A 55,207-nucleotide genomic window follows, 5' to 3' on the forward strand; every position below is an offset into this window, starting at 1 on the left:
TTATTATAATAATGACAGAAGTAAGTCTAATTTAAACAAAATGAGCCCGATACAATATCGAGCTCATTATTATCAAAATTAATTATAAATTTGTCCAAACTTTTGGGTTCAGTCTAGAGAATGTTCGGCTTTTGTCGGGGTGGCAGTGTTTATTCCGAAAACGGAAATTCGAACCTGTGGCCTTCCCGATTTGCAATCGGGACGTGATAACCAATGCCTATTTTGAAATTAATGCTTCTATTTTAGCTTTACTTTTCCACTATTTTATTTCCTACTCGCGTGCAATTGCTAAAGATTTTTGGTCAAATAATTCAGAATAAACGACTTCCCAATCTTTGGCTCTTGCTGTAAATCCTTTATGAGCACTCAAATGACGTCGCAATCTTTCTTCTACAATCATAGAAGTAGAACCTACATAATAGATTTCGTGAGTTTTCGAAAATAGGATGTAAACGTAAAACATTGCTTTTAAAAATAAAAAAAGCCGAACGAGAATGTTCGGCTTTTGTCGGGGTGGCAGTGTTTATTCCGAAAACGGAAATTCGAATCTGCGGCCTTCCCGATTTGCAATCGGGACGCGATAACCATTGCCTATTTTGAAATTAATGCTTCTAATTTAACTTTACTTTTCCACTTTTTTATTTCCTGCTCGCGTGCAATTGCTAAAGATTTTTGGTCAAATAATTCAGAATAAACGATTTCCCAATCTTTGGCTCTTGCTGTAAATCCTTTATGAGCACTCAAATGACGTCGCAATCTTTCTTCTATAACCATGGAAGTAGAACCTATATAATACATGTCTCGTGATTTCGAAAATAGGATGCAGACGTAAAACATAGTTTTTTAAAATAAAAAAAGCCGAACGAGAATGTTCGGCTTTTGTCGGGGTGGCAGGATTCGAACCTGCGGCCTCCTGCTCCCAAAGCAGGCGCGATAACCGAGCTACGCTACACCCCGAAAGCGGGTGCAAATATACAATTCTTTTTAGCTTATGCAAAACAATTTGAAAAATAAGAATACTAATTAAATTGCAATTGCTACAACTTTTAAAAAAGCACCAAAAACCTTTGTACAGCGAACTCTTTTTAGCCAAGATGGGAGCGAAAAGCTTTGCAGCATCACTGCTTTATTTTCTAGAACTAAAAGAGCGACTGAAAGAAGCTCCTTTTAGGGCTTTAGAAAATAAAGCAGTGATGCAAAAACTTGTAGCGTACAGCTGGATAAGCTCCTAGAAAGCAAAATTTAATTTAAAAATGACCTTACACAATATCCGACTAATCAAGCTTTAACGAATGTTAACAAAATAGATTTTTAGAAACCATAAATAATTGTATTTTTACGGTTCAAAATTTAGAAAATAAATGGGCAAAATCATCGCGATTGCTAATCAAAAAGGAGGAGTAGGAAAGACCACAACATCAGTTAATCTTGCTGCTTCACTAGGGGTTTTAGAAAAAAAAGTATTACTTATTGATGCTGATCCGCAGGCAAATGCTTCTTCAGGATTGGGGATTGATGTTGAATCTGTTGAAATAGGTACGTATCAAATTTTAGAACACAGTCACACTCCGAAAGAGGCCATTGTAAAATGTTCTGCACCAAATGTGGATGTTATTCCATCACATATTGACCTTGTCGCTATTGAAATCGAATTAGTCGATAAAGAAAATAGAGAATACATGCTAAAAAAAGCATTAGAAAGTATTAAAGATGAGTACGATTACATCATTATTGATTGCGCTCCGTCACTTGGATTACTTACCCTGAATGCGCTGACTGCAGCTGACTCAGTGGTAATTCCTATTCAATGTGAGTATTTCGCTCTGGAAGGTTTAGGTAAATTATTGAATACTATAAAAAGTATCCAGAAAATTCACAATCCAGATTTAGATATTGAAGGACTTTTGTTAACCATGTTTGATTCTAGATTGCGTTTGTCTAATCAAGTAGTTGAGGAGGTTCAAAAACACTTCAACGATATGGTTTTTGATACAATTATTCAAAGAAATGTGAAACTGAGCGAGGCTCCAAGTTTTGGAGAAAGTATAATAAACTACGATGCGACTAGCAAAGGAGCAATTAACTACTTGCATCTTGCCCAAGAAATAATTAAGAAAAATAGCAAATAGTTTTATGGCACAAGCAATTAAAAAACAAGCCTTAGGAAGAGGATTATCTGCATTATTGAAAGATCCAGAAAACGATATCAAATCCGTAGACGACAAAAATGCTGATAAAGTTGTAGGAAATATTATTGAGCTTGAAATTACTGCAATTGAGATAAATCCGTTTCAACCTAGAAGCAATTTCAATGAAGAATCGTTACGAGAATTAGCTACATCGATTAAAGAATTAGGGGTTATTCAACCCATTACAGTTCGTAAATTAGACTTTAATAAATACCAATTAATTTCGGGAGAACGCCGTCTTCGTGCCTCTACTTTGGTTGGCTTGACGACTGTTCCTGCTTATATTCGTATTGCAAATGATAACGAGTCACTTGTCATGGCATTGGTGGAAAACATCCAGCGTCATGATTTAGATCCCATTGAAATAGCGCTTTCATACCAACGATTGATTGACGAAATTCAATTGACACAAGAGCAGATGAGTGAGCGTGTAGGAAAAAAGCGCTCTACAATTGCGAATTACTTAAGACTTTTGAAACTAGATCCAATCATCCAAACTGGTATTCGCGATGGATTCATTAGCATGGGTCATGGACGCGCCATCATTAATATCGAAGACCAAGAGGTACAAACTGATATTTATCAAAAAATTGTTAGTCAAAATTTATCCGTTCGCGATACGGAAACACTTGTAAAAAACTACCAAGAAAGTTTAAAACCTAAGCCTGCAGGCAAACCAAAAGTAGCTTCATTTGAAATAGCAGAGGCTCAAAAAAATACTTTTACGAACTACTTTGGCACCAAAGTCGAAGTAAAAGTAGTTGGAAATGGCAAAGGGAAAATCACTATTCCATTTCATTCTGAAGAGGATTTCAACAGAATTATTAAATTAATAAACGAATAGTGCATAAAATAATTTTCATAGGTCTCTTCCTTTTTGTAATTGGAAATACTGTTGTTTGTGCTCAAACAGAGCCAGCAAAACTTGTAGTTAAAGACACTTTGAAATCAAAAGATATTGATCCGTTAACTCCTGCAAAGGCAGCATTTTACTCTGCCGTTTTACCTGGCTTGGGTCAAGCTTACAATAAAAAATATTGGAAAATTCCTCTTGTTTACGGCGCCTTGGGAACTAGTATCTATTTTTATATTGACAATAATAAAAAATACCATCAATATCGAGACGCATATAAAAGCAGACTTGAAGGATATACCACCGATGATTTAGCTTTTTTAGATAACAATCGATTGATTGCCGGACAAAAATTTTATCAACGAAATCGAGATTTATCAGCCTTAGTCACTTTAGCATTTTATGCTCTGAATATCATAGATGCTAATGTCGATGCCGCTTTAATACAATTCAATGTGGATGAAAACTTATCAATACGACCCGTTCTTTATCCTAATGATGTAACATTAAAGACGAATGTAGGACTAACTTTTAATTATAATTTTTAGAGCAAAAGCAATTCGATGCTTTATTGTCTAAAATTGGAACTATAACATACAATCAAATGAAAATTGCGCTTTTAGGATACGGTAAAATGGGTCAGGTAATTGAGCGAATTGCACTGGAAAGAGGGCATGAAATCGTTTTGAAAAAAGATGAGAATAACACTTTTGAAGGCCTCTCAAATGCTGATGTAGCCATTGATTTTAGTGTTCCAACTGCTGCGGTAATTAATATTTCTAGTTGTTTTCATGCCAATGTTCCCGTTATTTCTGGAACTACAGGCTGGTTAGATCATTACGATGAAATGGTAGCGCTATGCAAGGAAAAGAATGGCGGTTTTATTTCTAGTTCTAACTTTAGTTTAGGAGTGAATGTTTTCTTTGAGCTTAATGCGTATTTGGCAAAAATGATGTCTAAATTCAAAAATTACTCTGTGACAATGGAGGAAATTCACCATACTCAAAAACTTGATGCTCCAAGTGGTACCGCAATTTCATTAGCCGAAGGTGTTATCCAAAATAGTTTATACACCAATTGGACATTAGAAAAACCAATGACAACCGACCCGAGCGACAGCGAACAGGGTAAACAAATTCAAATCGAAGCAAAAAGAATAGGTACAGTTCCCGGAACCCACACGGTAACTTATAATTCTGAAGTAGATGCTATCGAAATCAAGCATACTGCACACAATCGCGAAGGATTCGCTTTAGGTGCCGTAATTGCAGCTGAATGGATTGTAGGCAAACAAGGTGTTTTTACAATGAAAAATGTATTAGAATTAGATGCATAAACTTTCATATCGATAGATTTTTAGAAATCATAAACCGTTCAAATTTTAGAAAAAACAAATAACTCGTTAATCAAATAAACATATTATGTCAATATATCAATGGTTTGTATTCTTTCTGCTGGTGCAAATAGTTCATTTTTTAGGAACATGGAAATTATATGAAAGTGCCGGAAGAAAACGTTGGGAAGCTGCAATTCCCGTATATAATGCAATAGTTTTGATGAAAATAATAGGTCGACCAACCTGGTGGACAATTTTACTTTTTATCCCTATTATTAATCTCATTATGTTTCCTGTAATTTGGGTAGAAACACTACGTAGTTTTGGAAAACGTTCAGGATTAGATACTTTTTTAGTACTAATAACTTTGGGATTTTATATTTATTACTTGAATTATGCTCAAAAATTAGAATACGTAACAGATAGAAGTTTAGTACCTCACAACAAAACTGCTGATACTGTTAGTTCATTACTTTTTGCAATAGTAGTAGCAACAATAGTTCATACCTATTTCATACAACCCTTTACCATTCCTACTTCTTCCTTGGAAAAATCATTACTAGTAGGTGACTTTTTATTTGTAAGTAAGATGAATTATGGCGCCAGAGTTCCTATGACTACTGTTGCTTTGCCTATGGTTCATGACTCTATTCCTTTGACAAAAAACAAATCTTACTTGACTTGGCCTCAATTGCCTTATATGAGACTGCCTGGAATTCAGAATATTGATCGTTCTGACATTGTTGTTTTTAACTGGCCAGTAGATACAGTTCATTACTTTTTTGAACCAAAAGGAATCCCTGGCGTTATTAAACCGATCGATAAAGAATCAAATTATGTCAAACGTTGTGTTGGCGTTCCTGGGGATAATCTATATATTAAAAATGGAATTGTTTATATTGATGGAAAAGAATTGAAATTGTCTGAAAGAGCCCAACCTCAATTTTCATATACTGCTAAGATTCGTGCTTCAGAAAAAATCGATTACCAAACTTTATTTTCAGAATTAAACGATTATAATAGAGATGCGGGCGGCTTTACGGACAAAGAAAGCTTGTTCTTTCCTGCACTTACAGATAAGAAGGCTTTAAAATTAAAAAGTATTTCAGGAGTTTATGATGTACAAAAAATAGTAGATTCAGTAAACACTCGTTTCTCTTATGAATTTACATACAGTGATAAAATTGAGGATGATGGATTTCTAAATATGATTTCCAGACTTAAAGAATCGAAACAGTTTTATATCAGGGAAATAGCTGGAAATAGAATTCTAATTGCAAACCTGCCTAAAGATATTGTTGAAATACTAAAACAACAAAAATCTGTTATTAATGTTAAGGAGACCTATGATATTTTCCCTCATAGTGGTGATAATCAAAAGAATTGGACAAGAGACAATTTTGGTCCAATTTATATTCCCGAAGAGGGAAAAACAGTTGCTTTAAACTTGAAAACACTTCCTTTTTACGAAAGAATCATTACAACATATGAAAAAGACAATAATGGTAATGCTAATAAACTTACAGTAACTGGAAATGAAATAAGCCTAAACGGAAAAGTAGTTAATGAGTACACTTTTAAACAAGATTACTATTGGATGATGGGTGACAACCGTCACAACTCAGAAGACAGTCGCTATTGGGGATTTGTACCTGCTGACCATATTGTGGGGAAACCTATATTTGTCTGGTTGAGTATTAAAGGAATCAATGATGGAATTAAAAACTGGAGTATTCGTTGGGATCGAGTTTTTACAACGGTTAGCGGCGACGGACAACCACAATCCTATTTAAAATACTTTCTATTTGCTTTAGCAGCATTTTTCATAGGAGAATATTTTTGGAAAAAAAGAAAATTAGCTAAACAATAGTCAAAAGTTTTGAATGTCAGAAGTCATAAAGTCTATAGCCAATATAGCTTTATGACTTTTTACATTAAAATAATAATACATTACAACAAATATGAATATTCTCCTTCACCCAACTTACTTTCCATCAATTAGCCATTTTGCTGCCATGGTACAATCAGAAAGCATCACCTTTGAAGTTGCCGATAATTTTCAGAAACAAACCAACCGCAACCGAGCTTATATTTATAGTCCAAATGGCATTCAGTTATTAAACATTCCTGTAAAGCATTCGAAAGAAAGTCATCCAAAAACGAAAGATATTAAAATTGAAACCGATTTTGATTGGCAAAAGCAACATTTCAAATCACTGGAAGCAGCTTATAGAAGTTCTCCTTTTTTTGAATTTTTTGAAGACGATATCAGACCTACCTTCGAAAAAAAACATACCTTTTTACTAGACTTGAATTTTGAAGTTTTAGAAATTATTTCCCACTGTTTTCGAATCAAACTAGATTTTAAAACTACAACAACATACATTCCAGAGGTTGATCCCACTATTATTATGGATTTTCGAACTTTAGTAAACGGAAAAAAAGATACTTCTTCTTTTGAAAGTTACACACAGGTTTTTGATGACAAACATGGTTTTATCAACAATTTAAGTGTGTTAGATTTGCTGTTTAACGAAGGGAAATACGCTATGGATTATTTAAAAAATCAACGCCTTAATATCAAATAAAAAAAAGATTTGTGATCACTCCAGAGACAATCTGGCCATAATAGGAAAATGGTCTGAATTTATGAATTGTGGGAAGTTTTCAAATTTTTTCACTTTCATTTTTTCATCAGCAAAGATGTAATCAATTCTAGCTGGATAATATCGGAACTTATAGGTTTCTCCAAATCCTTTACCAGCCTCTTCAAAGCTATCTTTCAACTTCCCTTTGATACTGCGGTATACATACGAATACGCACTGTTATTCATATCTCCACAAATAATCATAGGATAGATACATTTTATTTTATGCTCTTTAAAAATCTCTGCCTGCTGCTGCTGCTGCTTGAATGCTTTGCTTATACGTCTAAATAAAACTTGCGATTTCTGCTGATTCATAGCATCAATATTTTCGTCAATTTCATTCACATCAGGTGATATTTTAATGGATTGGATGTGCATGTTGTACACTCTGATTATGTCTTTTCCTTTCTTGACATCGGCAAAAACAACGTTGTTACTAGAATTTGGGAAAATGATATTTCCTTGGTCAATAATTGGGAATTTAGAAAAAATAGCTTGACCCGTTTTAATTTGGTTGCCGTCTGTAAAAATATATCGGTGCGGATACACTTTCAAATCAATATTTGCTGATGACGAGTACTCCTGAATACACAAAATATCAGGATTCTTATCATTAATAAAGGTGAGAATATCAACAGGAACATCGTCTCTTTCTATCCATTTAAACACATTAAAAAGACGAACATTATAACTCATTACCGTAAAATCCTTTTCGGCTATTGGAAGTTCAAGAGAAGAGAATTTATAAAATTTATTTATAAAAGTAATCCCAATTAGTAACACCAAACCCGAAACAATTAATTGCTTTTTAAGTTGAAATGCCCAATAGACAAAAAACAACCCATTAAATATGAAAAAAACCGGCATAAATAGCGTCAATACGGACAAAAGCGGGAAAGATTTGGGAGCCAAAAAAGGCAAAACATAGGCAATAAAGGTCACTATAGTCAGCACTATATTCAAAAAAAACATTCCTTTATTAAACCATGAAAGATTCCTCATTTTCTCTATTTTTTAAATTAAAGCATTCAAAACTTTCGTATTATTATTTACCTACTTTAAATAAGAATTCTTTTTCTTCACTACTCAAACTATCATAACCAGATTGGCTAATTTTGTCCAAAATCTCATCAATTTGTTGCTGTGATTTATCTTTTGTAACGATTTTTGAAACTGACTTTACCTCTGGCCGGCTGTAATTTTTGTGAACTTTTTTGAAAGGTGTTGACGGATTTTTTTGGAACAAATTAGTAAAAAAATCAATAAAGCGAGATACAGCAGTACTTAAATCAGTTCCATTCTGAAGCAATTTAATAAAAATAAATCCAAACAGAGCTCCAGCTAGATGAGAAATGTGTCCGCCCATATTTTCAGATCGCAGTTGCATCAAATCGATAACAACGATAATAGCGGTAACATGCCATAACTTGACATTTCCAATGATCAATAACCGCAGATCCATCAACGGATAATAGGTTGTTGTAGCAACTAAAATAGCCATAATAGCTGCTGATGCTCCCACAATAGGTGCATTTATATTCAGCAAATAAAAGATCAGAACATAACTAATCCCTGCAAAAATAGCGCTTAATACATACAGCCCAAACAATTGCTTGGATGTAAAATAGGTCATAAACAATCTGCCTGAAAAATTTAGAACAATCATATTAAAAACGATGTGCATGATGCCGCTATGAAAAAAAGAATACGAAAGCAACGACCATGGTTTCCATAATAATAGCGCTCCATTAGATGATAAACTCACATAATTAAGGTAATCAATATTGATACCCAACAAAGATAAAAGTGCAAAAAACAACCAGGGTATCACAAACAAAGCCACATTCCAAAAGATTAGCCGAGTCACTATTCCTCCTATCTTGTATTGTACTTTCAAGTCATCAATAATATTCATATATTTTTAATATTTGGTAGCCGATTTAAATTGTCTAAAAAAACTATTTTATTTTAATTCCATCGGTTTTGATTGAACTGATTTTTCTTCCAATACCACATAATAATAAAACCAAACAAAGCACCACCAACGTGAGCAAAATGGGCTATTCCTCCACCTCCAAAAATAGATTTTCCAGAAATACCTAAATACAAATCAACTAATACTAAGCCGGGTACAAAATATTTTGCTTTTATCGGTACAGGAATAAACATCAAAGCCAATTCTGCATTAGGAAACATAAAAGCAAATGCTACAATTATCCCATAAATAGCTCCCGATGCACCAACTGCGGTACCCGCAAAAGCACTAGTAAAGTTTTGAAAATCTCCAGCTGCTATAAATTGCTGCCATCTTGTATCAATTTTACCCTCGTTCAATAATTGTACAATATCTTGTTTAGGAAATCCATTAGCGATTAGCGTATTCAAGCCCTCTTGAAAATAGTAATAATTAACAGCCGTATGCAACAAAGCTGCGCCTAATCCGCAGGAAATATAGAAAAATAAAAATTTCTTACTTCCCCAGATTTGTTCTAATGCTGAGCCAAAAGAGTACAACGCAAACATATTGAAAAAAATATGCATAAAACCCCCATGCATGAACATGTGTGTAATAGGTTGCCACAATTGAAAGTCTTTATTTTCAGGAAAATATAGGGCTAATATTTTATAGGCCACATCACCTATTACCAGTGTACCTACAAAAAAAAGTAAATTTATAATTATTAATTGTTTTACAGTTTCAGTTACGTTTCTCATAATGCAAATTTTTTATCTAAATCTTCAACACGCATCGTGATGAAAGTGGGTTTATGAAATGGAGATACATTGGGGTCTTTACAAGCAAAAAGTCCGTTAACCAAGTTCTCTTGTTCTTTTTCGGTTAAGTGTGTTCCTGTTTTTACCGCTAAACTTTTGGCCATAGATTTGGCAATCGTATCGTTCTGACTAAAACTACTCTCCGGAATACCATCATGCAAATCGCTTAGTAACTGTTCTAGTACAATAGAAACTTCACTCTCGGTAACATTTACTGGAATTCCAGAAATCACAATATGGTCTGAATTATTTTCTTCAAAAACAAAACCGGTATTCATCAACGACAGTTGCAACTCTCCGATCAGTTCCATTTCACTTGACGAAAAAAACAGATTCAAAGGAAATAACAGCTGCTGGCTAGATGCTTGATTCACAGTCATATTTACTAAAAACTGCTCATACAAAACCCGTTGATGCGCCCGTTGCTGATCTACAATTACCATTCCTGATTTGATCGACGAAACAATGTATTTTTTATGAATTTGATACGTTTTATGAACAGAATGCTCAACTTCTTCGTCATTAAATAAAGAGGAAGTCACTTCTTCATTTTCAAAAGTCATCTGTCCTATTTCATCCGAATCTTGTTTTAAACCTACGTATAAACTTTCCCAATTAGATGTTGGCTCTGGTTTTCTATAACTGGAAAATTGCTTACTGGGTTTATCCTCAGCAAAAGGATTGAAATTACCATCTACCTGAATTGTTGGCGTAGCACCTTCTAAATCTTTATAATGATATGGTGTGTCCAGATTAGCATCGCGGTCAAAATCTAAAACGGGAGCTACATTAAACTGTCCCAAGCTGTGCTTTATAGAAGCTCTTAAAATAGCGTAAAGAGCGTGTTCATCATCAAACTTTATCTCCGTTTTAGTAGGATGAATGTTGATATCAATAGTATTGGGAGGCACCAATAAATATAAAAAATAACTGGGCTGTGCTCCGTCTTTCAAGATTCCGTCATAGGCAGCCATAACCGCATGATGCAAATAACCACTTTTAATAAAACGATCATTGACAAAGAAAAACTGTTCGCCACGATTTTTCTTTGCAAATTCTGGTTTGCTTACAAATCCCTGAATGGCAACTATTTCTGTTTCTTCCTGAACAGGTACTAATTTTTCATTGGTTTTGCCCGTAAAAATAGTAACAATACGTTGGCGTAAAGTTGAAGGAGGCAAATTGAACATTTCACTGCCATTGTGGTAAAAGGTGAAATGTATTTGTGGGTGAGCCAAAGCTACACGTTGAAATTCATCGATAATATGGCGGTATTCCACCGTATCCGACTTTAAGAAATTACGCCGCGCTGGAATATTAAAAAATAAATTTTTGACAGCAAATGAAGTTCCTTTAGGCAAAACAGCAACGTCTTGAGATACAAATTTACTACCTTCAATGATAATATGGGTTCCAAGTTCTTCTTGTTCTTGCTTAGTTTTCATTTCTACATGAGCTATGGCAGCAATAGAGGCTAAAGCTTCTCCACGAAACCCTTTGGTATGCAACGAAAACAAATCTTCGGCTTGACGAATCTTGGAAGTGGCATGGCGTTCAAAACACAAACGCGCATCAGTAACATTCATTCCCAAACCATTATCAATTACTTGCACTAAGGCTTTTCCAGCATCTTTAATAATTAATTTAATATCCGTCGCTCGTGCATCAACTGCATTTTCAAGCAACTCTTTGACCACTGAAGCAGGTCTTTGAACCACTTCACCAGCAGCAATTTGATTGGCAACATGATCAGGAAGTAATTGTATTATACTCGACATTAAAAAATTTAGGTTTAAAGTTTAAGGTTTAAAGTTTTTTAAAACCAAGAAATACAAATTTAATGAATTTCTATTTGGAATAATAGCTTAATCATTTTAAAAAAAACAAAAAACCTATACTGTTTTAGATAACAGTATAGGTTCATTAAGTAGTATGTTTAAAACTATTCTTTCAATTCTAAAGGCCCAGCCTCATCCAACTGGAGTGCTCCAGCAGACAGTAAGTGTTGATTATCAACTTGATGAGACAAAGAAGCTTGTTGACGAATATAAGCCATTTTTATAGCGGCAATTGCGGCCTCAGTTCCTTTATTTCCATGAATTCCTCCACTTCTATCAATAGATTGTTGCATGGTATTATCTGTTAAAACACAAAAAATAACTGGAATATCCGTTTGAACATTCAAGTCTTTTATGCCTTGCGCTACGCCTTCACATACAAAATCAAAATGTTTGGTTTGTCCTTGAATGACGCATCCAATAGCGATTACAGCATCTACGTTTTGTGTTTGCAACATTTTCTTGGAACCGTAAATCAACTCAAAACTTCCCGGAACATTCCAACGAATAATATGCTGAGCAGGAACTTGGTTATCTAAAAGGGCTTCAAAGGCGCCTTTAAACAGACCTTCTGTTATGGAATCATTCCATTCTGAAACAACAATCCCAAAGCGAAAATTTTTTGCGTTTGGGATTGAATTTTTATCGTAATCGGATAAGTTTTTATTTTCGGTAGCCATTTGCTTTTAGTATTTTGATTATAGAATTTTGATTTCAGATCTTAAAGATAGCATTTTGAAATCAAAAATATCCAATCTTAAATCACCAATCTTGTACCATTGTTTACTATTGCGCTAATCCTATCAAAACATCAACTGAAGCAGCCTCTGGAGTTCCTTCAAAATTGTCTTTAATGTCTGTGAAATATTTTAATGCATCCGCTTTGTTCCCTAAAGCTAAAGCTACTTTTCCAGCTTTTAATAGAAAACGTGGTGTTGTAAAATCATTTTTATTGGACTCAGCCGCTTTTACGTAATTCTCTAAAGCTTCTTGAGGTTGATTTTTTTGAGAATATGCATCTCCTATTGCTCCTTTTGCCAAAGCGCTTAAAACAATATCATTTGATTTAAATTTATTTAAATAATCAATTGCTTCAGTATATTTTCCTGTGTTCAAATAAGCAATTCCAGCATAATAGTTAGCTAAATTTCCTGCATCAGTACCTGAATATTCATCGGCAATTTTTAAGAATCCAAATTTACCTTCTGAACCATTAAGCGATAACTTATACAAAGAGTCACTTGCTACTCCATCAGTTGCTTTTTGGAAATTTTGTTGTGCTACAAACATTTCATTAGCTGCTTCCTCTTGTTGAGGAGCCGCAACAAATCTCTGGTATCCTAAATATCCAATTGTAAAAATTGCAGCAGCAGCAACTAAACCAATAATCACTTTTTGATTTTTAGCAACCCAATCCTCAGTTCTTGAAGCTGTTTCATCTAATTTAGAAAAAACTTCAGCTGTCGTGCTGTCTTTATCGTCAATGATTACTGCTTCAACTCCTTCGTTTACCTCTTTTTCTTTTGGTGTTTTATATCCTCTTTTGTTATAAGTAGCCATTTATTTTAATTTAGTGAGTCGCAAAAATAAAATTTTTATTCAAACCCACGCAAAAAATATGCTTTAATATTAAAAAAAATTATACCCAAACAATCTTTCTGGGCCAAGCCAAAATAATTTTCATAGAAAAAATAGAAAAGTGCTTTATATGGATATTTTTCAATAATTTGCACCCACTTTGAAAAAGTCCTCAAATAATATCAAAGTTCCCCATAACAGTAAGCTTTTTCCATGTATCTAAAAAAAATTTCATTATTCAATTACAAGAATTTTTCAGAAGCAAATTTTGATTTTGACAGTAAGATAAATTGTTTCGTGGGCAAAAATGGAATTGGAAAAACAAATGTACTGGATGCCATATACCATTTATCTTACGGGAAAAGTTATTTCAATCCGCTAGCGGTTCAAAATATTAAACACGGAGAAGAATTCTTTGTAATTGATGCTGAATTCGAAAAAAACGAAAGAAATGAACAAATTCTTTGCAGTTTAAAAAAGGGGCAAAAAAAAATCTTGAAACGCAACGGCAAGGCTTACGACAAATTCTCAGATCACATTGGCTTTATTCCTTTAGTTATCATTTCTCCTGCTGACAGGGATTTAATCGTGGAAGGAAGCGAAACCAGAAGAAAATTCATGGACAGCGTGATTTCCCAACTGGATTCCCATTATTTACAGCAACTCATTCAATATCAAAAAGTAATGAGCCAACGCAATGCTTTATTGAAATATTTTGCATTGAATCATGTTTTTGATACCGATACACTCTCTATATATAATGAGCAACTCAACGGTTTTGGCGCTTATATTTTCGAGAAAAGGAAAGAATTCATTAATCAATTCATTCCTATCTTCAACACGCATCATGAAGCTATAACGGGTTCACAAGAAACGGTTCAATTGGTATATGAAAGTCATTTATACGAAAAAGATTTATTGACTTTATTACAGGAAAACATTAATAAAGACAGAGCTTTACATTACACAAGTGTGGGGATTCACAAAGACGATTTAGCATTTGAAATTGATCAACATCCAATTAAAAAATTTGGCTCCCAGGGACAGCAAAAATCGTTTCTAATCGCCTTGAAACTGGCTCAATTTGAGTTTCTAAAAAAACAAAGTGGCGTAAAACCCATTTTACTTTTTGATGACATCTTTGATAAATTAGATGAAAGTCGGGTGGCAAAAATTATCGAAATGGTCAACAGCGATACTTTTGGGCAACTTTTTATTTCAGATACGCATCCGGAACGTACTGAAGCTATTGTAAAATCGACGCATCAAACATATAAAATTTTTAATTTATAACTTTTATTTAGTACCTCATTGCATTCAAAAAATTGAAAAATTACCTAATTTAGCGTATTCAATTTTAAACACCATACAATGAAATTCCCTTCTATATACTTAGCCATTTTGTTTTTTGTCGTTTTTTCCTGCCAGGGACAAAATTCGGAGACAATAAAAACAATTAATGCAAAAGCCTTTGCAGAAAAAATTGTAACAACACCAAAACAACAAATTCTGGATGTACGAACTCCTGATGAATTCTCTTCTGACCATATTGAAAATGCCAAAAATATAAATTGGCTTGGAAGTACTTTTATTTCCGATATAGAAAAAATGGACAAATCAGTGCCCGTTTTTGTATATTGCAAAAGCGGTGGAAGAAGCCAAAAAGCAGCTGAAAAACTAAATGAATTAGGCTTTACAAGCATCTATCAGCTAGAAGGTGGCATACTAAAATGGGAGGCTGCAGGTCTTTCTAAACCCAGTAACAAAAAAATAGGCCTTTCGCTCCCAGAATACGATAAGCTGTTACAATCTGATAAAAAAGTCTTAATTAATTTTTATGCAGAATGGTGCGCACCATGCAAAATAATGACACCTTACATTTTACAGATGCAAAAAGATTTAGGTGAGGAAATAGTAATCATTCGAGTAGATGCCGATAAAAATAAAACCGTTATGGCAGCCTTAAAAATTAGTGAACTGCCTACCTTATTATTGTATGACCATGCAACAGTAACATGGAAACATTCTGGATTTATTAGCGAAGCAGATTTAAAAAAACAACTACAATAGGCCAACTATGCTTTCAAAAGATACACTACAATTTATAGATGACTTAAAAGCCAATAACAATCGCGATTGGTTTTTGGATAATAAAAAACGCTACGAAGCTTTCAAGAAAGATTACCAACTCTTAGTAGCTGATTTATTGGATGCTATGAAACCACTAGATCCTTCATTGGAAATGCTCGAAGTAAAAAATTGTACCTTTAGAATCAATCGTGACATTCGGTTTTCTAAAGACAAGACTCCTTATAAATCACATTTAGGCATTTGGCTTTCCTCTGGGGCAAAAGGCTTGAATCGCTCGGGGTATTACATTCATTTAGAAAATGGATCCAGCTTTATTGCTGGCGGATTGTATTGTCCTGAAGCCAATGATTTAAAAAAAATGCGCAAGGAAATTGCTTATTTCCATGAAGATTTGGAAGCAATTCTAAACGAGAAAGAGTTTAAAAAAGAGTTCAATGACTTTGATAGAGATGAAAAAAATACGCTGAAAAATCCGCCAAGAGGCTACGAAAAAGAACATCCCGCTATCGATTTATTAAAATTAAAAAGCTTTGAGTCCTCTCAGAAAATTAATTTTTCAACAGCTGGCACAAAAGATTTCGTTACTACTGTAAGTGAAAAATTAATCCTTTTAAAACCGCTAAATGACTTTATCAATAGAGCGTTAACGTCTGAGTAATTATAGTTTACACTGATGAAAAAAAAGAAAATACTCTTTCTAGGAGAAACCGACAGGGCCGACGCCATCACTTGGATGGATGGCCTTAAGGAATTTGGTGGTTTTGAAATTGTTACTTGGGAATTAAAAACGCCAAGTAATTGCATTCATAACCGAATTTTAAGGATTTTCGAATTTAAATTGGCTATTTTTAAAATTAGGCAACTAATAAAAACACAAAAACCAGATATGGTAATTGCCGAACGAACAACCAGTTATGGTTTTCTTGCAGCATTATCTGGCGTAAAACCAGTTGCCATTGCACAACAAGGCAAAACCGATTTATGGCCAGAAAAATCGATTTCATTACCGTTAAAAAAATTGCTGCAATACTATGCTTTCAAAAAAGCAGATTTAATTCATGCTTGGGGACCGGTAATGACCATTTCAATGATAGAGGCCAATGTAGATATGAATAAAGTTTTGGTTTTACCAAAAGGAATCGATCTAGTTAAATTTAAAAATGAAAATACCGCCAATCCTGCAAAAATTTGTGCCATTGTAACGCGTTCTTTATTGCCAGAATACCGCCATGATATTATCTTAAAATCATTTGCCATTTTAAACCAAAAAGGAATTGATTTCGTACTTACAATTTCAGGAGGTGGAACACAACTTTCTAAATTAAAAAATTTAGCAAAAGATTTAGACATCGAAAATAAAATCAATTTTACAGGAAGAATCCCAAATACTGAATTACCAAAACTGTTACAACAATCTAATATCTACATTAGTATGCCCATCACCGAAGGAGTTTCGGCGTCTTTATTTGAAGCAATGGCTACTAATTGCTACCCAATTGTAACCGATATTGTAGGAAATAAAAGTTGGATTAAACACCGCAAAAACGGACAATTAGTTACAATTGACGATTTTGAAATGCTTGCAGACGAATTAATCTGGGCCTTTGAAAACGAAACATACCGCAACCACGCTGTTGAAAACAATAGATTATTTTTAGAAAAAAATGTTGACTACACAATAAATATGAAAATCATTGCCAATAAATACCACGAATTAATCAATACCAAAAGCCCTAGTTAACTATGTGTGGCATTAATGGAATTTTGCATTTACAAACCCAGAAAAAAGTTGATGAACGTATTTTAACAAAAATGCGAGATTCTCTAGAGCATCGCGGACCAGACGACAAAGGGATTTTTATAGAAAAAAATATTGGATTTGGTCACAGACGACTTTCAATCTTAGATATTTCATCATCAGGACACCAACCTTTTCTGTCCGAAAACGGTCGCTATGTGATGACTTACAATGGCGAAATCTACAATTTTAAAGAATTTTATCCCGAGTTAAAAAGTAATGGATTTGATATTAAAACCACTTCGGATACCGAAGTTTTAATGAAATTATTTCAATTGCATGGTTTAAAAATGCTCAACCGCCTCAACGGTATGTTTGCCTTTGCTATTTGGGATAAATTAGAAAAAAAGCTAACTCTTGTTCGGGATAGAATGGGTGTTAAGCCTTTGTACTATTCGTTTTACAACGAATCATTTTATTTTGCCTCCGAACAAAAAGCACTTTTTACCGCTGGAATTCCGCTTAAAATGGCGCAAGATGGACTGGAAGAGTATATTTTTAACCGATTTGTTGCTGGTGAAAATACTTTGTACGAAAACGTAAAAAAAGTTCTTCCAGGACACGTCATGACCATTCACGAAGATGGAAAAACCACTGTCGAAAAATGGTGGGATCTTAAAAGAGAAATTCAAAACCAACCTAAAATAAAAAATCCGGTAGAATGGTTTCGAGAAACGTTTGATGATTCTGTAAAAATGCGAATGGTAAGCGACGTTCCTGTAGGTGTTATGCTCAGCGGCGGACTAGACTCCTCCTCGATATTGGCTTCATTGCATCATCAAAAATACAAAGACATACAAACCTTTAATATTGGTTTTAAAGAGAAAGAACACAACGAAGCACATTTAGCTAAAATGATGGCAGAGAAATTTAATTATGGATTTAAAACCATGCAATTAGAGGACAAAAATCTTTATGACCAATTAATACATGCTACTTATTTTCAGGATGAGCCCGTCATGCATTTAAGTGAGCCGCATCTTTTAGCGCTTTCACAAATGGCAAAACCTTCTGTAAAAGTGCTACTTTCTGGTGAAGGTGCCGATGAATTAATGGGTGGCTATGTGCGTTACAAAGCTTTACAATATCCATCTCTTCTGCATGTGATTACGCTACTTGGCAATTTCGATTTGTTTTCTAAAAAACCACTGCACAATAAACTGTTGCGCTTTGCTCAAATTCAAAAAAAATCAGATCTCGTTTTATTTAATGGTTCGAATATCTATCCTAAGGATATTGCAACCACTTTTGGGATAGAAGAAACACCCACAAACGAATACCGAAAAAAAAAATACGAAGAAGCAAAATCATTATATCCAAATAATCTTCGGCGACAAGCACTTTACTTTGACCAACATACTTATTTATGCTCCCTGTTAGACAGAAATGATCGTTGTACCATGGGCGCATCGATAGAATGTAGAGAACCATTCTTGGACTCGAGATTAATTGTTGGATTAGGTTCATTAGAGGATAAATTACTTTTTACAGGAATAAAAGGAAAATTCATCCTAAGAAACGCCATGCAAGACCGTTTGCCAGATGAAATTTTAAAATTCAGAAAAGTAGGATTGAGTGCACCTTGGGGCGATTACATCACAAAAAGCCCCGCTTTTAAAGACGAATTAGATTCTTTCTCGAAAAGTGATTTATTTCAAATACCTTATTTTGAACACATCAATATTCAAAAATTAGTACATAAATTACAGCAAGGTGACACACGCATGACACCTTATATCATGCCACTGTTTATGATGCATATCTGGATGAAAACCTATGCAACTAAATTTTAATGCTTACTTTTGGCGCAGCACAGAACAATTCAAAAAAGCCCTCTCTTTTATGGAAATAGTACCTAATTTCTCTTTAAAAAAATACAATACTTTTGGCATTGAAGCCAAAGCAAAACAATTCGTTGCTGTTCATTCTGTATACGATTTGAAAACGATTTTACAGGAAAATAAAGCACAACAAAAATTTATTTTAGGTGGTGGAAGTAACATGCTTTTGACAAAAGATATTGATGCATTGGTGATTCATATCGATTTGAAAGGAAAGAGAATAGTTGAAGAAAACGAGGATTTTGTTTGGGTTGAAAGTCAGGCTGGCGAAAGTTGGCATGAATTTGTACTGTGGACTATCGATCAAAATTTTGGCGGATTAGAAAACATGTCACTCATTCCAGGAAATGTGGGAACTACGCCAGTCCAAAACATAGGTGCCTACGGAACCGAAATAAAAGACACTTTTGTTTCCTGCGAGGCAATTGCAATAGAAAGTCAGGAAATGAAAACGTTTACAAAGGACGAATGCCATTTTGGATACCGCGAAAGCGTTTTTAAAAACGAAGTAAAAAATCAATACATCATCACATCGGTTGTTTTTAAATTGACAAAAATCAATCATAAAATCAACACTTCTTATGGAGATATTTCGGGAGAACTAGCCAAAAATAACATCTCGAATCCAACATTAAAGGACGTCAGTAATGCCGTAATTAGTATTCGACAAAGCAAATTGCCAGATCCTAAAGAATTGGGAAATAGTGGTAGTTTTTTTAAAAATCCAATTTTATTAAAATCAGATTTCGAAAAAATACACCAGCAATTTCCTGAAATGAAATATTTTGACATTTCAGAAACCGAAGTAAAAGTTCCTGCAGGATGGCTTATAGAACAAACTGGTTTTAAAGGAAAGCGTTTTGGTGACGCCGGAATACACAAAAATCAGGCTTTGGTTTTAGTAAACTATGGCGCTGCAACAGGACAAGAAATTTTGAATGTTTCAAGGGATATTCAAGAGACCGTTTTCAAAACTTTTGGTATTCATATTGAGGCCGAGGTTAATGTGATTTAGATTTCAGCTGGCAGTGTTCAGTCGCAGTTTTCAGTTTAAAAAAAATCGGAATTATATATTAATTTCAGATTGTCGATACCAAAATAGTATTTCAAAACTTATAAATCCTAATTTTTAAATTAAAGATGTACACTCCAGAAATCTACAAAAATGAAAATCAAGAAGAAATCAAAAAATTTCTTCTTGATAATAGCTTTGGCATTTTAATCAATCAAACAAACGGAAAATTGTGCGCAACACATATACCGTTAGAACTAGAAACTACTACAGAGGGTCACGATATTTTGTACGGCCATATTTCCGCTGAAAATCCACAAGCTGAAGGGTTACGAAATAACGATGAAGTTTTAGCAGTATTTTCAGGACCTCACAGTTATATTTCTTCCTCGTGGTATGATCATGAAAATGTACCAACATGGAATTATATTGCCGTTCATGTGTATGGAAAAATCAAAATTATTGAAGGAGAAGCCGTCATCGAATCCTTAAAAAAGCTAGTTGATAAGTATGAGAAAAACTCACAAAATCCTATTCGAGTAGAAAACCTGTCTAAAAAAACCATGATGCAAAGTCGCGGAATTGTAGCCTTTGAAATAGAAATAACTGAAATTCAAGCTACAAAAAAAATGTCCCAAAATCGTGACGATAAAAACTACCAAAATATTATTACCGAGTTGAAAAAAATCAATACAAATCAGTCCATAGCAGTTGCAAACGAGATGAAAAAATGCCCGATATAAATTCTTTCGAAATTCACATATTCTATTTACAATTTACAATTCTATTCCTACCTTTGCACTCGTCGTAAAATACAAGATTACAAACTCACTAAACGCAAAATGCTTATACTAATTCTTTACTTTTTTATCTTTATTGTTGTTGTTCAAATTTCGTTTTACTTGGGGGTTTTTGGTAAATTTGCTTTTGCGAAAGCACAAAAAATTACGCCAAAAAGAATACCTATTTCGGTAATTGTTTGTGCTAAAAATGAAGAAGATAATGTACTTAATTTTATTCCGTTACTTGCGGAACAAAACTATCCTGATTATGAAATCGTGCTCATTGACGATGCCTCTAGCGATGCCACTTTAGATATTTTTGAAGGTTTTGAAAAGCAATATTCTAATATTCGTTTGGTAAAAGTACAGAACAATGAAGCCTTTTGGGGAAATAAAAAATACGCACTTACTTTAGGCATAAAAGCGGCTAAAAAAGAGTACTTGTTATTTACTGACGCTGATTGTTACCCTACATCAAAGGATTGGATAACCGCTATGAGTTCGCAATTTACGATGCAAAAAACAATTGTTTTGGGTTATGGCAAATATGAAAAAATACCGAATTCGTTTCTGAATAAAATCATTCGTTATGAAACTTTATTAACAGCAGTTCAATATTTTTCATGGGCAAAAATAGGACATCCGTACATGGGTGTAGGTAGAAATTTAGCCTATAAAAAAGACGAGTTTTTCAATGTAAATGGATTTATAGAACACATGCAGGTTCGTTCTGGAGATGATGATTTATTTATAAACCAAGCTGCAAATGGCAAAAATACAACCATTGCTTATGCAGCGGAAAGCTTCACACTTTCTAAACCAAAAACATCCTACACTGATTGGTTAATACAAAAAAGAAGGCATGTTGCTACTGCACAGTATTACAAACCACTTGATCAATTACAATTAGGAACGTTTTATTGTTCTCAATTGCTATTCCTTTTGCTACCCATATTGTTATTAGCATTCCAATTTCAATGGATATTAGTTTTAAGCTTGATCGCGTTACGATATATAGTTGCATGGATTGTGGTAGGATTTTCAGCAGGTAAACTAAAAGAAAATGATATTAAATTCTGGTTCCCGCTAGTTGAAATAGCCCTAATCTTAACTCAAATCAATATCTTTATTGCAAATATATTCTCAAAACCGGTACATTGGAAATAAACAAACAAATAGAGAAAGCAAAACAAGGCGATCAAGTTGCCTTTACTTTTCTATTGGATTATTATTGGAATGAAGTCTATGGCTTTATGCTCAAACGAACTGAAAACGAGACCAATGCCGAAGATATAACTATCGAAACCTTCTCTAAAGCTTTCGATAAAATAGCAACTTACAACTCCGAATTCCAATTTAATACTTGGTTGATTGCTATTGCAAAAAATGTCCACATCGATTTATTGCGAAAAAAGAAATCTAGCCTTTTTATCGAAATAACCGATGATCAGGATCGGCAAGCCTACAATATAGCAGATACTACACCATCTGCTGAGGATGAATTGATTACTGAGCAAAATCTTTCCCGATTGCTCCAATTCATCAAAGAATTAAAACCACATTATCAAGAAGTGATTCAGCTCCGGTATTTCCAAGAATTGAGTTATCAGGAAATTGCCAATAAAATTGAGGAACCTTTAAGTAATGTGAAAATTAAATTACTTCGAGCCAAAAAACTACTAGCCGAAATTATTCAGAATAAAAGATAGTTCATTCTTAAGCATTTAAGATTCTCTTTTACCAAAAATCCACACTAGTTGAGTCATTTTACTTGAATTTTATTCAATACATTTTTTTAGATTCTATCCCAATGCCATCACTTAAATACTTTATTAGACGTATTGTTTCAATTGTTCAGTTAAAAATAAATTTTATATACAATTAAATAACCTAATAGTTAATTAGTTGCGTATAAATTATAATTATTCTAAAATAATTATTAAATTCATATACTAAAAATCTTATTTCTCACGTTATAAAATAAAACACTTTTTGCTTATGATTTAATTGTACTTAACCACTAAATCCTATACACTATGTCAAAACTAAGCATTTATGAAACCGGCTGGATTAATCTAGTTTTTCAAGACAGAAACAAAGAATATGGAGCGTATCAACTGCGCATGGAAAGTACCAAAACGGCATTAACAGCATTGTTTATGGGGGTATTGCTTTTATCTGGATTACTCAGTATTCCTGTGATCATGACGTATATGAATCCCAATGAAGGAACTACTATAACAATACCAGAACTTACAAATACCGTTATTCAACTGACAGAAATTATTCCGAATGAGTTGCAACCACAAGAATCGCAGCCCAAGATAAAAACTAAAAATGTGGATCTTCCTGTAACAAGTGCTGCTCTAGTAAATCCAGAAATCGTAAAAACGACTGAAGCCAATCAGGATATTGCAAAAAATACAGATAATACAATGGCAACCAATACTCCTTCTGAAGGGACTGGAATAATGGGTCTAAATCCTACCACATCCACTGGAAATGGCACTGCAACATCACCGCCTGTTGATTTAGGCAATACCATCGTTAGCAGTGTAACACTTGACAAACTTCCAGAATTTCCTGGAGGCATTGCTAAATTCTATAATTATGTAGGTAATAATTTTGAGAAACAAGAAATAGACGGCAGTGGATCAATTCGGGTTTATGTTTCATTTGTCATTGAAAGAGACGGCAGCATGACCGATATTCAAGTAAAAAGAGATCCAGGTTATGGTTTAGGGAAAGAGGCCGTGAGAGTATTAAAGTCCTTGAAAACAAAATGGTCCCCTGGAATGATTGATGGAAAAGCAGTTCGAACCGCGTATAACTTGCCCATCACCGTTCAGTTAAATTGATATAAAAAAAGCAGAATTTAAAAATTCTGCTTTTTTTTTGCAATCTCAAAAAAGGTTTACTTTTTCTTTTTTGCTGTTGTTGGCTTAACTGCTTTCGATTTAGCAGTACCTGTTTTTTGTTGCACATATGGTTTGTACAATCCATCTTTTTCCGCTCTTTGTCTAGCTATTTCTGCTCTTTCTTTAGGATCAGGATGCGAACTCATCATTTTATCCAAAAAAGAAGCTTGAGCACCTTCACTCATTTTTGCTATAATAGAAAATGCAGAAGCAACGGCATTCACGTTATACCCGTTTTTTTTCATAAAATTATAAGAGAACTCATCCGCTTCTGACTCTTGCTTTCTACTGTGCTTGTTATCTATCACTACACTAGCAATTTTAGCTAATTGACTGTCAGTAATGGCCGCCACTTTATTTGATTGTGAAGCCACTGCATCCACAATCGCTTCCTTTTTATAAGCAGCTTTAATGGCATCACGAGAATCATGATTAGCGACATGACCAATCTCGTGACCAATGACGGCAAGCAATTCATTGTCATCCATTATATCCATCAAACCACTGTAAACACGCACACTACCATCAGCAGTCGCAAATGCATTAACTTCATTTAACTTATACACTTTATAATTTAGAGTATATCCATCTCCAGAAGTATATTTACTAAAAACTTTATTAAGCCTTATAGTGTAGTGATCCTTAAGTCCAGCAATAATGTGTTCCGAGTCCATTTTATCTACAGCTGCTTTAGATAAAGCTGCTGCATCAGCATCACTAAATATTAATCCTGCTGCTCCTTTTTGCAGGGCTCCCAATGCCCTTTCTCCAAAATTGATTTGTGCATTGGCTTTAAAAAACCCTAGTAACACCAATAATGCTGCAATAAGTATTGATTTATTTTTCATAAGTTATTGTTTTTAAATTTCAAATGTACCATTTTTTAATATTTCAAAAAAAATAAAAATCTACCTAAAATAACAGAATTAAAACGTGCTAAGCATGCAAGCTACAAAAGTTACTAGTACGATTAGTTCTTAAATATTATTTTAATGAGCCTAATAAGCATCTCTGCCTCCCTGTATTACAGATGGAACAAAAGCAAAAGCAAATGATACATTTAAACTCATCCTTCGGGCTTGGTCTAGTAAATACAGCTTAAAACAATTCTACTTTAGGCTCATAAATCCTAATTCTAAAATCTAATTTCTTAACAACTTTACTTATCTTTGTGCTTTGAAAATTGATATATGGAAACTGTTTTAGAAAATATTTTACCGCAAGGAACTCTGGGGAAAGGCGAACTAAACGTCGCTAAACCAAAATGGTTGAAGGTAAAACTTCCAATAGGCCAGAAATACACAGAACTTCGTGGCTTAGTAGACAAATACAACTTGAATACCATTTGCACCTCAGGAAGTTGCCCAAACATGGGAGAATGCTGGGGCGAAGGAACCGCAACCTTTATGATATTAGGAAATGTGTGTACACGTTCTTGCGGATTTTGCGGTGTAAAAACCGGAAGACCCGAAACTGTTGACTGGGACGAACCAGAAAAAGTGGCGCGTTCTATCAAAATCATGAACATTAAACATGCAGTAGTAACAAGCGTTGACAGAGATGATTTGAAAGATGGCGGGTCTATTATTTGGATAGAAACCGTGAAAGCCATTCGTAGAATGAACCCAAACACCACCCTAGAAACGTTGATAGGTGATTTTCAAGGCATCGAAAGAAATATAGATCGCATCGTAGAGGCCAACCCTGAAGTAGTTTCGCATAATATGGAAACGGTTCGTCGATTAACGCGTGAAGTACGAATTCAAGCAAAATACGATCGAAGCTTAGAAGTGTTGCGGTACTTGAAAGAAAAGGGAATCAACAGAACAAAGTCAGGAATCATGCTTGGACTTGGCGAACTAGAGGAAGAAGTTTACCAAACCATGAGAGATTTACGTGACGCCAATGTTGATATTGTAACTATCGGTCAATATTTGCAACCCAGTAAAAAACACTTGCCAGTGAAGGAATTTATTACACCTGAACAATTTGCAAAATACGAGCAATTTGGTTTAGAATTAGGCTTCCGACATGTTGAAAGCGGCCCATTAGTTCGTTCTTCATACAAAGCACAAAAACACATTTTATAAATAGTTTGTTCGTTTATTTGTTTAATCGGTTAACCAAATAAACGAATAAACGAATAATCATATCCATTTGAAAACAAGAATTGCCATAAACGGTTTTGGAAGAATCGGTAGGAATTTATTTCGATTACTTTTGAACCATCCCTCAATAGAAGTTGTTGCCATAAACGATATTGCAGATAAAAAAACAATGGCGCACTTAATTAAGTACGACAGTATACATGGAGTTTTACCCTTTGCGGTTAACCACGACGAAAAAGGAATTCTAGTAGACGGAAAACACTTTTTATTTTTTCATGAAAAAAAAATATCGAATTTAAACTGGAAAAGTTTAAACATTGATTATGTAGTGGAATCAACCGGCAAGTACAAAACCTTTGAGGAATTGAATTCTCACATTACAGCTGGAGCCAAGAAAGTAATTCTATCAGCACCATCGGAAGTTGACAGCATAAAAACAGTTGTACTAGGAGTAAACGAAGGCATTTTAGACGGAAGCGAAACCATTATTTCAAACGCTAGTTGCACAACCAATAACGCCGCACCAATGATTAAAGTCATCAACGATCTGTGCGGAATTGAACAAGCTTATATAACAACTATCCACTCCTACACAACAGACCAAAGTTTACACGATCAACCGCACAAAGATTTACGTCGGGCTCGTGGAGCAAGTCAATCGATCGTTCCTACAACTACAGGAGCTGCCAAAGCATTAACAAAAATATTTCCTGAGTTTGAAGGCAAAATTGGTGGATGCGGGATACGAGTACCTGTTCCTGATGGCTCACTGACCGATATTACTTTTAATGTAAAACGCACAGTATCAATAGAAGAGATTAATGCGGCTTTTAAAACAGCTGCACAAACAAATCTTAAAGGTATTTTAGACTATACAGAAGATCCTATTGTATCTGTTGATGTAATTGGCAACAAAAATTCTTGTATATTTGATGCACAACTTACTTCAGTTATTGATAAAATGGTAAAAGTAGTAGGATGGTATGATAATGAAATTGGATATTCCTCACGAATTATTGATTTAATTTTACTTACCAAAACGTAAATAATATTAATAAAAAACGTTGCTAAACATGAAGTATGTTTTTACTTTTATTGTTGTTTTTTATATATCATTACAAGCTCAGCCCAATGAGAGAATTGACAGCACAACATACTATAGCAATTTAAGCAAGACCGAAATCCAATCGAACAATTACAAAGAGGCCTTATTTAATAGCCAAAAAGCTATCCGGTTTGCTGCAAAAAACAAAAATATTAAAGTCCAAGCACAGCAAACTTTTACCCTTGGAAAAATTTATTTAGATTTAAAAAAATACGATGATGCCATAGAAGCTTTTTTAAAAAGTGTTATGTTATCCTCTAATTTCGATCTAAGTCCACAGCAATCGGCCAATTATTATCATCTTGGCCTTTGCTACATGCAAAAAGAAAAATACCACCAAGCTGCGGCATACTTTGAAAAAGCAAAATCTGTAAATACCAAATTAGGAATTACTGATTCTGATGAATTATTACAACTTCAAAATGGGTTAGTATACATGGCCAGTAATAATATAGATTTAGCATTAGCTTCCTTTAAAACGATACTTGCCAAAACGAATAAGGCTGCTGCAATCAACACTAAAAGCGAAGCCTCCTACCAAATTGGGATTATTGAAGCTAGCCGGAACAGAAATAATCTAGCGATAAACTACTTCAATAAAGCATTAGAGTTAAACAATAAAACAAAAAACTCAGAACAAAAATCAAAGATTTTACTAGCCTTAAGCGAAGTGTATGAAAAAACATTAGACAAAACCAATGCCTACTTCTATTTAAAACAACATTTAAATTTAAAAGAAAGCATTTCTATTTTAGATAACGAAAGATTGGGTATCGACGATTATCAAAAGTTTAAGGAATCTGAGAAATTGAAAGAAATTGCACAAATCAATTATCAGAACAAAGAACAAGAAAAGATCAATAAATTCACTAAGTTAATAAGTATTTTCGCAATAGCCTTGATTTCAATATTATCCCTATTAAGCTTGTCTTTATACCGAAATAACATCATTCGAAATAAATCTAACTTGTTATTACAAGACAAAAACCAAGAACTAGAAATTGCCAAAAATAAAGCCGAAAAGGCCTCGAAAGCTAGGTCTGAATTTTTATCAACTGTAAGTCATGAGCTTAGGACACCTTTAAACGCTATCAACGGAATAACTCACTTATTATTAGAAGAAAACCCAAAGGAAACACAATTGGATTATCTATCCTCCCTAAAGTTTTCAGGGGATTATTTAACGAAATTCATCAACGAAATTTTGGAAATAAATAAAATTGAGTCCGATAATATCGAAATTGAATACACTACATTTAATCTCAAAAAATTATTAGAGGACATTAAACATTCTTTAAAAGAGCTGGCAGTTGTTAACAACAATACTTTTTGTCTAGAAGTCGACCCCGAAATCCCTGATTATTTAATAGGCGACCCCACAAAATTATCGCAAATCATCCTAAATTTAATTAATAACGCCTTAAAATTTACCAAAAATGGAGAGGTTACCGTTTCTGCAAACCTACAGCAATTAAAAAATTCAAAAGCCACATTGTATTTTGAAATAACAGATACTGGAATTGGAATACCTGAAGATAAATTAGCTACTGTTTTTGACAGCTTTTCACAAGGCTCGATAGAAGTAAATAGAAAATATGGTGGTACAGGATTGGGTTTAACTATTGTGAAAAAATTAATTAAAATTCTTGGAGGCAATATCCAACTTAAAAGTATTGTAGGCGAAGGTTCATCCTTTTACTTTTCGTTAGAATTCCCTGTTAGTACACTTCAGGAATCTCAATTAGAAGACAAACCTCTTGTAAAATATGACGCTTCTAAATTAATGAATAAAAAGATTCTTGTGGTTGAGGATAATAAAATCAATCAGATGATTACTAAGAAAATGCTCATTAGCAAAGGCATCACTTGTGAAATCATTGACAATGGCGAGGAAGCTATTGATGTATTAAAAAATAAAATATTTGACTTAGTACTTATGGATGTACACTTGCCTGGCATAAATGGCACCATCGCAACTGAAACCATACGATGCTTTAATAGTAAGACACCAATTATTGCACTAACTGCAATTTCATTGCTTGAAAATCGTGACTTATTATTGTCATTTGGCATGAACGATGTGATTACAAAACCGTTCATACCCGATGAATTTTATAGAATTATTGCTGAGCACATATAATCTAGTAGTATAAAATCAATTCCTTTATCAAGCTTCTTACTTTAGGCTCTGCATTTTTTGCAGCTTCAAGAACTTCATCGTGGGAAATAGTACCTATACTTTCTGCATCACCCATATCAGTAATTACTGAAATTCCAAAGGTTTCTAAGTCCATGTGACGCGCTACAATTACTTCTGGTACTGTTGACATTCCCACGCAATCTGCACCTAGGATTTTAACCATTTTGTATTCTGCAAGAGTTTCAAAAGTAGGTCCTTGCAACCCTAAATATATTCCCTCTTGGACTTCAATATTCAAGTCTTTTGCAATTTCAGTCGCTTTTGCAATCATTTTTCTCGAATAGGGTTCACTCATATTTACAAACCTTGGTCCAAAACGTTCGTCATTTTTTCCACGCAAAGGATGTTCTGGTGTCATATTGATGTGGTCTGTAATCATAACAATAGAACCCACTTTATAATTAGGATTTACACCACCAGAAGCATTAGAAACCACTAATTTTTCAACTCCTAAAAATTTCATTACTCGTACCGGAAAAGTAACCTCAGTCATCGAATAGCCTTCATAAAAATGAAAACGGCCTTGCATTGCTACTATTTTTTTATCTCCAATGGTCCCAAAAACCAATGCTCCTTTATGTCCCTGAACTGTTGAAACTGGAAAATTTATAATTTCATTATACGGTAACGTATACGCCACTTCCATTTCATCTGTAAAATTCCCTAATCCTGAACCTAAAATCACACCGTATTCTGGTGTAAAATCGATTTTCTCCTTAATCTGGTTAACGGTTTCTTGTACTTGTTCCCACATATTCTATAATTGTTTTATTAAATTTTTTTGTTTCTTCAACTGCATCAAAATCTTGACTTGAAAGAAAGTCACTTTGTATCGGTAAATAGAAAAGTTGCTCACTAGGCAATCTTCCTTTTAGTCGTACATAATCTTTTTCGGTAGTTACAATAATTTTGTTTTGAGCTACATTTTTAATTTCTAAAATGTCTTTTTCGTTAAAATTATGATGGTCTGGAAAAGACAAACAGACATCATTTGTATCTTTTAAATTGGCAAAAAACGGTTCTGGTTTTGCAATTCCTGCAATCAGCACTTTAGCAACTGATTGTATTTCAACCACCTGCTTTTTACTTTTTTCGTTGTACACAAAAGTGTCGTAGGTTACATAGGTAAAGTATACTTCTTGATCTGATACAACTTTTAATCGGCTTTTAATTTCTTTTTGTTCCTGGATCGAAAGATCTGCAGGACACTTCGTTACAATAATTACATTCGCCCTTTTAGCGCCACTTCTACTTTCACGTAAATTTCCAGTGGGTAGTATCCAATCATCTGAATACAAATCATCATAGGAAGTCAGTAAAATATAAAATCCTGCCTTAACCTTTCGGTGCTGAAAAGCATCATCGAGTAAGATCACTTCTGGGTTTTCGGGTTGCAAAAGTAGTTGTTCTATTCCATTTTTTCTATCTGCATCAACAGCTACCTGAATTTGTTTGAATTTTTCAAAAAACTGAAAAGGTTCGTCTCCCACAATTTCTGCATTGGTATTGGCTTGAGCCAAAATAAAACCTTTAGATTGTCTTTTATAACCTCGGCTTAATGTGGCTACTTTATATTGATCTGATAGCAACCGAATCAAATATTCGATTTGAGGTGTTTTTCCGGTTCCACCAACGCTAAGATTCCCAACAGCAATAACAGGCAAATCAAATGAGTACGATTTTAAAATCCCTGTATCGAAAAAAAAATTCCGCATACTCGTGATCAAACCATATAAAATGGAAAACGGAAACAGTAATTTTCGCAGTAAATTCATTTCACGAAAGTAGAATATTTTATTTTAAAGTTGATTTGTTTATTCGTTAATTTGTTTAGTAGAAAAAGCCGCTTTAAACCATCAATAAACCGCCTAATGAAAATCAAAGAAATAATTACTGTACTGGAAGAAATGGCACCTCTCGCTTACGCCGAAGACTTTGACAATGTGGGTTTATTGGTTGGAGATCAAGATACAGATGCGACAGGTATTTTAGTTTGTCACGATGCATTAGAGAATATAATTGACGAAGCCATTGCAAAAAATTGTAATCTGGTGGTTTGCTTTCATCCCATATTATTTTCAGGTTTAAAAAAAATAACAGGGAAAAACTATGTGGAACGCGCCATCATTAAAGCCATAAAAAATGATATTGCCATTTATGCCGTTCACACCGCTTTAGACAATCATCAAGAAGGTGTAAATAAAATATTTAGTGACGCACTTGGACTAATAAACACCCGAATCCTTATTCCGAAAGAACATTTTATTCGAAAATTAGTAACCTACACGAATCCTGAAAATGCAGAAACAGTACGCAATGCCTTGTTTGATGCTGGAGCGGGAACTATCGGGAATTATGAAAATTGCAGTTTCAATTCGAATGGTATTGGCACCTATAGGGGAAACGAGCAGAGTAATCCAGAAATAGGAGAACGATTTGAGTTTGTACAAGCTAACGAGATTAAAATCGAGGTCACTTTTGAGAAGCATCTCGAAAATAAAATCCTAAAAGCTTTATTTAAAAGTCATTTATATGAGGAAGTGGCTTATGAACTATATAATTTAGAAAACAAACACCAGAATATTGGTTTGGGAATGATCGGGGAATTACAAAACCCCATGAAGGAAAAAGATTTTCTACTTTACGTAAAAGAAAAAATGCACTGTGGCGGAATTCGTCATTCGAATTTTATAGGAAAGGACATCAAAAAAGTGGCTGTTTTAGGTGGAGCAGGAAGTTTTGCCATAAAAAATGCCATTCTAGCGGGCGCTGATGCTTATTTGACCGCCGATTTGAAGTATCATCAGTTTTATGAAGCCGAAAACCAACTGCTATTAGCCGATATTGGACATTTTGAAAGTGAACGCTATACAAAAAATTATATTGTTGAGTATCTTCGGAAAAAAATCCTTAATTTTGCAGTTATTTTATCAGAAGAAAATTCAAATCCAGTTAAGTACTTATAGAATATGGCGAATACGAAAGAATTAAGTGTTGAAGACAAGTTAAGAGCAATTTACGATTTACAGCTTATTGACTCTAGAATTGACGAAATCAGAAACGTAAGAGGAGAACTTCCTTTAGAAGTAGAAGATTTAGAAGATGAAGTGGCGGGTTTAAGCACACGTTCAGAAAAATTGAAAAGTGAACTTGAAGTTGTCGAAGATCTAATCAAAGTAAAAAAGAATGCAATTGATGAGCACAAAGAGGCTATCAAAAAATATACGAAACAACAAGAAACAGTTCGTAACAACAGAGAATTTAATTCGTTGACAAAAGAGGTTGAATTTCAAGAATTAGAGATTCAATTATCTGAGAAGCAAATTAAAGAAATGAAAGCTTCTATCGAACACAAGAAAGAAGTAATTGCAAATTCTAAAGAAAGATTAGAAGCAAAATCAAATCACTTAAAGCATAAAAAATCAGAATTGGATGCAATCATGGCAGAAACTGCTAAAGAAGAGGCATTCCTATCTGAGAAATCAATTGAGTACCAAAACTTAATCGAAGCAAGATTATTAGCTGCTTACACAAGAATTAGAACTAGTGTTCGCAATGGTTTAGCTGTAGTTTCTATTGAGAGAGGTGCATCTGCAGGATCGTTCTTTACGATTCCTCCACAGACACAAGTTGAAATTGCTTCTAGAAAAAAAATTATTACGGATGAACATTCCGGAAGAATATTAGTAGACAGCGTATTGGCTGAAGAAGAAAAAGAGAAAATGGAACAATTGTTTTCAAAATTCTAAATTCATTTGAGTCCCGATCCACATCGGGACTTTTTTTTATGAAAAAAATAATATATTTCATACTCACTAAATTCATTGGATTATACATTAACATCTTGAGTTTTGTATTTCCTAAAAAAGCTTCGCAATTAGCGTACGCTTTTTTTAGTGAACCTCGAGAAGGTAAATTATCTCAAAACGGGCTTCCTAAAATTCTACAAGAAGCAAAATCCGAGACCTTTCAACACAAAGAACATTCCTTTCAAACTTATTCATGGCAGGGAAATGATACCGTAATTCTTTTGGTTCATGGTTGGGAAAGTAATGCATCTCGCTGGGAAACTTTACTGCCATATTTAAAAAAATCTGGAAGTACTATCATTGCCATTGACGGCCCTGCACATGGATTGTCTAGCGGAAAAGAATTTAGTATTCCAAAATATGCAGAATTTATTGACATCGCTGTCGAAAAATTCAAACCTCAATACTTAATAGGTCATTCTATTGGTGGAAAAACTTGTTTGTACTACCAATCCGTTTATCAAAATGATGCCGTTCAAAAAATGGTTATTTTAGGATCTCCTAGCGATTTCAAAATTATCTTGAACAATTATGTTGCCTTATTAAGCTTGAATTCTAGAATCACAAAATCCTTAGAAGCGCATTACTTAAATAATTTCAACCTCCAGTTAGAACATTTTTCGGGTAAACTGTTTGCATCCAAAATAAATATAAAAGGACTAATAGCTCATGATGTTGACGATGCTGTAGTTTTATTTGAAGAAGGAAAAAAAATAGCGGCTGCTTGGAGAAATGCAATATTTATTGAAACTAAAGGTTTAGGGCACAGCATGCACGATGATGAATTATATAAAAAAGTATACCGATTTTTATTTGACTAATTTTAAAAAAAAATGTTTCGCAAAGATTCACAAAGGAAACACAAAGCAGCACGAAGTTTTTTATGATTTCTTGCAAAAAAAAATTACTTTATCTGCGTTACATTTTTGAACATCTTTGCGAAACAATACTTTTCAAATCAACTTTAAATAGTATCTAATTATCAAATTGATTACTTTTGCATCATGGAAGATAATCTAAAACGCCTCAATAAATTCATAGGAGAAACGGGATATTGCTCTCGACGAGAAGCTGATAAAATCATTGAAGAAGGTCGAGTTACCATCAATGGTGTTGTTCCAGAATTAGGTACGAAAGTTTCTCCACATGACGAAGTGCGTATTGATGGAAAACTGATTCGAGAAAAAAGAGAGCAATCTATTTATTTAGCTTTTAATAAACCTGTAGGAATTGAATGTACTACCAACTTAGAGGTTCGTGGCAATATTGTAGATTATATTAACTATCCGACTCGTATTTTTCCTATCGGTCGTTTAGACAAAGCATCTGAAGGGTTGATTTTTATGACAAATGACGGCAATATTGTCAATAAAATTCTTCGTGCTAGAAACAATCACGAAAAAGAATATACGGTAACGGTCAACAAATTGATTACCGATCGTTTTATCGAAAAAATGAGTAATGGAGTTCCTATTTTAGACACAGTCACTCGAAAATGTAAGGTAGAAAAAATAAGCTCGACCACATTCAAAATCATTTTAACACAAGGTTTAAACCGTCAAATTCGCAGAATGTGTGAGTATTTGGGTTATGACGTTATTGCTTTGAAGCGCATCCGAATTATCAATATATCGCTAGATATTCCTGTTGGCAGATTCCGTGATTTAACTGATGCCGAAATCAAAGAACTTAACGAACTCATTGAACCATCAAGCAAAACCGAGGAAGCCAGTTTACCAAAGCCTGAAAAAATTGAAGTTACTAGAAAAAGAACTGAATTTATAAAAAGAGACGATCCTCGTTTTAAGAAAAAGGGAGATTATTAAGTTAAAAAGACAAATAAATTGAATTGAAAAACCCAAGATGTAATTCTTGGGTTTTTCAATTTAATAATAATTATCTATTCAAAGTTTCGTAGTATAAAGCTTTTGATAAAAATGATTCTGATTGATAGCGACTAATCTCCTTTTCTCGTGAAAGTTCAATATATTGACCATCTAGATTATTTTGCAAAAAATATTCTCTTCTAACTTCATCATTAAAGTTCAGTCTTGATAAAAATATAGGATCTACTCCTTTGTTTACTGTAATATTGTAATTCGTAATAAGGTTTCCCCAATTCAAAAAACTGCACAAAAGTACCGTACCATAAAAATACCAAATCATTTGGTTGAAAAGATAGGCATTGGTTTTTTGATTTATAATTTTAAAAAAGGCAATAACCAATCCAACGATCGCTAAAATCAAGAAAGCAAACACACCTAATCTTTTATAGGTTAAACCAAAATAAGAAACATATTCTGAGTTTTTGATAATTGCAGATAGTATTAAAATCCCATTTAAAAAAATCCATATCTTAGCTAATTTTTTAAGATTTTGAGCTTTTACATCAAAATTAAATCCTCCTTTAAAATAGAATAAAATAACACAAATTGCCATTATGATTGAAAAAACAACAGCAGTAACTCTTTCGAGTGTATCAGAACTTAAGTTGGATTTTTCGACCACTTCAAAAAACTGTTCGTAATTATACGTTGTAATGAAAACCAAAAGGAGAATATTTAAAAGAAACAATGTAATCTCTCCACTTCTTCTTTCAAAATCAATATCCAAAAACGAAAATGAATTATGGTTTTGCGTTTTTGCTTCTTGCTTAAAATCACTGTCCAATACATCATTCTTTTCATAACAAATCTCAGGAATCCAATAATTCCAGAAAGTGAACGAAATGAAAAATCCTAAAGCGGTAATTACAAATGCTTGCCACACATCAATATCTAAATAATATCCTGCAAATAAAGACGAAAAATGATCGCTTCCAAAAGAATATACGATTAAAAATAACCCAAGAAATAGGATAGGAATAACAAAATAAGCAATCAGTTTTTTTGCAAAATCGTTATTGACTTTTCGCTTAGGAAGATATTGACTGAACATCAATATGCGACCTAACGAAGCGATTCCGTTGATCAACGCCAAAGGAAGAGCCTGCAACATTTTAAGTTTTGGTTTGTGAGTTTTGAATTGTAAAAATATAATTGACAAAGCCATTGCAAAAAATGATGAAAAATCACCGTACCAAGCAAAAGCAAAACAAGACAAAACCGATGCAACCACTAAAATCAGATGTAACCTTGTAGTAAATTTCTCTTGGAAGAAATAACATATTAAGACCGTTTGAATCATACCGAAAATGGCCCAATTGAGACCCAGATCTTCATTGTAAAAAAGCAGTGTAAAAATGAAACTGCTTGCTAAAATAAAATGTAGTTTTTTCATAATTTAAAATTTAAAAGTACTTTGTATTTCAAAGTAAAAAGTTAAAAAAAAGGATTATTTTGATTTGATTAATTTTTCAAGACTATTTAAGTGTGAAACAAAAGCAGCTCTACCCATATTGGTCACTCGATACGAGGTTTTTGGTTTTTTGCCAACAAACTCTTTTTTTATTTCAATGTATTCTGATTTCTCTAAAGCAGAAGAATGGCTGGCTAAATTTCCATCAGTGATATTCAATAAAGATTTCATTTCGGTAAAGTCGATCCAGTCGTTCACCATCAGAACAGACATAATGCCTAATCTGACCCGACTTTCAAAATCTTTATTTAATTTGTCAATGATTCCCATTTCTATTTGTATTTTTTGAACACAATTAATCCGTACAGGATATGCAAAATTCCAAAACCAATTGCCCAAAAAACAAGACCAAAACCAAGATAAAAAAGAGAAACACATCCTAAAACTATTTCACATGCACCAAGGTATCTAATATCTGAAAATGTATATTTTCCAGCATTTACTAAGGCTAATCCATAAAATAATAAGGTCACTGGAGCTAAAAAAGCAAATAAATGATGGTATAAAAGTGCTAAACAAAAAACGCCTCCAACTAATAAAGGCATGGCCAGATTCAATATCATTTTTTTTGTAGCACTAGTCCAAATAGGTAGATCAAACTTTTTACTTTTCCTTAATGTAAAAAACACACCCGAACTTAACGCTAACAGTAATATCACTACAGCAATAAAAATTAATTCGATTACTAATTCAAAACTATACGTCTTATGCAGACCATCAAAATAGGCAATGCCTTTACGCTCAAATAATTGATACACATAAAGGGATCCAGCCAATGCAAAGAAACCTGCGAAAACTCCAGAGAGGCCACTTAATGAAATAAATCTAGAAGAACGCTCCATCATGGAACGAATATGCGATAAATCTTCTTGAAGGTTTTGACTCATAATAAAAGTACTTTGAATAGCAAAGTTATTTATTAATTTTAGATTACAAAACAGAAAGGGAATTATTTTTTAATAAATATTTATTAAAAATAATTCCCTTTCTGTTGATAAGAAAAGATAGTTATAAAAGATTCGTTTGCTAAGAATCTATTTTAAGCCTGCTTCGAAACCTCTTTGAATCTCACCAATAGTAGAATCCCAGTCGTAAATTGTCTCTATGATAAAAAGCGTAGCAAATCCTAAGAAAAACATTAGTACATCTCTTTTTGAAATTTTCATTTTTATAGTATTTAATTATATGTTCAAATATATAAATTAATTGAATCAAACATCCAAAAAAGTAAGATTATAAACGTTAATAAATTAAAACCACCTCTTTCTTTTGAATAAATACACACCAAAAGCGGATAACAAAACCGATACTGAAATTACAATCCAGATCCCGTATCTATTGCTCTCTAAATCATTGGGCACATTCATTCCGTATAAACTAGCAATCAAGGTTGGAATCATCAGAATAATCGAAATCGAAGTCATTTGCTTCATAATCGTATTCATATTATTCGAAATCACAGAAGCATACGCATCCATTGTTCCCGTTAGTATGTCGCTGTAAATATTAGTAGTTTCCTGCGCTTGACGCAATTCAATTTCTACATCTTCCAGCAAATCCAAATCAAAATGTTCTTTTTGGGATTTTATATTCTTGATTCGTTGCAATAAAATATCATTCCCTTTCAATGAAGTCATAAAAAATACCAAGCATTTCTCAATTTGAAGCAGCGCTTGTAGTTCCTCATTCTTGATCGATTTTTCAAGATTATCCTCGGCCAATTTTATTTTTTGATTGACTTGCTTGAGGTATTTCAAAAACCAAACACTCGATGACAATAGTAGTTTCAATACTAAATCAAAATTATCTTTGATATTTATGTTTTTCCGATTGGTATAAATCACAAAATCTGTAAGCATTTCTGTTTGATGAAAACTAATGGTAATGCAAACTTCTCCTTTAAACACAACACCAACAGGAATGGTATGAAAGGGCAATTTTACATCGTTGCTTTTCACCGGAATTCGCATAATAATCAACGTCCAACCATTTTCAATTTCTATCCTTGGTCTTTCGTCAATGTCTTCGATATCGTTATAAAATGCTTCTGGAATTTGTAATTCTTCTAGTAAATATTTTTTCTCTGCTTCGGTAGGACATTCTATATTAATCCAGCAGTTTGGAGTCCATTCAGGAATGGCAAATAATCCGTTATTGTTTTTGTAAAAAGCTCTCATTTCAAAATTCTATAGGTTTAGGTATAGCCTCTTGAAAATAGTTCAAGTGCTATATTAGTTTAACATTTCCGAATAATAATCGTCCATTATCAATTTCTTTAAGTGTTGCAAAAGTATTCTTTAAAATAAGATACAAAGCATTAATTCTTTTATTTAAGTTCTTCTTAAGACAAAAAAAGCCTCAAATATAATTTAAGGCTTACTTTTCAAACAATTTATTTTATTTATTTCTTTTCATCTCTCTTGCTAGTAATGTATTTTTCAACAACATCGCAATCGTCATAGGACCTACTCCACCTGGAACTGGCGTAATAAAAGATGCTTTTTCACTAACCTGATCAAAATCGACATCACCCGTAATCACATACCCTTTTGCATTCGTTTCATCGGGAACGCGCGTAATACCAACGTCAATCACTACAACGCCCTCTTTTACCATATTTGCCTTTAAATAATTAGGAACACCCAAAGCGGTAATAATAATATCTGCCTGAACCGTAATTTCTTCAATATTTTTAGTGTAGCTGTGTGTAAGGGTAACAGTCGAATTCCCTGGAAAGCCTTTTCTACCCATCAAAATGCTCATTGGGCGACCCACAATATGACTGCGCCCAATAACAACAGTATGCTTTCCTTTGGTCTCTACGCCATAACGCTCTAGTAATTCTAAAATTCCGAAAGGTGTCGCAGGAATAAAGGTAGTCATGTCTAGTGCCATTTTTCCGAAGTTCTCCGGGTGAAATCCATCGACATCTTTACTAGGATCAACGGCCATCAATACTTTTTGCTCATCGATTTGCTCTGGAAGTGGTAATTGAACAATAAAACCATCAATTTCATCATTTTCATTCAGTTCCTTAATCTTTTTCAGCAATTCGATTTCAGTCGTCGTACTTGGCATTTTGACTAGTGTAGATTCAAAACCTACTCTTTCGCAGGCTTTTACTTTACTTCCCACATAGGTTAAACTGGCACCATCATTCCCTACTATAAGCGCTGCTAAATGGGGAACTTTCTCCCCTTTGTCTTTCATTTTTTGGACCTCAACAGCAATTTCGCTCTTGATATCTTCTGCTGTTTTTTTTCCGTCTAGTAGTTGCATTGTTGTTTGTTTAATATATTAAAGCCGAAAGTCTTAAAATCATTGCGACTTTAAGACTTTCTGTTTTTGACTCTTATTTATTTCATTCCTGGCATTCCGTTTGGCATTCCGCCTTTCATTCCGCCCATCATTTTCATGAGGTTTTTTCCTCCTGGACCCTGCATCATTTTCATCATCTTGCTCATCTGATCAAACTGTTTCATCAACTGATTTACTTGCTCAATTTTGGTTCCAGAACCTTTTGCAATTCTTGCCTTTCTTTTGACATCAATCAAAGCGGGCTTACTTCTTTCTATTGGCGTCATGGAATGGATAATAGCTTCAATGTGTTTGAAGGCATCGTCTTCAATCTCGACATCTTTCATTGCCTTTGAAGCACCAGGTATCATTCCTACCAAGTCTTTCATGTTACCCATTTTCTTTACTTGCTGAATTTGAGAAAGAAAATCATCAAAGCCAAATTCATTTTTAGCAATTTTCTTTTGAATTTTTCTAGCTTCTTCTTCATCAAATTGTTCTTGTGCTCTTTCTACCAAAGACACAACATCTCCCATTCCTAGGATTCTTTCGGCCATACGAATAGGATAGAACACATCAATTGCATCCATTTTTTCGCCAGTACCAACAAACTTGATTGGTTTGTTTACAATCGTTTTTATCGAAAGTGCCGCTCCACCACGAGTATCACCATCTAATTTTGTTAAGATTACCCCATCAAAATTCAACCTGTCATTAAAAGCTTTTGCTGTATTAACCGCATCTTGACCTGTCATTGCATCTACAACAAATAAGGTTTCATTTGGCTGAATCGCTTTATGAACGCGTTCAATCTCGTTCATCATCTCCTCATCTACGGCCAAACGACCTGCAGTATCCACGATGACAACATTAAATCCATTGGCCTTGGCATATTTGATTGCGTTTTGAGCAATTTCAACAGGATTCTTATTTTCTGGTTCTGAATAAACCTCAACACCTATAGAATCTCCTACTACATATAATTGCTGAATAGCAGCAGGACGGTAAATATCACATGCTACTAATAATGGTTTTTTGTTCTTTTTTGTCAAAAGATAATTAGCCAATTTTCCAGAAAAAGTCGTTTTTCCTGAACCTTGCAAACCAGACATTAAGATAACCGATGGATTACCAGAAAGATTAATTCCGGCTACATCACCACCCATCAATTCTGTCAATTCATCTTTTACTAACTTCACCAATAATTGTCCTGGTTGAAGCGTAGTTAATACATCCTGACCAATAGCTTTTTCTCTTACTTTAGTGGTAAAATCTTTGGCAATTTTAAAATTAACATCGGCGTCAAGCAAAGCGCGACGTACTTCCTTCAAGGTTTCTGCAACATTTACCTCAGTAATTTTTCCGTGACCTTTAAGAATATGAAAGGCTTTATCTAGTTTATCGCTTAAATTATCGAACATAGTATTGATTTATTTTGAGATGCAAAGATAAACTAATTAAGAAATTAGGCAATTAGATAATTCGAATATTGAAAGTGCATTTTCGGTTTTATTTTAACAAAAAAACGACCTCATTTTGAAGTCGTTTTATATTTCTTTTACATTCTTTCTGGTACATCAATACCTAGTAAATTAAATGATGCCGCAATCGTATCTGCCACTTTTTTAGACAATTGAACTCTGAAAATCTTTTTCTCTAAATCCTCTTCGCCTAAAATTGGGACTGCTTGGTAGAAAGAATTGTATTCTCGAACTAATTCATAGGTGAAATTAGCCAATAAAGCCGGACTGTAATGTTGCGCTGCATTCTGAATTACCTCAGGAAATAATTCCAATTGCTTGACCAATTCTTTTTCCTTTTCATGAAGCACTTTTACATCTGCTGTATTTAAATAATCAAAATTCGCTTTACGGATAATAGATTGAATTCTGGCGTACGTATATTGTATAAACGGCCCAGTATTTCCTGCAAAATCAACTGACTCTTCAGGATTAAATAGGATTCGTTTTTTAGGATCTACTTTCAGAATGTAATATTTTAAAGCTCCTAGACCAATTGTACTGTATAATTTTGATTTTTCCTCTGGAGAATAAGAGTCTAATTTTCCTAAATCTTCGGAAATTTTTTGTGCAGTATCCGTCATTTCTTGCATCAAATCATCGGCATCAACAACGGTTCCCTCACGACTTTTCATTTTACCCGATGGCAAATCTACCATACCGTAGGATAAGTGAAATAAGTTTTTAGACCAATCAAAACCTAATTTTTTCAAGATTAAAAACAACACTTTAAAATGGTAATCCTGTTCATTCCCTACCGTATACACCATTCCGCCCACATCCGGATAATCCTTTACACGTTGTATGGCCGTTCCAATATCCTGCGTCATATACACCGCAGTACCATCGGAGCGCAATACAATTTTACGATCCAAACCTTCATCAGTCAAATCAATCCATACCGAACCGTCCGGATCTTTCTCGAAAACGCCTTTATCCAAACCTATTTGCACCACATCTTTTCCTAACAAATAGGTATTACTTTCATAATAAAAAGCATCAAAATCGACACCTAAATTTTTATACGTGGTTGCAAAACCATCATAAACCCATTGATTCATGGTTTTCCAAAGCGATAGTACCGATTCATCACCAGATTCCCATTTAAATAACATTTCCTGAACTTCTTTACCAATCAAACTATACTTATTGAAATATAGATTCTTAAATAATATTTTTTTAGCTTTTCTTAAAATATCATTTTTTACTACTTCACTATTTGGATCGATTCCCTTTTCAATATATTTTTGAATTTCTTCCAGATAGAAATCTTTATATTCTTTTGAAGTAACTAATTTTTCAAAATCATTATAAACTTCTTCTGGAGTAGGATCGATGTCTAACCAAAGATCAAATTCTTTCTGAAATTCTTGTTCAAATTTCACGTAATAATTACCAACTAATTTATCTCCTTTTAAACCTGAAGATTCTGGCGTTTGTCCGTTTCCGAATTTTTGCCAAGCCAACATCGATTTGCAAATATGAATTCCTCTATCGTTAATGATTTGCGTTTTATATACTTTTTTCCCCGAAGCTTTGATAATTTCAGCCACAGAATATCCTAAAAGATTATTACGAACGTGCCCAAGATGCAACGGTTTATTAGTATTAGGAGAAGAATACTCAACCATAACTGCTTTGTCATTCACCGAAGGTGTAACAAAACCAAAAGCAGCATCGTCTTTTATCGTTTTAAAGTAATCCAAATAATACACATCAGAAATAACAATATTCAAAAAGCCAGAAACTACATTAAAACGACTTACCGTCGCAACGTTTTCAACTAGATAGTTCCCTATTTTAGTTCCTAATTCTACTGGGTTGCTTTTTACAACTTTCAACAACGGAAAAATAACCATTGTGATATCGCCTTCAAATTCTTTACGCGTAGTTTGAAACTCTATTTTATCAATAGTGACGTCAAATAAAACGTGTATTGCTTTTTCAATTGCGGGTTTCAGCATTTGTTGTAATGTCATTTTGTGTTTTTATTTTAAGATTGCAAAGATAGTCATATTGCAGGAATTTGGAAAATTGGAAATTGAGATAATTTACACCTGTAAATGAAGTAATTATACCACATCAAGAGCGGTTTTTACGAATTATTTAATAATTGCTGTAACAATTTCCTGCCTCAACAGTCTATTACGTACCAATTCATCACTGGGTATTTGTTAAAATATGTTAAACAGTATTAAAAAAGGTATTATGTTTAGCATAGTATCATATAAAACAATATATTTGCACCATCAATCATTTAAATCAAATCAATCATGAAATTAAAATTAATTTTAATCTGCTTTATCGGAACGTTGTTTTCGATGCAGGCACAAACTTCGGTCAAACCGGTAATCCTGGAGAATTCTGGAATGATATCTGGAAAAATAATCGACAAAAAAACAAATGAACCCTTACCGTATGTCAATATTGTAATAAAGGAAAACAGCAAAGTAGTAACTGGTGGCATCACATCTGACAAAGGTACTTTTCAAATAAAAAATTTAGCCGTAAAAGATTATACTATTGAAATTCAATTTATTGGATACAAAACAATTTCACAGAACGCTAAACTAACCGAAAACAGCAACCTCAACTTGAATACTATTGCACTCGAAGAAGATGCCATTCAACTTAAAGGAGTTGAAATTGTAAGCGAAAAATCTTCCATCGAACAAAAAATTGATCGTAAAGTGATCAATGTTGGAAAAGATCTTATTTCTGCTGGCGCAACTGCCTCAGAAATCATGAACAATATCCCATCTGTAAACGTAGATCAAGACGGAAAATTATCATTGCGCGGTAATGAAAACGTGCGAGTTCTAATTGATGGCCGTCCCAGCAACATTGAGGCTTCTCAGTTGTTAAAGCAAATTCCATCAGCTTCTATCAAAAAAATCGAATTGATTACCAATCCTAGTGCCAAATACAATCCAGAAGGAATGTCAGGAATTATTAATATTGTCTTACATAAAAACGCTACCGATGGGTTTAATGCAAGCATCAATACTGGTTTAACATTTGCAAGAACTCCTAAAATTAGTAATTCAACCAATATGAACTACCGTACTGGGAAAGTCAACTTTTTTTCTACCTATGGTAATAATTTTGGAAAAAAGTTCAATGAAGGCCTTATTACAAGATTAGATGACGATTCTAAACAACTATTTGACATCCGAAATAACGACAAATCACACTTGTTAAAATTTGGAATAGATTATTATATCAATGATAAAAATACGCTCTCTGTTTATACCAATCAAAACAAAGTGAACGGTGATAACCATGTAGATGTGAACATTATGAATCCCGATGCTAATGATAATATCGTTCAAAAATCTAATTATATATCCGATAACAATGACGGAACGTACAATTTAGCTTTCAAACATTTGACTAAAAAAGAAGGCGAAACATTAGATTTAGAAATCAATCACAGTATATATTCAGAAAAACAAAAAGGTTACTTTCAGACCCTTTTTAATGATCCCAACTTCACAAATAGTAACTATACCGATCAACTTATTGACAAAAGACAAAACTCAACCATTAATTTAGATTATATAAATCCACTGAGTGAAAAATCAAAATTAGAGCTTGGTGCTGAAAGCAGAATCATTCGTACGGACAACAACTACGATACCAGTAATAGCTCTTTGTCCAACTCTCTTTATACGTATGACTTAGACATTCATTCTGCTTATATTACTTTTGGACAAAAATTCACAAAAATAGGATATCAGCTTGGCGGTCGTTTTGAAAGCTACAATGTACGCGCAATACTGAATGGCGCAAAGGCATTCAACGATGATTATATAACTGTTTATCCATCTGCCTCTATGACTTTTTCTCCAAACGAAAAAAATCAATTTCAAATGAGTTATAGTCGTCGTGTAGATCGACCAGGATTAGAACAAACTAAACCGATTCGTGAGTTTAGTACTCCAAGGGTAACTTCTGTTGGAAATCCCGAATTAGAGCCTCAATTTACGAATTCATTAGAATTAAATTATACTAAAACCATCAAAAAAGGAACTATTACCACAGGCGTTTTTGTACGATCAATAAACAATGAAATCAACAGAATCATTTATCCTGATCCTCAAAATACAGAAAACCAAATTCTAAGTTTTGACAATTTTGATACTAATACTTCATTTGGTTTTGAAATATCTTCCAATTACAAAATTACAAAATGGTGGGACATTCAACCTGCGATAGATTTTTCTAGTATCAAACAAAAGGGATTAATTTCTGTACAAAATACCAACACCAATTCTTTTGATTTAGTGCGTAAAGAAGTAAATGCAGAAGCCTTCAACGCCCGTATAAATAGTAATTTTAAAGCAACTAAAAACCTACGTTTCTTATTGTTTGGTTTTTACAGATCTGGTGTGGACGGAATACAATTTAACGGAAAAGAAATGTATAAAATAGATGCGTGAGGACGTTATTCATTTTTAAATGATAAAGCTACAGTTAGTATTCGTTTCAACGATGTATTTAACACCATGAAAGCTGGTTTTGATGGTGCAAATCCGTATCCGCTTCGAGGACAATTTACATGGGAAAGCCAATCTGTTTACTTAGGTTTTAATTATATGTTTGGAGCGGGGAAAAGCAAAAGTCTGCAACGCAAACAAAGAGATAACGACACCAATAAAGGTAGCGGAGGATTGTTTTAAAAATAAATTATTGAATTTGTTATAGTAGTTAATTACCAAAAGAAAACCCCGGAGTTTGCCAACTTCGGGGTTTTTCGATTTGAAAATATTTTTTTAATCTAGAGTACTTTTTACCATTTTATAATGGCACTTCCCCAGGTAAAACCACTACCAAATGCAGCCAAAACAACCGTATCTCCTGATTTTATTTTTCCTTGCTCCCATGCTTCAGTCAATGCAATTGGAATAGAAGCTGCGGTAGTATTTCCGTATTTTTGAATGTTATTGTACACTTGATCGTCTGTCAAATTGAATTTCTTTTGGATAAACTGTGAAATACGTAAGTTCGCTTGATGCGGAATCAACATATCAATATCAGATACCTGTAAATTATTAGCTTGCAAACCTTCATTGATTACTTCACTAAAACGAACGACTGCGTTTTTGAATACGAACTGTCCGTTCATGTAGGGAAAATAACTTTCATCATCTGGATCATTGTCTGCCAAAATATCTGTAATCCAACGGCCTCCCATTCCTGGAGCTTTTACAATTAATTCCTCGGCATGTTGCCCTTCAGAATGTAAATGTGTCGATAAAATCCCTTTGGTCAGATCTTCTTCTCTACTCAAAATAGCCGCTCCTGCACCATCACCAAAAATCACTGAAACACCACGTCCGCGGGTAGTCATGTCTAATCCTGTGGAGTGTACTTCAGATCCAATAACCAATATGTTTTTATACATACCCGTTTTAATATATTGATCAGCCACTGAGATTGCGTATATAAATCCAGAACATTGATTTCTTACATCTAACGCACCAACTGTTTTTAATCCTAAATCGCGTTGTACTAAAACTCCTGGACCTGGAAAATAATAATCAGGGCTAAGGGTAGCAAAAACAACAAAATCGATATCGTCTTTTGCAATTCCAGCACGCTCAATAGCGATTTCAGCAGCTTTCACTCCCATTGAGGTAGTGGTATCTTCTCCTTTTATAATGTGGCGTCGTTCTTGAATCCCGGTACGCTCTTGAATCCATTCATCATTGGTATCTATAATTTTTGACAAATCCTCATTTGTCACTACGTTTTCGGGAACATAATAACCCAATCCCGCTATTTTTGAATGGTACATACTATTGTTATTTTATTAAAATCAGATTGCAAATTTAAAACATACTCTAAAATAAGAGGCACTAAATTACCACTTTTTTAGCAATTTACAATTTTTTACCATTTTGCAATACTTTATATCAGTTCGAAACAAAAGAATAAACTACTGTGTTATAAAAATAATTCTGTCCCAACCAGCGGAAAACAGATCAAAAGTTAAAAAAAAAGTAAATGTTTTCAAATGTAACTAAGTTGCTTTATTTTAGTACCCTTATACCAACCCTTAATGCTAATTTAAAATCATTCAAATTATGAAATTGAAGATCTCATTGTTTTTCCTTCTTGGACTGAGTCTAACCAGTTTTGCGCAAGAAAACCTTTCCTACCAAAAACCTTCTGCATCTATACTAGAACTGGCAGATTATGAAAGAGCGCCTTCGGTATCGATGGATACCAAAAAAGAATATATGTTGTTGACCTACAGAAATACTTATAAGTCACTCGACGATTTGAATCAAGATGAATTGCGTTTGGGCGGATTGCGTATCAACCCAATCACCAATATTTCTAGCGCTGTAACCTACGTGAACAACTTAAAGCTCCGCAAAATAAAAGATAGCAACGAGATGCAAGTTGCTGGATTGCCAGAAAACCCTCGCATCAGTAACATTGCTTGGTCGCCAGATGATACTAAAATATCCTTTTCGCACACGACTGCAACTGGTGTTGAACTTTGGGTGATTGAAGTGGCTTCGGCGAAAGCCAAAAAATTGACCGAGGCTATGGTCAATGCCAATATCGGAAATCCGTTTAGTTGGTTGAACGACAACGCCACTATTTTAGTGAAAATGCTTCCTAAAAACAGAGCGACTTTATTGGATGCAAAAAAAGATTTACCAACTGGACCGATTATTTCGAATGCTGATGGTGCCAAATCTCAAAACAGAACCTACCCTGACATGTTGAAAAACAAGAACGACGAGGTTAACTTTGAGAATATCATGACTTCTGAATTATATAAAGTAACGCTAGATGGCACTGCAACTTTATTCAAAAAAGCAGATATGTATGCGGGGGAAAGCTTCTCGCCTGATGGTAATTACATTATGTTGACCACCATTAAAAAACCATTCTCCTATATCGTTCCTTTGAGTCGATTCCCTTCAAAATCGGTGATTTGTGATAAAAACGGACAAGAAATCAAAGTAGTCAATGAAGTACCGCTAACTGAAATTATCCCAAAAGGTTTTATGGCAGTTCGAAAAGGCAAAAGAAACATGAGCTGGAGATCAGATAAACCAGCGACTTTAGTTTATGCCGAAGCTTTAGATGGCGGAGATCCTGCAACTAAAGTAGATTTTAGAGACGAAGTTTTTCTTTGGAACGCACCGTTTGATGCCGCAGCAACTACATTGGTAAAAACACCACAACGCTATTCAGGGATCATTTGGGGAAATGACAATACTGCTATCGTATCAGATGAATGGTATGACACTAGAAATACAAAAACGTATTTGGTAAACCCATCAAATCCGAGTCAAACTCCAAAAGTAATTTTCGACAGAAACTCCCAAGATGTGTATTCCGATCCTGGAAATTTTGAAACTAGAAGAAACCAATACAACCGCTATGTTTTAGCGATCGAAAATAACAATGCCTATTTAATTGGACAAGGATTTACAAAAAATGGACAATTTCCGTTTATAAGCGAATTCAATTTAAAAACAGCACAAGCAAAACGTTTGTATACTTCGACATACACCGATAAAAAAGAAGATGTAATAGAAATTGAGGACTTCAAGAAAGGAACTGTTTTGGTACAAATTCAATCTAAGAACGAATATCCGAATTATTACTTGAGAAACATTTTCCAAAAAAACAAATTAACCCCGATAACCACATTCAAAAATCCGTTTGAAAGCATCAAAAACGTGAGCAAAGAAGTGATTAAATACAAACGTAAAGATGGTGTAGAGTTATCTGGAACCTTATATTTACCAGTTGGATATGATAAGGCCAAAAAAGAAAAAATGCCTTTGTTGATTTGGGCGTACCCAGCAGAATACAAAGACAAGAATTCTGCAGGGCAGAGTACGCAAAACCCAAATGAATTCACGTTTCCGAATTATGGTTCGTTTGTGTATTGGGTAACCAAGGGCTATGTTGTACTGGATGACGCTGCTTTTCCTATTATCGGCGAAGGAACAACAGAACCAAACGATAATTTTATAACGCAATTAGTTGATAATGCCGAAGCAGCGATAAATGCAGTAGATGCTCTGGGTTACATCAACAGAAAAAAAGTAGCCGTTGGTGGTCACTCGTATGGTGCGTTTATGACGGCTAATTTATTGACACATTCTAACCTTTTTGCATGCGGAATCGCTCGAAGTGGTGCCTACAATAGAACGTTGACTCCTTTTGGTTTTCAAAGCGAACAACGTAATTACTGGGAAACTCCTGAAGTGTACAATACCATGTCGCCATTTATGAATGCGGACAAAATGAAAACGCCAATGCTTTTAGTGCACGGTGAAGCTGATAATAATCCCGGAACTTTTACCTTGCAAACAGAACGTTATTTTCAAGCACTAAAAGGTTTAGGTGCTCCTGCACGTATGGTAATTCTACCAAAAGAAGCGCACGGTTATGTAACCAAAGAAAATATTTTACACTTGCTTTGGGAACAAGATCAGTTCTTAGAAAAATATTTGAAGAATTAAAGCTTTAGTTAGTGAGTAGTTAATTAGTAAGTAGTGAGTAGTCTCTCGTGACAAGTGAGTATTCCATCGTCCATAGTGATTAGTTTTTAGTTATTGCTAATTAATTATCAAGTGATTTAGAAGTTAAAGCAAAACCCCAAAATCGGACTGATTTTGGGGTTTTGCTTTTATAGCTATTTTGAACAAGTAATGACTGAACACTAAATACTATTAACTGAACACTTATTTTCAGGATAACATCAAAAACACCTCTTGGTTGAGTTCTAATTCCGTGTCATGGTCAAAGAAAATAGCTCTTCTTTCAAAAGCGGCTTTGACTAAATAATGACTTCCTTTAAAATAGCATTGCTTTACTACTGCTTTCATAATGGCGTTATCTACCACTCGCAATTGATGCGGACGCAACAAAAGCACTTCATCTTCATCGTCTTCTAAATCTATTAATTGCGATAATTTCAGCTCATTGACCTCTCCAAAAAGAGAGGCAACATATTTATTAGAAGGATTTTCGTAGATCGTTTTTGAATCGCCTTTGGCAACAATTTTTCCGTTTTGAATCACAATGGTTTCATCCGAAAAAGACAAGGCATCGGTACTGTCATGGGTGGCGATAATACAAGTAATTCCTTTTTTCTTCAAGTAGGCAAACAAATTGCGTCGTAACGCATTTTTTCTAAAATTATCAATGTGACTAAAGGGCTCATCCAACAACAAAATTTCTGGCTCCAACGCAAGAACTTTAGCCAAAGCTACTCTTTGCTGTTGTCCACCGCTCAGATCTTTTGCTTTTACCTTAGCATACTCCGTCATTTCAACCATTTCTAACAACTTTTGAATTCTAAGTTTCTTGATGGGTAAAAATGAATTCGATAAAAACTTCCCCACATTTTCCTCTACAGTTGTGTACGGCATTAAATCAAAATCTTGAGCTAAGTACTTGATGTAATCTACCCCAGGGATTAGGTTGTATTTTGGTCCTAAAATGGGTTTTTCATTGTACGTTAAGGCACCACTATTTAAATCATATAATCCATAAATAAGCTTGAGCAAGGTGCTTTTTCCGCAGCCGCTCTCCCCTATTAGTGCAATGTTTTGACCGCTCTCTATTGTACAATTTATATTTTCAATAACAGGCTTATCAGTGTAAGCAAACGTTATGTCTTTAATCTCTAGCATCATCTGTATTTAAAGCTGCAAATTTACAATGTTTATTCAAATTTAGGCACAAAAAAAGGCTGCTTCTTAACGAAACAGCCCTTGTTTTTAAAGTACTTTTTGCTTAGTTTTTCACTTCAGCTTCAGCATCTTTTTTCATTTTTTCGTTTGCAGTAATTGCAAATTCCACACGACGGTTCATTGTTCTACCTTCAACTGTTTCATTAGAAGCAATTGGGTCAGCAATTCCTAAACCAGTTACTTGAAATCTGCTAGAAGCAACTCCTTTACTGTTCAAATAGTTTTTTACTGAAGCCGCTCTTTCTCCTGAAAGTTTCAAGTTATAATCTGCTGGACCTGTACTATCTGTGTACCCATAAATAGTGATATCTGTATCTGGATATTCCTTAAAAACAGGAACTAATTTATCTAAATTTGCTTTTGCAGTAGAAGTCAAAGACGATTTATTGGTATTAAAACGCACTGCATTTTCATTTAATACTAATTTAATTCCTTCTCCTACACGCACCACCTCAGCTCCTGGAAGTACGGCATCAATTTCTCTAGCTTGCTTGTCCATTTTGTTACCAATAACTCCACCGGCAACACCACCAATAACACCACCTAAAACAGCTCCTACTGCACCATTACCGCCTTTACCAAGATTGTTCCCAAGAACTCCTCCTAATACCGCTCCTGCAACAGCACCTATTCCTGCTCCTCTTTGCGTTTTATTTGTATTTTTTACTGCTTCACAACTTGTGAATATTGATCCTATAACCATTATTGTTGCCATTGCAACTATTGAAATCTTTTTCATATCTAAATATTATTTAATTAGTTTGCTTTTTGAAATTGGTATACTACATCAATTGTTTTTCCTTCCACTATCCCTTTGTCAAGTAATTGAAAAGAAGTCTCTGTTTGATTAGCTACATTTAAGACATATCCGTCTCTAACTTTTCTTGCTTTTTCTCCAGCATTAAGTACTTTTAAAACAAACTGACCTTGCTTATTTACAAACCAAGTAATTGGTGAACTAAATGAGGTGCAATCTGCGCTTGCTAAAGACATTGTCCCTTTATTGTTATTTGAAACTAATTTCCAGTTACTACCTACAAAACATTGAGAATCTGCAAGGTCAAAAGAGTTTACTTTAATGTATTGTGATCCCGGATAAGTTACTGAACTAATCGTCCAGTTCCCTTTCATTGCTACTTGAACTTTATTATCTGTATTTGTACCAGTTACTGTTTTTGACTTACAAGCAAAAACCAGCACTGCTAACGTGCAAAGTAAAATTATTTTTCTCATTTTCTTAAATTTTAATGAATTAATACTTACACAAATGTACAAAGGAACCCAATCTAATTGTTTCAGAATTTTATCAAATTGTATCATAATTTACACTTACGACAATTTGTCACTTCCATTACAATTGGTATTCTATTTGAAGACTCAATAGCATTAAAATAAACTTAAAACACAAAATATGACAACAGGTAAAATTAATGTTTCGGTAGAAAACATCTTTCCCTTAATCAAGAAATTTTTATACAGTGATCACGAAATTTTCTTGAGAGAATTGATTTCGAATGGTACTGATGCCACTCTAAAATTAAAACACCTTACCAGCATTGGCGAAGCCAAAGTAGAGTACGGAAACCCAATTATCGAAATCAAAGTCGATAAAGAAGGTAAAAAAATTCACATCATTGACCAAGGTCTCGGTATGACAGCAGATGAGGTTGAAAAATATATCAACCAAGTGGCTTTTTCTGGAGCTGAGGAATTTTTAGACAAATACAAAGATTCTGCTAAAGATTCTGGAATTATCGGGCATTTTGGTCTTGGTTTCTATTCTGCTTTTATGGTAGCTGAAAAAGTAGAAATCATCACTAAATCATTCAAAGACGAACCAGCTGCACACTGGACTTGCGACGGAAGCCCAGAATTCACATTAGAACCAGCCGACAAAACCACTCGTGGTACTGAAATCATTTTGCACATCGCCGAAGATTCACTGGAGTTTTTAGAAGATTCAAAAATCAAAGGATTACTAAATAAGTACAATAAGTTCATGCCTATTCCAATTAAATTTGGAACCAAAACTGAAAAAATTGAACAAAAAAAGGGCGAAGAAGTTGCTGCTGAAGATGTAGAAAAAACCTTTACAGAAGTAGAAGTTGATAACATCATCAACAACCCAAATCCAGCTTGGACCAAGCAACCAACGGATTTAACTCCAGAAGATTACAAAACATTCTACCACGAGTTGTACCCTATGCAATTTGAGGAGCCGTTGTTTCACATACACTTAAACGTAGATTACCCGTTTAACTTAACTGGTATTTTATATTTCCCAAAATTAGGATCTGATTTACAAATTCAGAAAGATAAAATTCAGTTGTACCAAAACCAAGTGTATGTAACGGATAACGTAGAAGGAATTGTTCCGGAATTCTTGATGATGTTGAAAGGTGTGGTCGATTCTCCAGATATTCCATTAAACGTATCGCGTTCAGGCTTGCAAGCCGATGCTGCCGTTAAAAAAATATCGAACTACATCACCCGTAAAGTTGCAGACAAATTAAAATCATTATTCACTGAAAGTCGTGAAGATTTTGAGCAAAAATGGAACGATATCAAAATCGTTTTAGAGTACGGAATGCTATCTGAAGATAAATTCTACGAAAAAGCAGGTGCGTTTGTTTTATACCCAACAGTTGACGATAAATATTTTACTTTAGAAGAATTAAAAGAAAATCTTGCTGCGAACCAAACCGACAAAGACGGAAAATTAGTCGTGCTTTACGCAGGAAATAAAGAAGCGCAGCACTCGTATATCGAAATAGCAAAAGAAAAAGGCTATGAAGTATTATTGCTAGACTCTCCTATTATTTCGCACTTGATTCAAAAAATTGAAGGTGATAACAGCAACCTGACTTTTGTACGTGTCGATTCAGATCATATCGATAATTTGATCAAAAAAGAGGAAACTACGATTTCTAAATTATCCGAGGAAGAACAAACCAAATTGAAAACGGTTCTAGAAACCATAGTTCCAAAACAAACCTACAGTGTGCAATTGGAAGCGTTAGACAGCAACTCAGCGCCATTCATTATAACGCAACCAGAATTCATGCGCCGTATGAAAGAAATGAGCCAAAGCGGCGGTGGCGGAATGTTTGGAATGGGCAATATGCCAGAAATGTACAATTTAGTGGTAAACACCAACTCTGAATTGGCAACAAGCATCCTGAACAACAAAGACAAAGATGCTCAGGAAAGTTTGGTAAAACAAGCGCTTGACTTGGCTAAACTTTCTCAAAACCTATTGAAAGGTGAAGCCTTAACAGCATTTGTAAAAAGAAGTTTCGAGTTGATAAAATAAATATTATATTTTTAGATTTTTAGACTAAACCTGCAAGCGACCCCGAAGTATCGGGACTTGCAGGTTTTTTTTTGGAGCAGATCAGCCATTTTCAGCAGGCGTTTATTCCCGCTATACGCTATAATCTTTGCTTTTGGCTGTCGCCACCGCAAAGGATTTTCACTGCTATCGGGGCTATTTGAGACGGATAATTTTTTCGAGATAACAGTATCAAAACTACTCAAAACAAAACTATAACGCTGTTTGGACATCAATATAAAGCACATACTTAAAAAGCAGAACTAATTTGAGCTACATAAAAAGAATTATTGGGTCATAATAGCAATAAAACTACCGAAATTTACACCCACGTAAGTACGAAAAATCCGCAACAAATAAAAAGTCCGTTTGATGATTTATAAAATAAATATACTACATTTGAAAATAAATAAAACTGACTCTTGTCAGACAAAGCCACCCAATATTGGGGTGATAGGTCTGATTTTGTCAGACGTATATACAAGTTAGGCTCGATTGTTCCGCTAACGAGACGCAACCGACTTTAATCTAGTGTTTTAGTACGGAAAAACATAATGAAACAGAAACTGAGCTGACCGAAATCGGAACCGAAAATCGATATTTAATTGTTGCGGACTAACAAACGTAAATCGCTTTACGGAAAACCGAAAGCGGAATTTTTTTGTCGATTTTTTTTGAGGTTTAATTGTCGATTTCTAAACTTTGAATTTAAAAAAAGTAGAAACTAATTGAAGCGGAAATCAGATGGCGGAAAAACTTTCGCAATTGGAATCGACAATTGGAATGTCAATTCATTCGTGTTCAGCGTGCGTGTCACAACCCAGCCTAACACACGCTACAAGCAATTTGGGTATTTGGCTTAATTTAAATATGGTTTTGTATTTGGATGATTTGGCAAATCCGAAGAATAGGCTTAATTTAGTCCCAAACTGCTTGTAGCGCGGGAACGTCAAACTGTCTAATAACCTCCTTTTCCCCTGTTAGATAATTTGTACAAAAAACCGTTCAAATAATTTGCATAACTCGTTGGTTTTATGTATATTTAAGAATGAAATTCATCAACGGAACTAACAGAAACCAACTC

The 55,207-nt window shown here is 34.1% G+C and carries 48 protein-coding genes, 1 tRNA gene and 3 pseudogenes; 27 read left to right on the forward strand and 25 right to left on the reverse strand.

The annotated features are described in order from the left end of the window. Nucleotides 1-271: 271 nt before the first annotated feature. The 3 genes from ACNQGO_RS12905 to ACNQGO_RS12915 all read right to left on the reverse strand — a co-directional run bounded on the left by ACNQGO_RS12905 (nucleotide 272) and on the right by ACNQGO_RS12915 (nucleotide 957). A complete protein-coding gene (locus ACNQGO_RS12905; RefSeq protein ID WP_417948165.1) occupies nucleotides 272-463 on the reverse strand; it encodes a GIY-YIG nuclease family protein in 192 nt (63 codons plus the stop codon). A 128-nt stretch (nucleotides 464-591) separates the two neighbouring features. Next, nucleotides 592-837, reverse strand: coding sequence for a GIY-YIG nuclease family protein (locus ACNQGO_RS12910; RefSeq protein ID WP_417985511.1), 246 nt, complete (start codon nucleotides 835-837; stop codon nucleotides 592-594). Nucleotides 838-882: 45 nt separating this feature from the next. Beyond that, nucleotides 883-957: transfer RNA gene (locus ACNQGO_RS12915), tRNA-Pro, on the reverse strand. Between the two features lie 77 nt (nucleotides 958-1,034). On the opposite strand from ACNQGO_RS12915, the gene ACNQGO_RS12920 reads away from it, so the two are divergent. The 7 genes from ACNQGO_RS12920 to ACNQGO_RS12950 all read left to right on the forward strand — a co-directional run bounded on the left by ACNQGO_RS12920 (nucleotide 1,035) and on the right by ACNQGO_RS12950 (nucleotide 6,966). After that, nucleotides 1,035-1,232 (forward strand): hypothetical protein, encoded by a 198-nt coding sequence (locus ACNQGO_RS12920; RefSeq protein ID WP_417985512.1) that lies wholly within the window; start codon nucleotides 1,035-1,037, stop codon nucleotides 1,230-1,232. A 129-nt stretch (nucleotides 1,233-1,361) separates the two neighbouring features. Then, a complete protein-coding gene (locus ACNQGO_RS12925; protein ID WP_309759200.1) occupies nucleotides 1,362-2,129 on the forward strand; it encodes a ParA family protein in 768 nt (255 codons plus the stop codon). A gap of 4 nt (nucleotides 2,130-2,133) precedes the next feature. Next, nucleotides 2,134-3,033 carry a ParB/RepB/Spo0J family partition protein gene (locus ACNQGO_RS12930; RefSeq protein WP_417985513.1) on the forward strand — a complete coding sequence of 300 codons (900 nt, stop codon included), beginning with the start codon at nucleotides 2,134-2,136 and terminating at the stop codon, nucleotides 3,031-3,033. Beyond that, the gene (locus ACNQGO_RS12935) at nucleotides 3,033-3,590 is read left to right on the forward strand and encodes a DUF5683 domain-containing protein (RefSeq protein WP_417985514.1); all 558 of its coding nucleotides are present in this window, start codon (nucleotides 3,033-3,035) and stop codon (nucleotides 3,588-3,590) included. The genes ACNQGO_RS12930 and ACNQGO_RS12935 overlap by 1 nt, the downstream gene beginning before the upstream one ends. 56 nt (nucleotides 3,591-3,646) lie before the next feature. Continuing rightward, nucleotides 3,647-4,378, forward strand: coding sequence for a 4-hydroxy-tetrahydrodipicolinate reductase (gene dapB, locus ACNQGO_RS12940; RefSeq protein ID WP_417985515.1), 732 nt, complete (start codon nucleotides 3,647-3,649; stop codon nucleotides 4,376-4,378). Nucleotides 4,379-4,463: 85 nt separating this feature from the next. After that, nucleotides 4,464-6,248, forward strand: a complete 1,785-nt coding sequence (lepB, locus tag ACNQGO_RS12945) for a signal peptidase I (protein ID WP_417978872.1) — start codon at nucleotides 4,464-4,466, stop codon at nucleotides 6,246-6,248. A 91-nt stretch (nucleotides 6,249-6,339) separates the two neighbouring features. After that, the gene (locus ACNQGO_RS12950) at nucleotides 6,340-6,966 is read left to right on the forward strand and encodes a WbqC family protein (protein ID WP_417978873.1); all 627 of its coding nucleotides are present in this window, start codon (nucleotides 6,340-6,342) and stop codon (nucleotides 6,964-6,966) included. A gap of 15 nt (nucleotides 6,967-6,981) precedes the next feature. On the opposite strand, the gene ACNQGO_RS12955 is transcribed toward ACNQGO_RS12950, so the two are convergent. The 6 genes from ACNQGO_RS12955 to ACNQGO_RS12980 all read right to left on the reverse strand — a co-directional run bounded on the left by ACNQGO_RS12955 (nucleotide 6,982) and on the right by ACNQGO_RS12980 (nucleotide 13,199). Continuing rightward, nucleotides 6,982-8,028 carry an endonuclease/exonuclease/phosphatase family protein gene (locus ACNQGO_RS12955; protein ID WP_417985516.1) on the reverse strand — a complete coding sequence of 349 codons (1,047 nt, stop codon included), beginning with the start codon at nucleotides 8,026-8,028 and terminating at the stop codon, nucleotides 6,982-6,984. A 43-nt stretch (nucleotides 8,029-8,071) separates the two neighbouring features. After that, on the reverse strand, nucleotides 8,072-8,941 hold the full coding sequence (locus ACNQGO_RS12960) for a rhomboid family intramembrane serine protease (protein ID WP_417985517.1): 870 nt from the start codon (nucleotides 8,939-8,941) through the stop codon (nucleotides 8,072-8,074). A gap of 53 nt (nucleotides 8,942-8,994) precedes the next feature. Further along, complete coding sequence (locus ACNQGO_RS12965; protein ID WP_417985518.1) at nucleotides 8,995-9,741, reverse strand: rhomboid family intramembrane serine protease; 747 nt, start codon at nucleotides 9,739-9,741, stop codon at nucleotides 8,995-8,997. Further along, nucleotides 9,738-11,579, reverse strand: a complete 1,842-nt coding sequence (gene mutL, locus ACNQGO_RS12970) for a DNA mismatch repair endonuclease MutL (protein WP_417985519.1) — start codon at nucleotides 11,577-11,579, stop codon at nucleotides 9,738-9,740. Before mutL ends, ACNQGO_RS12965 begins: the two co-directional genes overlap by 4 nt. A 164-nt stretch (nucleotides 11,580-11,743) precedes the next feature. After that, nucleotides 11,744-12,319, reverse strand: coding sequence for a 6,7-dimethyl-8-ribityllumazine synthase (gene ribH / locus ACNQGO_RS12975; protein ID WP_417985520.1), 576 nt, complete (start codon nucleotides 12,317-12,319; stop codon nucleotides 11,744-11,746). Nucleotides 12,320-12,425: 106 nt separating this feature from the next. After that, nucleotides 12,426-13,199: a tetratricopeptide repeat protein gene (locus ACNQGO_RS12980; RefSeq protein ID WP_417985521.1), complete on the reverse strand. Its 774-nt coding sequence runs from the start codon at nucleotides 13,197-13,199 to the stop codon at nucleotides 12,426-12,428. 231 nt (nucleotides 13,200-13,430) lie between these two features. Between ACNQGO_RS12980 and recF the strand changes: the two genes are divergently transcribed. From recF to ACNQGO_RS13030, 10 genes are all read left to right on the forward strand, one after another. Next, complete coding sequence (gene recF, locus ACNQGO_RS12985) at nucleotides 13,431-14,510, forward strand: DNA replication/repair protein RecF (protein ID WP_417985522.1); 1,080 nt, start codon at nucleotides 13,431-13,433, stop codon at nucleotides 14,508-14,510. A 78-nt stretch (nucleotides 14,511-14,588) separates the two neighbouring features. Beyond that, nucleotides 14,589-15,287 carry a thioredoxin domain-containing protein gene (locus ACNQGO_RS12990; RefSeq protein ID WP_417985523.1) on the forward strand — a complete coding sequence of 233 codons (699 nt, stop codon included), beginning with the start codon at nucleotides 14,589-14,591 and terminating at the stop codon, nucleotides 15,285-15,287. 7 nt (nucleotides 15,288-15,294) lie between these two features. After that, nucleotides 15,295-15,966 (forward strand): DUF2461 domain-containing protein, encoded by a 672-nt coding sequence (locus ACNQGO_RS12995; protein ID WP_417985524.1) that lies wholly within the window; start codon nucleotides 15,295-15,297, stop codon nucleotides 15,964-15,966. Between the two features lie 15 nt (nucleotides 15,967-15,981). Further along, nucleotides 15,982-17,049 (forward strand): glycosyltransferase, encoded by a 1,068-nt coding sequence (locus ACNQGO_RS13000; protein ID WP_417985525.1) that lies wholly within the window; start codon nucleotides 15,982-15,984, stop codon nucleotides 17,047-17,049. Nucleotides 17,050-17,051: 2 nt separating this feature from the next. Next, nucleotides 17,052-18,899: an asparagine synthase (glutamine-hydrolyzing) gene (gene asnB / locus ACNQGO_RS13005; protein WP_417985526.1), complete on the forward strand. Its 1,848-nt coding sequence runs from the start codon at nucleotides 17,052-17,054 to the stop codon at nucleotides 18,897-18,899. A 49-nt stretch (nucleotides 18,900-18,948) separates the two neighbouring features. Then, on the forward strand, nucleotides 18,949-19,962 hold the full coding sequence (gene murB, locus ACNQGO_RS13010; protein WP_417985527.1) for a UDP-N-acetylmuramate dehydrogenase: 1,014 nt from the start codon (nucleotides 18,949-18,951) through the stop codon (nucleotides 19,960-19,962). A 125-nt stretch (nucleotides 19,963-20,087) separates the two neighbouring features. Continuing rightward, the gene (locus ACNQGO_RS13015) at nucleotides 20,088-20,702 is read left to right on the forward strand and encodes an FMN-binding negative transcriptional regulator (protein ID WP_417985528.1); all 615 of its coding nucleotides are present in this window, start codon (nucleotides 20,088-20,090) and stop codon (nucleotides 20,700-20,702) included. 99 nt (nucleotides 20,703-20,801) lie between these two features. Next, nucleotides 20,802-21,908, forward strand: coding sequence for a glycosyltransferase (locus ACNQGO_RS13020; RefSeq protein ID WP_417985529.1), 1,107 nt, complete (start codon nucleotides 20,802-20,804; stop codon nucleotides 21,906-21,908). Then, the gene (locus ACNQGO_RS13025) at nucleotides 21,899-22,450 is read left to right on the forward strand and encodes an RNA polymerase sigma factor (protein ID WP_309756908.1); all 552 of its coding nucleotides are present in this window, start codon (nucleotides 21,899-21,901) and stop codon (nucleotides 22,448-22,450) included. Before ACNQGO_RS13020 ends, ACNQGO_RS13025 begins: the two co-directional genes overlap by 10 nt. Nucleotides 22,451-22,777: 327 nt before the next feature. Next, a complete protein-coding gene (locus ACNQGO_RS13030) occupies nucleotides 22,778-23,599 on the forward strand; it encodes an energy transducer TonB (protein ID WP_417985530.1) in 822 nt (273 codons plus the stop codon). 56 nt (nucleotides 23,600-23,655) lie between these two features. Here the strand turns inward: ACNQGO_RS13030 and ACNQGO_RS13035 are convergent, their stop codons facing one another. Next, nucleotides 23,656-24,507, reverse strand: a complete 852-nt coding sequence (locus tag ACNQGO_RS13035; RefSeq protein ID WP_417985531.1) for a M48 family metalloprotease — start codon at nucleotides 24,505-24,507, stop codon at nucleotides 23,656-23,658. 342 nt (nucleotides 24,508-24,849) lie between these two features. Here ACNQGO_RS13035 and lipA point away from each other — a divergent pair, with 342 nt between their 5' ends. The 3 genes from lipA to ACNQGO_RS13050 all read left to right on the forward strand — a co-directional run bounded on the left by lipA (nucleotide 24,850) and on the right by ACNQGO_RS13050 (nucleotide 29,012). Then, nucleotides 24,850-25,749: a lipoyl synthase gene (gene lipA, locus ACNQGO_RS13040; protein WP_417970589.1), complete on the forward strand. Its 900-nt coding sequence runs from the start codon at nucleotides 24,850-24,852 to the stop codon at nucleotides 25,747-25,749. Nucleotides 25,750-25,816: 67 nt separating this feature from the next. After that, nucleotides 25,817-26,812 carry a type I glyceraldehyde-3-phosphate dehydrogenase gene (gene gap, locus ACNQGO_RS13045; RefSeq protein ID WP_309758226.1) on the forward strand — a complete coding sequence of 332 codons (996 nt, stop codon included), beginning with the start codon at nucleotides 25,817-25,819 and terminating at the stop codon, nucleotides 26,810-26,812. A gap of 28 nt (nucleotides 26,813-26,840) precedes the next feature. Then, entirely contained in the window at nucleotides 26,841-29,012 is a 2,172-nt protein-coding gene (locus ACNQGO_RS13050) for a tetratricopeptide repeat-containing hybrid sensor histidine kinase/response regulator (RefSeq protein ID WP_417985532.1), read from the forward strand. 1 nt (nucleotide 29,013) lies between these two features. On the opposite strand, the gene ACNQGO_RS13055 is transcribed toward ACNQGO_RS13050, so the two are convergent. Continuing rightward, nucleotides 29,014-29,826 carry a purine-nucleoside phosphorylase gene (locus ACNQGO_RS13055; RefSeq protein ID WP_417985533.1) on the reverse strand — a complete coding sequence of 271 codons (813 nt, stop codon included), beginning with the start codon at nucleotides 29,824-29,826 and terminating at the stop codon, nucleotides 29,014-29,016. After that, complete coding sequence (gene lpxK, locus ACNQGO_RS13060; protein ID WP_417985534.1) at nucleotides 29,798-30,847, reverse strand: tetraacyldisaccharide 4'-kinase; 1,050 nt, start codon at nucleotides 30,845-30,847, stop codon at nucleotides 29,798-29,800. Before lpxK ends, ACNQGO_RS13055 begins: the two co-directional genes overlap by 29 nt. A 96-nt stretch (nucleotides 30,848-30,943) precedes the next feature. Between lpxK and ACNQGO_RS13065 the strand changes: the two genes are divergently transcribed. The 4 genes from ACNQGO_RS13065 (at nucleotide 30,944) to rluF (ending at nucleotide 34,707) form a co-directional block, all read left to right on the forward strand. Next, on the forward strand, nucleotides 30,944-32,038 hold the full coding sequence (locus ACNQGO_RS13065) for a Nif3-like dinuclear metal center hexameric protein (protein ID WP_417985535.1): 1,095 nt from the start codon (nucleotides 30,944-30,946) through the stop codon (nucleotides 32,036-32,038). Between the two features lie 3 nt (nucleotides 32,039-32,041). After that, the gene (locus ACNQGO_RS13070) at nucleotides 32,042-32,821 is read left to right on the forward strand and encodes a zinc ribbon domain-containing protein (protein ID WP_309758218.1); all 780 of its coding nucleotides are present in this window, start codon (nucleotides 32,042-32,044) and stop codon (nucleotides 32,819-32,821) included. A 38-nt stretch (nucleotides 32,822-32,859) separates the two neighbouring features. Further along, nucleotides 32,860-33,702 carry an alpha/beta fold hydrolase gene (locus ACNQGO_RS13075; protein ID WP_417985536.1) on the forward strand — a complete coding sequence of 281 codons (843 nt, stop codon included), beginning with the start codon at nucleotides 32,860-32,862 and terminating at the stop codon, nucleotides 33,700-33,702. Between the two features lie 183 nt (nucleotides 33,703-33,885). After that, nucleotides 33,886-34,707, forward strand: a complete 822-nt coding sequence (rluF, locus tag ACNQGO_RS13080; RefSeq protein ID WP_417985537.1) for a 23S rRNA pseudouridine(2604) synthase RluF — start codon at nucleotides 33,886-33,888, stop codon at nucleotides 34,705-34,707. A 70-nt stretch (nucleotides 34,708-34,777) separates the two neighbouring features. On the opposite strand, the gene ACNQGO_RS13085 is transcribed toward rluF, so the two are convergent. The 9 genes and pseudogenes from ACNQGO_RS13085 to argS (ACNQGO_RS13125) all read right to left on the reverse strand — a co-directional run. Then, a complete protein-coding gene (locus tag ACNQGO_RS13085; protein ID WP_417947931.1) occupies nucleotides 34,778-36,160 on the reverse strand; it encodes a DUF4153 domain-containing protein in 1,383 nt (460 codons plus the stop codon). A gap of 54 nt (nucleotides 36,161-36,214) precedes the next feature. After that, entirely contained in the window at nucleotides 36,215-36,508 is a 294-nt protein-coding gene (locus ACNQGO_RS13090; protein WP_417948028.1) for a winged helix-turn-helix domain-containing protein, read from the reverse strand. 2 nt (nucleotides 36,509-36,510) lie between these two features. Then, nucleotides 36,511-37,125, reverse strand: coding sequence for a hypothetical protein (locus tag ACNQGO_RS13095; protein ID WP_417948029.1), 615 nt, complete (start codon nucleotides 37,123-37,125; stop codon nucleotides 36,511-36,513). A 147-nt stretch (nucleotides 37,126-37,272) separates the two neighbouring features. Then, nucleotides 37,273-37,404: a hypothetical protein gene (locus tag ACNQGO_RS13100; protein WP_417948030.1), complete on the reverse strand. Its 132-nt coding sequence runs from the start codon at nucleotides 37,402-37,404 to the stop codon at nucleotides 37,273-37,275. 84 nt (nucleotides 37,405-37,488) lie between these two features. Next, nucleotides 37,489-38,415 carry a magnesium transporter CorA family protein gene (locus ACNQGO_RS13105; RefSeq protein WP_417985538.1) on the reverse strand — a complete coding sequence of 309 codons (927 nt, stop codon included), beginning with the start codon at nucleotides 38,413-38,415 and terminating at the stop codon, nucleotides 37,489-37,491. 220 nt (nucleotides 38,416-38,635) lie between these two features. Beyond that, complete coding sequence (locus ACNQGO_RS13110; protein WP_417945716.1) at nucleotides 38,636-39,517, reverse strand: bifunctional 5,10-methylenetetrahydrofolate dehydrogenase/5,10-methenyltetrahydrofolate cyclohydrolase; 882 nt, start codon at nucleotides 39,515-39,517, stop codon at nucleotides 38,636-38,638. A gap of 77 nt (nucleotides 39,518-39,594) precedes the next feature. Next, entirely contained in the window at nucleotides 39,595-40,956 is a 1,362-nt protein-coding gene (ffh, locus tag ACNQGO_RS13115) for a signal recognition particle protein (RefSeq protein WP_417985539.1), read from the reverse strand. A gap of 137 nt (nucleotides 40,957-41,093) precedes the next feature. After that, a pseudogene (argS, locus tag ACNQGO_RS13120) lies at nucleotides 41,094-42,245 on the reverse strand (arginine--tRNA ligase); the annotation flags it as partial. A 123-nt stretch (nucleotides 42,246-42,368) separates the two neighbouring features. Further along, nucleotides 42,369-43,034 (reverse strand): annotated as a pseudogene (gene argS / locus ACNQGO_RS13125) (arginine--tRNA ligase domain-containing protein); the annotation flags it as partial. 390 nt (nucleotides 43,035-43,424) lie between these two features. Between argS (ACNQGO_RS13125) and ACNQGO_RS13130 the strand changes: the two are divergent. Continuing rightward, nucleotides 43,425-45,737, forward strand: a pseudogene (locus ACNQGO_RS13130) (TonB-dependent receptor). 110 nt (nucleotides 45,738-45,847) lie between these two features. On the opposite strand, the gene ACNQGO_RS13135 reads toward ACNQGO_RS13130, so the two are convergent. Then, nucleotides 45,848-46,855: a 3-oxoacyl-ACP synthase III family protein gene (locus ACNQGO_RS13135; RefSeq protein WP_417945722.1), complete on the reverse strand. Its 1,008-nt coding sequence runs from the start codon at nucleotides 46,853-46,855 to the stop codon at nucleotides 45,848-45,850. A gap of 289 nt (nucleotides 46,856-47,144) precedes the next feature. Between ACNQGO_RS13135 and ACNQGO_RS13140 the strand changes: the two genes are divergently transcribed. Then, nucleotides 47,145-49,556, forward strand: coding sequence for an alpha/beta hydrolase family protein (locus ACNQGO_RS13140; RefSeq protein ID WP_417985540.1), 2,412 nt, complete (start codon nucleotides 47,145-47,147; stop codon nucleotides 49,554-49,556). Nucleotides 49,557-49,784: 228 nt separating this feature from the next. Here ACNQGO_RS13140 and ACNQGO_RS13145 read toward each other — a convergent pair whose 3' ends face one another. The 3 genes from ACNQGO_RS13145 to ACNQGO_RS13155 form a co-directional block, all read right to left on the reverse strand. Continuing rightward, nucleotides 49,785-50,732: an ABC transporter ATP-binding protein gene (locus ACNQGO_RS13145; protein ID WP_417985541.1), complete on the reverse strand. Its 948-nt coding sequence runs from the start codon at nucleotides 50,730-50,732 to the stop codon at nucleotides 49,785-49,787. Between the two features lie 103 nt (nucleotides 50,733-50,835). After that, nucleotides 50,836-51,531, reverse strand: a complete 696-nt coding sequence (locus ACNQGO_RS13150; RefSeq protein ID WP_417970556.1) for a YiaD family glycine zipper/OmpA-like lipoprotein — start codon at nucleotides 51,529-51,531, stop codon at nucleotides 50,836-50,838. 17 nt (nucleotides 51,532-51,548) lie between these two features. Further along, nucleotides 51,549-52,025 (reverse strand): hypothetical protein, encoded by a 477-nt coding sequence (locus ACNQGO_RS13155; RefSeq protein WP_417970554.1) that lies wholly within the window; start codon nucleotides 52,023-52,025, stop codon nucleotides 51,549-51,551. A gap of 178 nt (nucleotides 52,026-52,203) precedes the next feature. Here ACNQGO_RS13155 and htpG point away from each other — a divergent pair, with 178 nt between their 5' ends. Then, nucleotides 52,204-54,105, forward strand: a complete 1,902-nt coding sequence (gene htpG, locus ACNQGO_RS13160; protein ID WP_417947653.1) for a molecular chaperone HtpG — start codon at nucleotides 52,204-52,206, stop codon at nucleotides 54,103-54,105. Nucleotides 54,106-55,207: the final 1,102 nt, after the last annotated feature.

The sequence above is a fragment of the Flavobacterium frigidum genome (assembly GCF_048286735.1).
GTDB lineage: Bacteria > Bacteroidota > Bacteroidia > Flavobacteriales > Flavobacteriaceae > Flavobacterium.

What these genes read in the sequence shown, in the direction of transcription:
- mutL (WP_417985519.1), bottom strand. Translation starts at nt 11,579, where the DNA reads ATGTCGAGTATAATACAATTACTTCCTGATCATGTTGCCAATCAAATT.
- ACNQGO_RS12990 (WP_417985523.1), top strand. Translation starts at nt 14,589, where the DNA reads ATGAAATTCCCTTCTATATACTTAGCCATTTTGTTTTTTGTCGTTTTT.
- ACNQGO_RS12960 (WP_417985517.1), bottom strand. Translation starts at nt 8,941, where the DNA reads ATGAATATTATTGATGACTTGAAAGTACAATACAAGATAGGAGGAATA.
- ffh (WP_417985539.1), bottom strand. Translation starts at nt 40,956, where the DNA reads ATGTTCGATAATTTAAGCGATAAACTAGATAAAGCCTTTCATATTCTT.
- ACNQGO_RS13035 (WP_417985531.1), bottom strand. Translation starts at nt 24,507, where the DNA reads ATGAAAAATAAATCAATACTTATTGCAGCATTATTGGTGTTACTAGGG.
- ACNQGO_RS13000 (WP_417985525.1), top strand. Translation starts at nt 15,982, where the DNA reads ATGAAAAAAAAGAAAATACTCTTTCTAGGAGAAACCGACAGGGCCGAC.
- ACNQGO_RS12930 (WP_417985513.1), top strand. Translation starts at nt 2,134, where the DNA reads ATGGCACAAGCAATTAAAAAACAAGCCTTAGGAAGAGGATTATCTGCA.
- ACNQGO_RS12950 (WP_417978873.1), top strand. Translation starts at nt 6,340, where the DNA reads ATGAATATTCTCCTTCACCCAACTTACTTTCCATCAATTAGCCATTTT.
- ACNQGO_RS13070 (WP_309758218.1), top strand. Translation starts at nt 32,042, where the DNA reads ATGGCGAATACGAAAGAATTAAGTGTTGAAGACAAGTTAAGAGCAATT.
- ACNQGO_RS13030 (WP_417985530.1), top strand. Translation starts at nt 22,778, where the DNA reads ATGTCAAAACTAAGCATTTATGAAACCGGCTGGATTAATCTAGTTTTT.
- ribH (WP_417985520.1), bottom strand. Translation starts at nt 12,319, where the DNA reads ATGGCTACCGAAAATAAAAACTTATCCGATTACGATAAAAATTCAATC.
- htpG (WP_417947653.1), top strand. Translation starts at nt 52,204, where the DNA reads ATGACAACAGGTAAAATTAATGTTTCGGTAGAAAACATCTTTCCCTTA.
- lipA (WP_417970589.1), top strand. Translation starts at nt 24,850, where the DNA reads ATGGAAACTGTTTTAGAAAATATTTTACCGCAAGGAACTCTGGGGAAA.
- ACNQGO_RS13090 (WP_417948028.1), bottom strand. Translation starts at nt 36,508, where the DNA reads ATGGGAATCATTGACAAATTAAATAAAGATTTTGAAAGTCGGGTCAGA.
- murB (WP_417985527.1), top strand. Translation starts at nt 18,949, where the DNA reads ATGGAAATAGTACCTAATTTCTCTTTAAAAAAATACAATACTTTTGGC.
- ACNQGO_RS12980 (WP_417985521.1), bottom strand. Translation starts at nt 13,199, where the DNA reads ATGGCTACTTATAACAAAAGAGGATATAAAACACCAAAAGAAAAAGAG.
- ACNQGO_RS12905 (WP_417948165.1), bottom strand. Translation starts at nt 463, where the DNA reads ATGTTTTACGTTTACATCCTATTTTCGAAAACTCACGAAATCTATTAT.
- dapB (WP_417985515.1), top strand. Translation starts at nt 3,647, where the DNA reads ATGAAAATTGCGCTTTTAGGATACGGTAAAATGGGTCAGGTAATTGAG.
- ACNQGO_RS13145 (WP_417985541.1), bottom strand. Translation starts at nt 50,732, where the DNA reads ATGCTAGAGATTAAAGACATAACGTTTGCTTACACTGATAAGCCTGTT.
- asnB (WP_417985526.1), top strand. Translation starts at nt 17,052, where the DNA reads ATGTGTGGCATTAATGGAATTTTGCATTTACAAACCCAGAAAAAAGTT.
- ACNQGO_RS13100 (WP_417948030.1), bottom strand. Translation starts at nt 37,404, where the DNA reads ATGAAAATTTCAAAAAGAGATGTACTAATGTTTTTCTTAGGATTTGCT.
- lepB (WP_417978872.1), top strand. Translation starts at nt 4,464, where the DNA reads ATGTCAATATATCAATGGTTTGTATTCTTTCTGCTGGTGCAAATAGTT.
- ACNQGO_RS13075 (WP_417985536.1), top strand. Translation starts at nt 32,860, where the DNA reads ATGAAAAAAATAATATATTTCATACTCACTAAATTCATTGGATTATAC.
- ACNQGO_RS13055 (WP_417985533.1), bottom strand. Translation starts at nt 29,826, where the DNA reads ATGTGGGAACAAGTACAAGAAACCGTTAACCAGATTAAGGAGAAAATC.
- rluF (WP_417985537.1), top strand. Translation starts at nt 33,886, where the DNA reads ATGGAAGATAATCTAAAACGCCTCAATAAATTCATAGGAGAAACGGGA.
- ACNQGO_RS13020 (WP_417985529.1), top strand. Translation starts at nt 20,802, where the DNA reads ATGCTTATACTAATTCTTTACTTTTTTATCTTTATTGTTGTTGTTCAA.
- ACNQGO_RS13015 (WP_417985528.1), top strand. Translation starts at nt 20,088, where the DNA reads ATGTACACTCCAGAAATCTACAAAAATGAAAATCAAGAAGAAATCAAA.
- ACNQGO_RS13150 (WP_417970556.1), bottom strand. Translation starts at nt 51,531, where the DNA reads ATGAAAAAGATTTCAATAGTTGCAATGGCAACAATAATGGTTATAGGA.
- ACNQGO_RS12955 (WP_417985516.1), bottom strand. Translation starts at nt 8,028, where the DNA reads ATGAGGAATCTTTCATGGTTTAATAAAGGAATGTTTTTTTTGAATATA.
- ACNQGO_RS13155 (WP_417970554.1), bottom strand. Translation starts at nt 52,025, where the DNA reads ATGAGAAAAATAATTTTACTTTGCACGTTAGCAGTGCTGGTTTTTGCT.
- ACNQGO_RS13135 (WP_417945722.1), bottom strand. Translation starts at nt 46,855, where the DNA reads ATGTACCATTCAAAAATAGCGGGATTGGGTTATTATGTTCCCGAAAAC.
- ACNQGO_RS13140 (WP_417985540.1), top strand. Translation starts at nt 47,145, where the DNA reads ATGAAATTGAAGATCTCATTGTTTTTCCTTCTTGGACTGAGTCTAACC.
- ACNQGO_RS13110 (WP_417945716.1), bottom strand. Translation starts at nt 39,517, where the DNA reads ATGCAACTACTAGACGGAAAAAAAACAGCAGAAGATATCAAGAGCGAA.
- ACNQGO_RS13085 (WP_417947931.1), bottom strand. Translation starts at nt 36,160, where the DNA reads ATGAAAAAACTACATTTTATTTTAGCAAGCAGTTTCATTTTTACACTG.
- ACNQGO_RS12965 (WP_417985518.1), bottom strand. Translation starts at nt 9,741, where the DNA reads ATGAGAAACGTAACTGAAACTGTAAAACAATTAATAATTATAAATTTA.
- ACNQGO_RS13065 (WP_417985535.1), top strand. Translation starts at nt 30,944, where the DNA reads ATGAAAATCAAAGAAATAATTACTGTACTGGAAGAAATGGCACCTCTC.
- ACNQGO_RS12910 (WP_417985511.1), bottom strand. Translation starts at nt 837, where the DNA reads ATGTTTTACGTCTGCATCCTATTTTCGAAATCACGAGACATGTATTAT.
- lpxK (WP_417985534.1), bottom strand. Translation starts at nt 30,847, where the DNA reads ATGAATTTACTGCGAAAATTACTGTTTCCGTTTTCCATTTTATATGGT.
- ACNQGO_RS13095 (WP_417948029.1), bottom strand. Translation starts at nt 37,125, where the DNA reads ATGAGTCAAAACCTTCAAGAAGATTTATCGCATATTCGTTCCATGATG.
- ACNQGO_RS13050 (WP_417985532.1), top strand. Translation starts at nt 26,841, where the DNA reads ATGAAGTATGTTTTTACTTTTATTGTTGTTTTTTATATATCATTACAA.
- ACNQGO_RS12995 (WP_417985524.1), top strand. Translation starts at nt 15,295, where the DNA reads ATGCTTTCAAAAGATACACTACAATTTATAGATGACTTAAAAGCCAAT.
- ACNQGO_RS13105 (WP_417985538.1), bottom strand. Translation starts at nt 38,415, where the DNA reads ATGAGAGCTTTTTACAAAAACAATAACGGATTATTTGCCATTCCTGAA.
- ACNQGO_RS12925 (WP_309759200.1), top strand. Translation starts at nt 1,362, where the DNA reads ATGGGCAAAATCATCGCGATTGCTAATCAAAAAGGAGGAGTAGGAAAG.
- recF (WP_417985522.1), top strand. Translation starts at nt 13,431, where the DNA reads ATGTATCTAAAAAAAATTTCATTATTCAATTACAAGAATTTTTCAGAA.